Origin of the sequence: Gloeocapsopsis crepidinum LEGE 06123, assembly GCF_015207655.1 — a bacterium.
In the GTDB taxonomy this organism is placed as follows: domain Bacteria; phylum Cyanobacteriota; class Cyanobacteriia; order Cyanobacteriales; family Chroococcidiopsidaceae; genus Gloeocapsopsis; species Gloeocapsopsis crepidinum.
The window spans coordinates 57,672-115,342 of the sequence record NZ_JADEWN010000003.1; the positions used below are offsets into that span (position 1 = coordinate 57,672).

A 57,671-nucleotide genomic window follows, 5' to 3' on the forward strand; every position below is an offset into this window, starting at 1 on the left:
TTAAAGCACGCATGGGTTGGTTATTGCAAGGCATTGGAACAGGGTTAGTTGTTTTAGCCATTGCAGACATATATTTAACGGTGTTGTATCCAAGGGGCGACAAAGGTATCATTAGCGTTCCTCTGGCGCGAGGATTATGGCATTTTTTTCGCTTCAGTGCCAAGACAATACGCACACAGCGCGATCGCATACTCTCGTACATGGGTCCGACATTGTTAGTTGCAACTGTTACAGTATGGATACTGCTACTTTTAATTGGGTTTGCTTTGATCAGTTGGGTTGCATTAGATAATGAAATCCAAATGCAAGGAAAAGATACTCCTACAGATTTTGCTACAGCTATTTACTACAGTGGTTATTCACTGTCAACTTTAGGTATTGGTGATATTAGACCTCAAACTGGTACTTATCGCTTGCTAATGATACTTGAAGCAGTCCTCGGCTTCTCTGTATTCACCATAACGCTAACTTATTTGCAATCAGTGTACAACCAACTGATCCAGCGTAATATTTTTGCTTTGAGTCTCCATCATCGTACTGGTAAAACTGCAAATGCTGCTGTGCTACTAGCAGGTTTAGGGTCAAATGGTAGTTTTGACAGCAGTACTCGCCAGGATCTTAATAATATGGCTCAAAGCTTGTTGAATATATTAGAGTCTAATCATTCCTATCCAGTGATGGGTTATTTCCGCTTACAAGAATCTTACTATGCGTTGGCACGAGTTGTTTTTCTCACGATGGATACCGTGACACTAATTAAAAGTGCGCTAAATGAAGAAAGTTATCGCTCTTTAATTTACTCGGCAGCAGTTAAAGGTTTAGAAGAAAGTGGCATGCAATTTTTAGCAGAGTTGGCTGAGTCATTTCTTCCGAGTAGTGCTTTACGCGTTAAAGGACAATCTGAACAAATGTGGCGATCGCATTACTATCAGGCTGTTGAGCATTTAGCTGCGCAAGGAATCGCAACAGTAGCTAACTTAGAAGCTGGTGCAGATTTATATGTTTCACTACGTCGTCGGTGGAACCCTAATATAATTGCTTTGGCAAAATATATGGAATATGACTGGAGTGCGATCGCTCCTTCAGTTGTGCAACGAGTAGATTGAATGAAGCATCAATTACAAGAAAAGCAAATTAAATTAGAGAACTATCAAACAGTTTATCTAGAAGAAGGAGTGACTCATTCAGAAACAATATTATTTTTACATGGCTGGACAATAGCCACCGATCCTTATCAAGAAACTCTACATCTTTTGTCGCAGTACTATCATGTTATTGCTCCAGACTTACCAGGTTTTGGCAAAACAAGTTTTCCTACTGCTGTACCAGATTACAATGGATATGTTGAGTGTATTACTAGTTTCTTAAAAGCTTTAAATTTGAAAAAAGTTCATGTAGTAGGACATTCTGGTGGTGGTGCAGTTGGAGTCGTTTTAGCAGCTAATTTTCCCGAACTTGTTAAGAGTCTCATTTTGATTGATAGTACAGGAATTCCGTTAGGCTTTTTACCCGAGGTGGCACTACGACGGTTAATTGATTTTCCTGCTCAAATTGGCAGATTTAAATTTGAGCCAACATTTCTTTTTATGAAAGCTCTAATAAGTAACTGGATTTTCAAAACTCAAAATATGTTTCAAGCTTCATGGATTGCGTTAGAAAAAGACTTACGCCCATTATTACCACAAGTTCAGTGCCCTACTTTAATTGTCTGGGGCGATCGCGATTTATTTATTCCTGTGAAGTGTGCATACGAGTTCTCACAAGGTATTCCTCATTCACAGTTAATTATGCTGGAAGATGAATATCATGAATGGATATTTTATCATGAGGAAAAGTGCATAAATATTATTGCTAACTTTATTAATGAGGCTGAGCTGTAGCTAAATAACGTTGTTCTACTTGAATACAGAAGGGAAACGCATATGAGTTTCAAGTATAGGTTAACATGTAAAAACACCTTGGCAACTTTTTTAGTGTTGTCACTGACACCTGTAACAGTGGCAGTTCAGGCAGAGGAAGCAAGCGATCGCCCAGAAAGCAACGTTGGACAAAACATCCGTTGTTCCGAAGCATCTCAAGCCGAACAATACTGGACACCTGAGCGCATGGAACGTGCTGAACCACCATCAATGATACGCCCTGGTTCTCCTAATCCCGATGCTCAACCTGAACCACCATCTAGCCCAGAAACGAGTGCTCCGAGTTGGAGTCCACAAAAAGATTTTCAGCCGCAAACAGAAGATTAATAGAAGTATTAAGTTACATTTCACTGCCTACTACTTCTTATCAGTCTTATTCAATCTCAATCTGGCAATGAAATCTTAGGAGCCTCTTTGTATAGCATAGTTGCGTAAACTCAGAAAGCTACTACCAAAATAGGGAGAATACATTGCTCCTGGTTGATGGTTGTACTTATAGCTATTGAGTCCATTGATTTGATTGATTGCTCCAAATCTATTAGGGCTATACTTAACTAACCAGGGACCGCCACTTGCACCACCTGTCATATCGCAGCCAATACCAATTGGATTAGGATTACCAGAGTCATTGACGGCATAAGGTGCAGCACAAACGACCATCCGCCTGCCATCAAAGGGTGGATTTGCCGGATAGCCAAAAGCGTGCCAGAATTGATTGCGCGGGGCATTTGCTAGAAAACCTAGAAACCCTACAACATTGTGAAGACGTCTGTTACCTTTGTCACAAGCTTGAATTGCTCCTAGGTCTTGAGCAAAATTACTATTATTGTGCCAACCAGATCTTGCGTAAAGTCCACATGATGACCATGTTCCATAAGGCGCTGGCACTGCGGTTCCTGGTTTGTAGGCAGGTACAAAGGTAACGTTAGTATGAAATCTTCCTTTGCCATTAGATACACAGTGTCCTGCTGTCCAAATGAGACGTTTATTTGTACTATTAACTGCTGACGCTGAACATACCTTATCTACGCCGTTCTCAGTAAAAAATACCTTGCCTATCGTTGCTTCAGGGTACTGCGTGTATCTGTTGAGATTAACAAAGGAGCGTGAGTACGTAAATGGGTAACTAGCAGCAAATGGAACAGAACTTATCAATGAATTATTTGATAATTGCTCGCTGAGCATCTCTAATTGAGAGGAACTTGGACCACCGCTAGGTGCGCTAACAGGTGAACCAGACGGCGATCGCTCAACTTGAGATGTTGGTTGAGGGAGAGTAGTACGATTAATATTTACTGGCTTAGCTTCCCGCATCCTCTGTGGAGTCCAGTAGGTTGTTGCTTTATCTGCTTGTGCTATGGGTATATTTATGCCGACGTTACCGTTCGATTGAGCAGTAGCAGCTAGGGGTGTGAATGTTGTTAAAAATAAACTCGTAATTGTACTTGTAAAAGCAAAAGATGTGTATAAAATTCTAATCATGTTTCCGTAACTCCTCGTGTAATTATGTTACTTGCAAAGTTGATAGATGTAGGAGTCAACTACAGCTAATTTCGGATAATTGCAGATTTACTTAAGAAATCAATAAAGTTAGCAGTGACCTCATCAACTACAAGATGCTTTTCAAATAAACCTGGAGTCAATCTGCAGCTAACTTAATGACAAAAATGCTTACCTGTTCAATAACTTTTAGTGAACAGAAATCAAAATAATTAACAAAACTTCTTTATGCTATTGTTAGGCTTGTCATGCTAATTCTTCTCTACTCCTCAATTAGAACTAGGATTCGATTAATTTCCTTCAAATTTTATAGAAGTAGAGAGAATAATTCGTTTCAGATTTTGACCTTGCTGATTGCCGATTTTGCCTAACCTAGTTGCATAAAACTGTAATGGAAGTGTGGCATTGCAGAAGTAATGATTAACGCAAGATATTGCTATTTGTCGCAATTCACATCTTGCTTGCATCAAGCCAACCTCACAAATCTATTAAATGACTGTGGGATGGGCAGGAAAGCGCGTCCATCTTTTCTATGGGCAAAATCTCAGGCGAAGCAGTGAGTTACTGATTATTGTAAGTTTAAGCCACTAATTTGAATAGTAATATTTTTATAATAGTCGTAGTTTTATGAGTGTTGACCTCAATTAGGGATTCAGAAACTATTCCGAAGGCAAAAAGAAAGAACAAGGATTATATATGAAGTGATAAATTTTAGCTTCTAAATTTTCAACAACTATGGGCTTTTCCATAAAGTCGTTACATCCAGCGGCTAGTGCTTTTGCTTGGAATAAATATTTAGGTAAACTAGTTACAGCAATAATTGGACATAATGTGTGTTGACGTAACTGCTGAGTTAAAGAAATACCATCAGTTTCTGGTAACATCAGTTCTAATAGAATAAGTGCTGGTTTGTGGGCGATCGCCAACTGCAACGCATTTTGACTATTTATCGCCGTCAGCACACAACAACCATAAACTTTAATAATCTCAGTTGTTAATGTCAAACTATCTAGATCGCTATCAACGACTAAAACAAGCGAATTTTCTCGGTCGGGAAAGAAATAATCTTCTGGTGAAAAATGTTTTAAGTTCACAGTAAGCATTGTCGTTGAGTTCCTCTACACACACCACCTAAGCCCTGAAAACTGTGTGAGATCTACAGCCATGCCTTAGCGAGAACGAGGCATTTCCAAACATGTTATACCTACGCTTGAGATTAGCTCGAAGTTAACTTGCCCAGCTACCGATCCTTGCATTCCAAAATAATCAGCAAGTGAATATGCTTATATTCGGGTATACGTTATAAAATAACCATTTTTGGCTATAAATACGATAACTTTATAATTATTTAACTAATAGAGTTACTTTTTTGTTGTCAATTATACTGTTTATATTGTGTAAAGCTGATTTTTGTTGCGTTGGAAACAGGTAATAAAGAGTTTTGAGTTGAAAAGAATTGAGAAAAATGCTTAATTTAACACTCAAAACTTTTGACACGTCTTTGAGTTAAATTTATTTTCATTTTATTACTTATTTGGGACGTATCTGCTTATGTAGTTGCTCTGCTTTTTCTAGCAATTGTTCGCTTCCAGCTTCAGCAATGCCTTTGACGTAATTAATTTTGACTTCTTCTAACATATCAATCAACAAAGATTGAATTTCTTGAATATTGTGTTTTTTTTGTAATTCGTTTTCTAAAGCATCACGTAAGTTTCTCCCCAAGCGGGCGGTAAGTTCAGCACCTACAGAATCTTGCATTGAATTTGTGAGGTTGTTGTATGTCACACTAAATATAGCTTTAGCTAATCTTTTAGTTTGATTTTTACCAACATTACGCAAACCTGGGATATATTGTAGTGCGCGGTTTCCAGGAAGCTGATGCAGTGTACTAGAAAGACTATGATGAATGAGATTTTCGATATCAGGTTGTACTTGGGGCAAAACATCGTAAACACCGATATGAAAAAGGCGTGAAGCGATCGCGCTCATCTCATTTACATTATTAACCTGTACATAAGGTTTGCGTAGTTCTGGATGCAACAACCATCGAAATACATCTCCCTTGCGAATTGAATTTTGCATTTGTTCAACAATTTGAATTCCTGCCATTTCCGTTAGTTCTGCCGCAAAACCAATGACAAAATCTCGTTGTGCTTCGGCACGAAGAGGGTCAAGATTCAATAAGCCAGTATGGTAAAGACGCACTGATACCGGAAGGACACGCAATAATCGCCAAAAAGGTAACAGTAAAAACAAGTCGTACCAGCGCCTTAACGTTGCTTCTAGCCAACTTAAGTAAGGATAACGATGACGAATTGCTCTCACCCGTGCAAAAAGATCGAGCGCAAAAATCAGTACAAATGGCAAATCGAGTAGCCAAAAATGGTTTGTTGGTGTATCAAGTCGGTTAACACTGCGATAGTAATTGGTTTGCATCAAGGGGCGAATTTGCGTATCCCAAAATTCCATTTCCTGCTGCCAGCCTGCTTGCGTGAGATATAGTGGACTCCAAAATCTTGCAAAAGCATCTCTAGCTAAAGTTTCCCCAGTGCGCACTCGTAGACGTTGCTTGATTGTTTCAAACTGACTACTTTTGTAAGCTGCTGCAAAAGGATTATCTTCAATCAGTGTTTGACTCAGGACACGTATTTGCGCAAGTGAACTTGCAGTTTTAGGTGATTGCAATCCGGTGACAATAACTTGTGCCTCTAAAGCTGCGACTTGGGCAAGATAATTTTCAGTTTCAGGATGCGGTTGAATACCTTTGACCGGATCGTAAAGCCGTGTCAAGCTAGGAATGACTTGTAAATAAAAGTCGCGACTATACAAGTACGTTAGGTCAAAAAGAACTAACAGCAAATTAATCAAGGCGAGAATCGCAATCCCACGTTCTCGCCAAGGGTAGCGTCGCTCGAAATATGGTTTAATTCTTGCCATTAATTTGATCGCAGGGCGCGAGAGTAGGAGTGAGTGGCTGCTTTGGATACTTGATCGCTGCTCTTACAAGCTCTAGTGCCCACAATATCTAAGGTTTGTATTTTTGAAAGACAAACGGTATGAGGCAAGTGAAGTTCACCCTGTTTTAGTATAGCTATTGCAATTTACTAACAAACCTGGTAATGTTTACCATATAATGGAACTTTAAAAGAAAGCAAAATTAAAGTTTAATTCCCCAGTATGAAAATATAGTACTAAGTTGTAAAAGCAATGTCGAGAGCTTAGTAAAAACTCAACATTCTTTGTGCAAACAGAATCAGCACAGCTTATGAGCCAAATTGCAATTAAAACTGCAAGTCCGCAAGAATGGCAAAGTATTCAAGAAATCCGGCGTGCGGTCTTTCAAGAAGAACAAGGAGTCGATCCGGCATTAGAATTTGACGGTAAAGACGAAATCGCTCAGCAGATTATTGCTTACATAGATACCCAGCCAGTAGGAACTGCGCGTGTGAGATATTTAGATGCGAAAACAGCAAAAATAGAACGACTAGCAGTGTTATCAATTGCCAGAGGACAAGGAATTGGTAAGCGATTGATGCAAAAAGCTATAGAACTAGCGATAGAAAAAAAGATTCAAGAAGTCGTGATTCATGCTCAAGAATATATAAAAGTACTGTATCAACAACTCGATTTTATTCAAGAGGGAGAAACATTTGATGAAGCGGGGATTCCTCATGTAAAAATGAGGAAAAAATTAACGATCAACAAGTGTGATTAGGCTCAAACACAATCAAGCGCGAGGGCTGCTGATTCTAGTACTGATCTGGCTTGCAGGTGCGGTAAGCGATCGCATTTGGCTGAATATAGATAACTCAGTTCCCGCTTGGGATCAAGCTGATTACCTCAACGGTTCCTTAAATTACTGGCAAGCTTTACAGCAGATACAGTGGTTTAGTCGTGAATGGTGGACAGACTTCTGGCATCTTTCTTCAAAGATACCGCCTGGAATATACACAGTTGCTGCGATCGTACAGCAAATTTTTGGTCGAGGAATAGAGCAAGCTACACTTATTCATTTGATATTTAGTGCGATTCTCCTCACTTCTGTTTATGGATTAGGTGTACAACTATTCAGTAGAGAAATAGGCTTATGGGCAGCAGCATTGTGTCAATTATTTCCTAGTCTTTACCGCTACAGACTAGAATTTGTCTTAGATTATCCCTTGACTGCTGTAGTAACACTCTCTTTTGTGTGTTTAACACTTTGGACTTGTAGTGCAAGCTTAATAGCACCGGTAAAATCTTGCTTATCTACTAGCAAACAATGGTTGTGGGCTGCGGCTTTTGGGATTTCCTTCGGGCTAGCGATCTTAGTCAAACAAACCGCGTTATTTTTTCTATTCGTTCCAATACTCTGGGTAGGCATTGCAACATTGTATCGACGACAATGGCAGCGTTTATTACAGTTAATCGCAAGTCTACTGCTATCAGTAGTGATATTCTATCCTTGGTATCGCACCAATTGGTTAACTGTCTTAACAAGTGGTAAACGCGCAACAATAGATTCTGCGATTGCTGAAGGCGATCCACCTTTAAATACTCTTGCAGCTTGGACTTATTACTGGAAAATTCTACCTTATCAAGTTTCTTGGTTATTACTTTTAGTACCAATCATCGGAATCCTTCTTTATTGGAAGCGCAAGGAAAAATATCATACCTCATTAGCTTGGTTAGGCATATTTTGGCTAGGTGCTTATTTTTTATGTTCATTAAATATCAATAAAGACGAACGTTATGTTTTGCCTTACTTACCAGTTGTTGCCTTATTTTTAGCTTATGGTTTAACATCCTGGCGCGGACGTTGGGGAAATCGTATTCGTTGGGGTAGTGTCAGTTTGGCGGTACTACTGATGTTTCTCAATCTGTTTCCCCTAGGAGATATAAGTCAAAGTATGACACAAGTGTTGAGTCCTAAAGCAGAACACTATGCTTTGGTTGGTATTCAGTTACCGCATGCAGAAGTGATCGAAGAAATCATTCAACAAGCACCTTATCTACGCTCAACCTTAGGAGTTTTACCATCTACTCCACAGATCAATCAACACAACTTTAATTACTATGGGGCATTACGAGACTTCCAAGTTTATGGGCGACAAGTCGGAACGCGATCGCAGCAAATAGCACAAGATGCACGATCGCTTGATTGGTTCTTAACAAAAACTGGCGATCAAGGTTCAGTTCCCGCAGCCCAAGCAGAAATGGTGCAAACGATTGAGCGATCGCCTGATTTTAAAATTCACAAAAGTTGGGCATTACCTGACGGTAGCACGTTAAATCTATATCGCGATCGCACTCCGGAGGTTGAAGTTACTTCAGTGCAAACGCCATCAGCAAATGTGAAATTATTGCAAGTTATAGTACCTCAACAAATACAGCCTGGGATACCTGCGCCTGTCACCTATCAATGGATTGGTTCGTGGGATGAGTTGCAGTCTGGTTTAGTGTTACTTGATTGGTATCAGGATACCAATTCAACTCAGTGGATACACGATCATGCAGTCGGAATGGGAAATCTGCATTCAGTCGATCAAACTCATCAAGGCACATTTCAAGTAATTGAACGGATGGCAATGCTACCGCCGGCAAATCTCCCCACAGGAACTTATACATTAAAAGCAACTTACTTGAACCGTAATACAGGGGAAACTTATCCAATTACGTTCCCGCCAGTGACTGTAAATATTGAACCGAATGCTGAACCTGTTGCGGCACCAGAACTCGATTTATTAACGCAGTTGCGGATTTTAGCTGCTAGTTTACCCCAAGGACCAACAGCACTAGAATGGGTTTTTGAAGAAATTGCCCGCATTAATCAATACGATCCAACGCAAGATTATTTGACGCAAACTCAACAAGCCTTAACCTATCGCCTACAGCAGGAGTCACAAAATTTAGAGTGGGCGTATACTTTGGCTTTATCTAGAGTATTGAAGCAACAAGTCAAAGAAGCGATCGCAGCTTTAGAAAAAGTCACTCAACTCGACGCTCAAAACCCTTATGCTTATGCCTATCTTGCTTTTGTCCATCTTTATAATTGGCACGGCGTACCTGCTGCAGCTGCCCTTAAAAATGCTCGTACACTCAACTCTACTATTCCAGAAATTCAAGCCCTCAGCAGTGTTGCTGCTTTGTTGCAAGGCAATCTTATAGATGCATGGCACTATTTTACAACTTGGCAGAACACCTAAAATCTGTCGTACTTTATTTTACCCCGATCTCTGATCTCTGCTATAAATAGCGTATCAAGAGCGATTCTAGTTGAGCAATACCAATCGGCTTATTTAAACACTCTTGGGCACCAGCTTTAAGGAAGCGATCGCACTTTTCAGTTGTTTCTGTTATGACGACTATGGGAATTGTTTGATCGAGTTCTGCTTTAAGGTGTTGTATCAGAGTTACAGTTGTAACATTTTCTGATAATTGAGGATCTAATAAAATTAGTTTTGGCTTAAATTTCTCGATCTGAGCCAAAATATTATTTATCACTTTCAAGTACTTAACTTCATAGCCAATTGCTTTAAGGTAAGATTGAATAATGCTGCCATGATTACCATTACCACTAATCAAAATTCGTGGCGAACAATTGAACAGATGACCAGCTTGTTGATTGTAGCCATATTGCTCATCTTCTGTCGGTTGAGGATAATCTGGTAACAACAAAGTAAAATCACTACCCTTGCCCAGCGTTGACTTTACAGTGACATTTCCACCGTGTAGATGCGCTAATTTACGAGTTAAAGCTAAACCTAGACCTGTTCCATCGTATTGACGATTGAAACGACTATCTAACTGCTTAAATGGTTGAAATAGTAACTTAAGATGTTCTGAAGCAATACCAATTCCTGTATCAGAAACAGTAAAAGTGATTCCTTGAGGAACTTTTTGAACTCGAAGAGTAACTTTACCAGATGGAGTAAACTTAATTGCATTTGTTAACAGATTAAGTAACATTTGCTTAACTCGTCGTTCATCAGCAAAGCAGCAAACAGCCTGAGGATCGAGTTGACTAGTAAGTTGCAAACCTTTTTTAATTGCGCGATCGCGTACAATTGCCAAGCAAGTTTCACATAACTCAGGTACTTGAACTAACGCTAACATCAGTTCTTCTTTGCCTGCTTCAACTTTCGATAGGTCAAGAATATCATTAATCAATGATAGCAAGTGTTCGCCACTACTATAAATGCAGCTTACATATTCTTTTTGCTTTGCATTTAAAGAACCAAAAATTTCTTGATGTAGTAATTGTGATAAACCTAGAATAGCATTCAAAGGTGTGCGTAATTCATGGCTCATCGTTGCTAAAAACTCACTTTTAGCTTTACTGACGTTTTCTACAGCTTCTTTACTTTTTCGCAGTTCAATTTCTACTTGCTTGCGTTCGCTGATATCACGCACTATACTCACAACTTCATCTTCGCCACAAACAACCATTCGGGCTTCGTAATCGCGATTTTTTCCTTGAGTGGGAAGTTGATATTCAATGAGTTGCACTGTGCAATTTGTGAGTGTTTGCTTAATACCTAGCTTAATTTTTTTACTCACACTCTCTGGCAAAAAGTCTACTAAGTTTTTACCGATAAATTCATTTCCTGGTATATACAAATCAAAGTTTTTTGTTTCTTTAAAATCTAGAATACTACCATCTTTTCTAATGCGAAACATTGCATCTGGAATAGCATTTAAAAGAGCGCTATTTCTAGCTTCAGTTTTACGCAGTGCTTCTTCTGTTCGCTTACGGACAATTGCTGCCCCAATACTTCCAGCTGCTGCAATTAAAATAGCTTCTTCTGATTCCTGCCATTGTCTTTGATAGCGACATTCATCGAACCCAACAAAACCCCAGAAAGAATCCTCAATAAAAATCGGTACGACCAGAATCGAAATAATATCTTGTGGTTCTAGAACTTGTCTTTCGCTTTCTGGAAAATCTTTTACCAACCCACAAACAATGTTTCCTACACTGAGGATTTGATACCAACGAGGTAAAAAGTTGAGATACGAAAGGTTTTGTAATTCAGGGTTATCAATCTCAGGAGTCACTGTGTTATCTGTCCATTCAAATCGCTGACTCAGTAATGGTTCACCACTATGAGGATCAGTATGATTCTCAAAAACATAAACTCGATTCACCTGAACTGCTTTACCTAAGGTAGCAAGTGCTTTGTACACTGCTTGAGTAAAATCTTTTGTTGTCAGTAATTGATTCGTCGCCGCCGCAACACCTTCTAACAAGCGATCGCGTTGTGTCACAACAGATGACACTAATTTGCGTTCAGTAATGTCTTTTTTAATTCCTACATAGCAAACAGGTTGATTTTGCTCATCACGCACTGTAAAAGCTTTCAGTTCTATCTGTATTAGCTTGCCACTTTTTGTGCGACTCAGTACTTCGCAGCAATAACAATTGTTTTTCACAAGTTCTTGACAAACAGTTGAAAAAACTTGTTCGCCAAGATGAATTGCTGGTGTCTTCCCATCCAAATCTTCATCTGAGTAACCTAGTAACAACTGATGCATTGCATTTTGTTCTAAGTAATAGCCTTGAAGATCAATAATTGCGATCGCATCATTGCAGTGAGTAACAATCTGACGAAAAGTGTTACTTTCTGCCAAAACGCTGATGCGCTGATTTTCTGCTCTACAATAACACTCTTCTAGTGGTGAATGTAAGCTAACTTTACTTGTGCTTTGTAGCTTTTGTAAATCTTCAAAACGTTTACCTAGCCACTGCCATCTTGCATTGGCGAATTGTAGCTTTTGCAACAATATTGTACTAGTGACCTGTTCTGCTATAATATATTCTTGCACTCCTAGACTGATAGATTCGCAGATCAATGCTTGATTTTGCGCATCACCAATTGCAATTAGAGGAAAACCAGCATAAATGTAGCGTACTTGATTAACAACTTTCAAGCCATAAGCATCAAGCTTGGATATCACCAGTAGAATCACAGTTCCTGCTTGATATGATACACATTGATGTATCTTAATGTCGTCTAGACTTGCAATAGCTATTAGCTCAATCTCTGTCTGATTGAGTTGTTGCAATGTTTTTTGAATTTGATGCCTATCTGATACGTCTGCTACCAGTACAATCTTTAGCAGTTCTGCAGTCATTTACTTTTCAGTTCACATCGACAATCAGAAACCAATACTAGAGAAGGCAATCTATGTACGAGGCGATCGCACTTTTATAACTAGTATAAATAGTAATATTTTTCACTCATGGAAAATCTATTTGATAACTAACCTGAAGATATCACTTAGTTGCATAAATCAATGTGCTATGGATCACTTTGCATCAACATTTTTTTATCAGTATAATATGCAATCCTGGATAGGATATGACATTTTTTGAATCATTTTGAGTAACAAGATTGCATAGGTTCCAATCAATACGTATTAAACTTTTGTAAATCCTTACTAGAATCTAGCAAGTGAAAGTTCGTCTATTGTTATTATCTACTTACCTCAGGTACTTTATTGAGTAAAGTTTGTTCAGGAGGTTAGCATTATTAAATATTAGTTGTCTACAGCTTGACTCGCATTTAATAAAGTTGTTCTATCTAGTTTGATTACTCGACCTCATAAATGAACTAATACTCAAGGCTGATTTCTCTAAAACAAACAACAAACTATATTAAGTGTACGGGTAAACGAGTCTTTTGCGCAGCTGAGTGTGAGATTTTAAATGAGACTGTTTTATATCAGCAAGTAACTTTAGTCAAGAGCAAGCAATTATTTATAGTAAAAAATAGCTGGATAAGAAAGTATCATGAGTCATCAAAATTTAAGAATTGTCTCTCTCATACCCAGTGCAACAGAAATTGTAGCGGCGCTAGGATTAGAAAATGTCATTGTTGGGCGATCGCATGAATGTGATTATCCGCCAGAAATAAAAGATCTTCCTGTGTGTACCGCAGCGAGGCTCAACTCAGAAGCACCCAGTAAAGAAATTCATCAAAACGTCAACCAAATTTTGCACTCAGCATTGAGCATTTACCAAGTTAAAATAGACGTTTTAGAAAAGTTAAAACCAACACACATTATTACTCAAGACCAATGCGATGTTTGTGCTGTTAGTTTACAAGATGTTGAAGCAGCAGTAGCACAACTGACACAAAGTCAGCCCAAGATTATTTCCCTACAGCCTAATAGCTTAGCTGACGTTTGGCATGATATCGAGCGAGTTGCTAATGCATTGGGAGTGCGATCGCTCTTTTTAATCGAAGATCTTGAAGCGCGAGTGAATATTTGTCAGCAAAAGACAGCAAGCCTTTCTTTAGAGGAACTACCTACAGTGGCTTGCATTGAGTGGACTGATCCGCTTATGACTGCTGCTAACTGGATTCCAGAACTTGTCACGCACGCTGGGGGGCAACCGCTTTTTAGTGTAAGCGGGCAACCATCCCCAGTTCTGACTTGGGATACTCTCGTTGCAACGAATCCTGATGTGATGATCTTCATGCTGTGTGGCTTTGATTTACACCGTACTCGTCAAGAAGCAATGGCGTTAACTCAACACTCTGAGTGGGAAAAGTTACACGCAGTGCAACATGGGAGAGTTTATATTACTGACGGCAACGCGTATTTTAATCGTCCTGGACCACGCCTAGCTGATTCGTTAGAGATTCTAGCAGAAATTTTACATCCAGAGATTTTTGACTACGGTTACAAAGGAACTGCTTGGGAACCGTTGTAGTTTGTGGGCGACTTCTAATTGTATCAAGTCCGGTTAATTACTCACAATTCAAGTGGCTAATGACTAGTAATGAGTGATTACCAGCTAACAACTAGCCACTAGCAACTCAATCATAGCCTGGTTATTCAACTGGAGATGATATTACTAGTAGCTTCAATAGTCCGTTCTTCTGCTAGAGGTGGACGTACGCATAAATAAATTAAAGGACCAAAAAGCGGGATTAGTGCTGTCACCCAATAGAGGGGAGGACTATCTAGACCTCGACGAATCATATCATCTCGTAGCAAAGCCGGAAACAAAAGGCACAGCAAACAAAAATCTAAACTCATAACATGAATAAAGCGACTTGTACGCCATTGATAGACATAATCTCCCCAATCTCCATTGCTGAAGCCGTAGGAAACAATTAAGACTGCCGCAATCATTAATGTTATTCCAGTCCAACGCGAATCTAGTAACTTCAAGAAAGCGTTTTTCTGTCCTGGAAACGTTGTACTTGGTTCGCGTAAGGCTAAGTAAGGTAACAGTGCAAAAGCACCAACCCCAAAAGAAAGCGCTGCAAAAGGGAAAGCCGGAATTTTTTGCGTTCTGCCATCAAAAAATAGCAGGCAACTATAAATCACGGGCCAAACACCCATAATGTAAAATAATGCAACAATTAGAGGATTGATGCCGTCGATTTCACCGATAGAAAGATTCTTAATCAGTTCAAACGTGTCAGGTTGATTCGGTGGTGCCAGGAAAAAAGCATAAATTGCTAGTCCCACCCATATTGTGGCAAAGCCAATTTTTCTCATCATGGTTAATTATTTTAAGGCTTCAGAGAGGTAATCAGCAGCAGCTTCGACAACAGCGATCGCTGTTTCATAATCCATGCGAGTTGGTCCTAAAACGCCTACACTACCTACAGGGACTGTTCCACGCCGATACGTTGATGAAATTAAGGTGCAAGTACGAATCGGTTGCAGGGGATTTTCTGAACCAATGCGCACGCTGACGCGATGCTTGCTATATTCTCCTTCAGGTTCCTCGAAAATCAAAGGCCAGAGTTGATCTTGCTCTTCTTCTAGCAAATGAATGATGGTTTGAACTTGCTGTAGTTCGGCAAATTCAGGTTGACGCAATACTTCGGAAACGCCGCGAATCATGATTTGCGTTCCTGATACTTGGCGGCGACTGAGTTCTCCTAAGAAGCTTTTAAGAACATCGCCATAGCGCTGAAATTCGCGATCTAATTGATTCCAACTTAAAGTGGCTATTTCACAGAGCGATCGCCCCCGCAATTGAGCGTTCAAAAAGTTAGATAATATCTGTAGTTCTCGTTCAACAACTTCTGAATCAAGTGGTATTTGCTCTTGAGTAACAGGCAGATCCATTAATGTCGAATGTGTCTCATAGGCATCGGTAACAACTATCAGCATCGCCTTGCCTGGTTCTAACTGTACTAGCTGGAGATGCCGCAGTCGCCTTGTGTTAGTTTGTGGCATTGTAATTAACGTGATGCAGCCACTGACTGTAGAGAGAATTTGGGCTGCCCCTTGTAACAAAGCTTCGATACTCCAATCTTCCCACTTCAGCCGCTCGTGAAAAACTTGCTCGACCTGCTTTGCTAAAATTTCTGATGGAGAGATGAGTTGGTCTACATAAATTCGGTAGCCAGAATCTGAAGGAACTCTTCCGGCAGAAGTGTGGGGTTGGTAAAGCAGTCCTGCTTTTTCCAGGACACCCATCGTGTTACGAATTGTTGCTGAGCTAACACCGAGGTTGTACTCTTCTACCAATGCTCTAGAGCCAACTGGTTCTGCAGTGGCAATGTAGTGGCGTACTGTTGCCCAAAGAATGTGCTGTTGCCGAGCATTAAGCTGCACTTGCATAGCTGATTGAAACACGAAGATATTGAGTAAGTTTAAAAAAGTTAGCGATTAGATAGTGAATTATTAATTTATTTAATATAAGATAACAAATCTCCCTACGAGTGGAAATCAGTAACAAGATGTATTTCACTTCGTGCCTTTGAGTGCTGAAAGTCAATTTTCCGAGAATTTGAACATCGGCACAGACAGTAGTGTATATGCAGTGACGCTCACTGAGGTTTGAGATTAATATCTCATCTTACTCAAGTTAGACTAAAAATTGTATTCTACCCTACTTAATCCCAGTTGCAGCAGTAGCAAGCAATACTATTGCCAGCAGCGATCGCAGCTTAATAGCGAGGAATTGTCGAATCAACTGCCAAAGAGTACGCATCAATCCCGCCAGCAACATTTTTCACATTTGTAAATCCTTGCTGCTGTAACCATTGACACATTTGAGCAGAACGGATGCCATGATGACACATGACGAGTGTTTCTACATGAGGGTCAAATCGAACAAGTATGGTATCAGCCCAGCGGGCAAATTGACTTAAAGGTAAGACATCAAAGTTAGCAATCGATGCGATCGCCACTTCCTCTGATTCGCGGACATCGATCAACTGTAAGGCTGGCATTGGTTGGGTGCGCAAGCGTTGATCGAGTTCTTCGACGCTGATTTGCTCAATTGAATGACTAAAATGTGGTGTCATACGCTATTTTTTCCAGCATCACAAGCATATTTTGCGGAGGTTCTAGTCCCTAAGCCAGAAAATATCCGGTTTTTAGAGTATTAAACTAAGTTTTAGCATGATTTGAATTTCAGTCAAAAGCTAATAAGTATCCCTTTGTGCGGTCTGGGGTAAAACATGATGAAGCGACGCCCATTCTTTTATTTCTTAGCAGTCAGTATAGTTGTGCTGCTATTGACAGGTATCGGTGGCTGTTACTGGTTAGTACGAGGAAGTCCGTTAACGTTATTACAGGGTGGAACGCAAGCAACACCTGAAGCAGCGATTTTTGTGCCAAAACAAGCACCTGTGATGGTGTCAATTTTAGTCAATCCAGACCGCTTGGAAAAATTGCGCCAAGCAATAGCCCGCCCTAAAGAACGACGGCGATCGCGTTTAGAGTTAGACCAAATTAAAACAACATTGCTGGCTAATACTGGCTTAGATTATCGCCGCGATGTTCAACCTTGGTTAGGCGATGAAATTACAGTTGCGGTAACAACCAGCGACTATGACAGCGATCAGTATAACGGTCAACAGCCAGGATATCTGATGGCACTTGCGACCAAAGATGCCGAAAAAAGCCGTGAATTTTTACAGCTTGTCTTTTCCAAACAAGCGATCGCACCAACTGATTTAGAATTTGAAGACTATAAAGGTGTGAATCTGGTTTATCACAAACCTCATGCACAGGGAGAAAGCTTACAGCCATCAACCCGTATCCTTTCAGGTGCTGTAGTCGGCGATCGCTTTGTGCTACTTGCCAATCATCCTCGGGTGATCAAAGATGCCATTAATAATGTTCAGGCTCCGGATCTCAACTTAACAACATCAAGTCGTTATCAGCAAGCTTTAAGTCAGTTACCACCTCGGCGACTGGGTTTAGCTTTTCTCAATCTTCCTGGGGTAATTTCATGGCAAGGATTAGACACTGCCCGAACTTATGAAAGCCAAATTATTGCGTTAGAAGCAAACCGTAAAGGACTGTTAACCGAAACAACACTTCTTGCTGCATCACCTCAAGAAGTTGCTCTTACACCAGAGTTGACCGACCCTGTTGGTGCTTTAAAGTACATTCCCGCAACAAGCGGCTTGGCGATCGCTGGAACTGATTTGAGTAACTTAAATAACACGGCACTCAGCAAACTATGGAAACAAGTTGCACAAATATCAACTTCTGGCTACGATGCAATTTCACGTTTGATTAACCAACCATTGGCGAACCTACAGCAACGCTGGGGTATCAATTTAGAAGAAGATATTTTTAGCTGGGTGCAAGGAGAATATGCGATCGCACTTTTACCTCACGCCGATACATCAACTTCAGATTGGATTTTTGTTACTGAAAAATCCCCAGCTACAACTGAAGGCATTTCGCGATTAGATACACTGGCACGACAACGCGGATATGATATCACCACACTACCACTAGGAGATCAAAAAATTGCTGCATGGACGCAGCTAACAACAGCTCCACTTGCAAAAGCAAACTCTGAAGCAGGCGCAATTACAATCAAAGCAAAGGTACTAGGTGTTCATGGATCAACAGATAAATATGAAATTTTGACGACTTCGGTAGATGCTATGGATGCAGCATTTAAAGCCGATCAAGCTGGTTCGTTGCTCAATGATGCGAAATTTCAAGCTAGTATTGAAGCCATACCACAGCCTAATGCAGGTTATGTGTATCTTGATTGGACAACGACTCAATCACTGCTAGAACGTCAGTTACCCGCACTGAAGCTGGTGGAAGTCATCGCTAAACCTTTGTTTGATAATTTGCGATCGCTGAGTGTCAGTAGTTACGGTAGTGAACCAGGATTACTCAAAGGTGGTGTATTTTTCCGCTTGAATGAGTAGCAAACTTTCTCTGACTTTCTACGAGGCTACCCAAGCAAATCAAGAGTTTTGAGTTCTCAATTGCTTGCAATCTACAATTCACTGACAAAATCAAACAACTGATGAGCAAGTTGTAGTTTACTACAATGGGGGATTTCTATTTGACGTTCTTGATGATCTAAAAACACTGCTGAGTTAAAATCGCTGCCAAAACCAACGTTCGGTTTATCAATTGGATTTGCTACAATCGCATCCAGTTTCTTTTGCTGTAATTTTTGCCGCGCAGGAGTGACAATATCTCTAGTTTGCGCGGCAAAACCAATTAGGCGTTGGTGGGGTTGTTTGCGGCGTCCCAGTTCTGCCACGATGTCGGGGACGGGTGCTAAGGGTAACTGTTCTGGAAGTGATCGCTTTGGTAATTTTTCTTGACTATACTCAGCAGGTTTCACATCAGCGACAGCGGCAGACATTACGGTTATATCAGCATCAGCAAAGTTCTCCAGCATGGCTTGCTGCATTTGCTCTGCATTGACAACTGCGATCGCGCGAATTCCTTGCGGTACAATCCACTCAATCGGTGCATGAACTAAAGTCACAATTGCCCCGCGATGTCGTGCTGCTTGCGCTAAAGCTAACCCCATTTTCCCTGTCGAGGGATTACCGATAAACCGCACCGGATCTAAATATTCGCGCGTTCCCCCTGCACTAATTAATACACGTTTGCCAAGTAAGTCGCGCTTGCCAGATGTATAAAGTAAAGATTGAACTCCAGTGATAATTTCTGCTGGTTCTGCCATTCGTCCTGCACCAACGCGATCACACGCGAGCAAACCATAACCAGGTGCTAACTCATGAAACCTTGAATCTGTCAAGAGTTGTTGCCAATTGCGTTGCACGGCGACTTGTTGCCACATTTCAGTATTCATTGCTGGTGCCAACAGCACAGGACATTTAGACGCAAGAACCGTATTTGTTAACAAATTGTCTGCGATACCGTAGCTTAACTTAGACAGCGTATTGGCACTCAGTGGTGCAATCAAAAAAACATCTGCCCACTCACCAAGTTCAATATGCAATGGACGTGGATGAGGTTGCCAAAAATCTGCATCTGTGTATGCTGGATGACGCGATAGCGTAGCAACTGTTAGCGGTGTAATAAACTGCTGCGCTGAATCTGTCAGAATCACCCGCACTTGCATCCCAGCCTTAAACAGCGTGGAAATCACTTCACAAACTTTATAAGCTGCAATTCCCCCACCAATACCAATTAATACCCGTTGCCCTTGTTCAAAACTAATCACTAGTCACTAACCACTCTTTCCCTCGCCCCTCACCCCTCGCTCCTCACCCCTCTTCAAGCCTCATCATACGGCTCTAAGTCTAATAGATAAATATACGGTTCGACTAACTCAGGGCGCTGAAAAGCGATCGCGCGGAGTAAATGCCAATCTTTCAAACCATCAAAGACATTCGTGTAGTCGTCCCGTTCTAACCGTGTAGCTAGGTTTTCGACATCAGTAGCAGTGATAGTAGCGATATCTTGCTTTGATAGGCTCAAAGTTTCTCTCATTGACACACCTCCCTTGAGCAATTTTTGAAACTGGTATCAGGTTCAGTATTTATGTCCAACCTCATTTATCTTACTAATTCAAGCTCAGTAGATGTATAAAACATCAGCAGCGATCGCCAGAATTTCGGATTAATTTAAGAAACTTTTTTTACTTTCTCCAGATAATTTTGTTACAACGAAATTACGAATGACTGGAATCGCTTCTGGACGAATTTCATGCCCCATCTCAAATTCATGATACTGTACTGCCACACCCGACTGCATTAATTGCTCTCGCGCAGAGATAGCTGCACTTAAAGGGACAACATAATCTTGACGTCCATGTACAAGTAGAACAGGAGGATATGTAACAGTTGTTAACTGATTCATGGGGTGCAAATAGCCACTTAAACTAGTTAAACCAGCTAAAGGTAAAGTTAGCCCTACATCCAAAGTCATTGCTCCGCCTTGAGAAAATCCACTCAAAATTGTGCGCGATAATGGAACCGCAGTCGTACTTTCGAGCGACTGTAGCCACTCCATTAACAATTGGCGACTTTCTGCTAGCCCCTGTCCTTGGTTTTCGCGCTCTAGGTTATACCACATTCTTCCTGTAGAAACATAAGGGTGTGGGAAAGGTGCATTGGGAAACAAAAATTGGTAGTCGGGCAGGTTTAATAGTTGCGATAGCGGGGCTAAATCTTGAGCATTCGCGCCCCAACCATGCAAGAAAACAATCACTCCCTTAGGTGGTTCCCCTGTGATTGAGGGAACTGTAATAACTTCTAAAGACACCTTACTCCTTAAATTAAACTCCTCTACCAGATCCTAGCGAAGTCTCCACCCATAATAAAATTGCAACTAAGCAGGTGGGCATGATTATTGATTGCACGTAGAGATGCTGGTTAATGGTTCATGGTTGCTCCATTGAGCATTGATCTTTGAGCTATAACAGCCTCTAAGTTACGATTATTTTCACGCAGTTACTGGAGATTAGTCAGCACCTTCAATCGGGGCAAAGCCCTGACGTTGAATATTTTCAGTAATGTGGCGGGGTTCGAGGAATTGCAGAAGATAATCAGGTCCTCCGGCTTTGGAACCGACACCAGAAAGCTTAAAGCCACCAAAAGGTTGTCTGGCTACGATCGCACCTGTAATTGTGCGGTTGATATACAAGTTACCAACTTCAAATTCTTGCTGTGCTATTTCAATATGCGAAGGAGTCCGCGAGTAAATTCCTCCAGTTAAAGCGTAGTTTGTGCCGTTAGCAACTGCGATCGCTTCGGCGAAATCTTTCACGCGAATTACAGCAACTACTGGACCAAAAATTTCTTCTTGAGCAATTGTTGCAGTGGGTGAAACTTCACTAAAAACAACAGGTCCAATAAAATATCCGGTATCTGGTGCTGAAAGTTCGACTGCAACTTCAGCTTCTGCACGTCCTTTTTCGATATATTCTTTAATTCGTGCTTGAGCTGTAGCATCAATTACAGGACCTACTTGCGTACTCGGTAACTCTGCGGCACCGATATTTAGCGATCGCGTTGCTTCGGCGACTCTTTGAATAAAAGTTTCATAAATCGGTTCAAGCACAATCACTCGCGAACACGCCGAACATTTTTGTCCGCTGTAACCAAATGCAGATTGCACAACACCCGCAACAGCTTGATCTAGATCGGCACTTTCATCAACAATAATTGCATTTTTTCCGCCCATCTCGGCAATGACACGTTTTAAGTGCTTTTGCCCAGGTTTTAAAATTGCTGCATCAGCATAAATGCGACAACCAACTTCTTGCGAACCTGTAAATGCGATTAAGTGAGTATCAGGGTGATTGACAAAGTAAGCTCCAACTTGCGAACCTTTACCAGGAACGTATTGAAATACACCTTTGGGAATTCCTGCATCAACTAAAATCTCTGCGATTTTAGCAGCAATGACTGAGGATGTTTCCGCAGGTTTGAGTAAAGTACAATTTCCTGTGACTAAGGCGGCGACAGTCATTCCAGTTGCGATCGCTAACGGAAAATTCCAAGGTGAAATGACTATTGCAATGCCTCGTGGTTGGTAGTGATAGCGGTTATTCTCTCCAGGAATATCATAGTTGACTCCCCCATCTAACCGTTCCATTTCATCCGCATAGTAACGGCAAAAGTCGATTGCTTCTGAAACTTCAGCATCTGCTTCGCGTACAGGTTTACCAACTTCTAAAACAATCCAACACGATAATTCCGCACGGCGTTGTTCCATCAAATCAGCTGCTTTCCGCAGAATTTTTGCGCGATCGCTTGCAGGTGTACGTTTCCACGCGGGGAATGCAGCTTTGGCAGCTTGCATGGCTTGTTCAGCTTGTTCAACCGATAATAAACCTACTTTACCGATAATTTCACTGGAGTTAGAAGGATTGAGCGAATCAATGCTTTCTTTGGTGTTAACGTACTCGCCATTAATTAACGGTAGGTAAGTTTTACCGAGTTGCTGATGTACAGATGCAAATGCTTGTTGCGATCGCTCTCTTTGTTCCATTTTAGAAAAATCCACATCTGCGACGTTGGGAAAGAGGGGTGAGGAGCGAGGAGTGAGGGGTGAGGGTTTGGATGATACTTTAGGGGGGGCGATGAGTTCTTCTACGGGGCGTTCTTCCATATTTTGGCGGAGGAAGGAACTATTGGCTGTATTTTCGAGTAAGCGGCGAATTAAATATGCCATCCCTGGAAGTAATTCACCGTAGGGACAATATACCCGTACGCGATAGCCACGTTCTACAAGGGCTTTGGCAAGTTTGTCGCCCATACCGTAGAGAACTTGCATTTCAAACCGACGGCGGGGAATATTCAAAGTTTCCGCTATGGCAATTGCATGGGCTTGCGATCGCACATTATGACTGCCGATTGCTGAATAAATATATTCGTGATTTTCGAGTAATATTTGAGTTAATTTCTCAAAATTCACATCTGTTGCTGCTTTATCATTAAAGACTGGCTGTTCCCAATCTTTTTGAGCCGCTTTAATTGTTTCTTGATCCCAATACGCACCTTTGACTAAGCGCACTGTGAGTGGATAGCCACGCTGTTTTACCCAAGAAATCAAATCACGGACATCTTGTTCGCTGTCACGCAAATAAGCTTGAATTGTAATCCCGATATCGGTACGAGTACGAAACTCGTCTTCAAGTAATAATTCTTTAAGGATCGCGAGTGTAATATCTTTGTAAGCGTACTGTTCCATATCAAAGTGAACTGCTACGCCTAATTCTGCCGCACGCCGTAAAAGAATCCGAATGCGCGAACTCACTTTTGCTTCGCTACCTTGTGCATCTAATGGATCGAACTGCGAGTAAAACGCGGTCAGTTTGACTGAAACTTGAACTTTTGATATGGGTTGATTATCAGCTTGATCGATTTGTGCGACATTAGACCAACTCTTAGCAGCTTCTGCTAGCTGTTCCATTAATTCTAAGTAGCGATCGAGATAGTACTGCGCCTCAACTTCAGTAATGACGGCTTCACCTAGAATGTCAATCGTGAACGCCATTTTTTCTTTACGCAGGCGCTCAATTGTCTTGAGAACTTGTTTAATATTTTCTCCAGCAATGTACTTATGTGCCAGTGCCTCTACTGCTGTTGATACGGTTGTAGCCGCAACTTGTCCTGGCATAGAATCAGGAGAAGCAAAGTTGAGCATTCCTTTCAGTGCTGTGGGGAGTTCAACTGAGGGATCTCCGAGGTACTCTTGTAAGTGGGCGGCAATTTCCGATTTACTGTGCAGTGCGGGTAAACAGTCAATGAAGCGAAATAACTGTACGCGCAACCCTGGATTACTCATTGCCCAGGCTAGAAGTTTATCATCCCAGCGCATTTGGTCGCGTAACCCTGCAAAGAACGAGCGATCGCGTGTCGCGGCTAGAAGTTGTCGGGCGATTTCCTGCGTTTTAGCTTCGTAATTACTTTTTTCTACTTGTAATACCACTGGTAATAAACTCCTAGTTCCGACTAGTCTTGTCGAAAATCCTCTATAACTTTATTTTCGCTTTTTCAGGTACTTGTGTGCAGTTAATTATCGTTAACTTCCCAAGATTTATCCCCAAAATAGTAGCTGAAGAATACTGGTAAACCTATCGCTTAAGCGGCTACTGAAGTGTGCTGAATTTTACAGATAGCTTTTAATACTTGTAGTAACTGTAGCGATCGCTCAGAGTCGAGTAAATTTAGCTCTGGTAAGAGTTGATACGTAGGATGATTATTTTGTTGAAGATAAACAAATTGATAACGAAGTCCATTTGTTGTCAATCCCCACACAGATTTTTGATTTTCTAAGCTTTTGGATGTGTAAGTCAGTAGCTGAGGCAACCCTTCTAAAGCTTCAACACTACTGTTTTTTGCTTCAATGACTAGTATCCAGAGTAATGAACTTGCTTTTTGTACTGTATTATTAACAGCTAAAATGTCCATTCTTCCCTTAATTAAAGTATCTTCGTCTTCAATGAAGATATCTGCAATGTTTTCTTCTAATGTTATTTTGATACTCGGTTGATAAAATCCTGATAGCCAGAGTAAGGGAGAAAGAAATAAAAACTTTACTTGTCCCTCAGAAATCTTTTCTTCGGCATAATAGCTATCGAAATTATTGCGAATTTTATCTAGTTCTTGTTGTTCGTAGCTAGTTAATGTTTCTAATGATAATAAATCAGTAAAAGACTTATTAGGTTGGCGTTCGAGTTTTAAAATCTGGTGAACTTGTTTTAAAGAAAGATTTCTGGCATCAAGTGTTCTCATCACAATTGAATTCTTGCAAAAGAATTTAATACTATTTAGGAGGTATATTCTTTTTATATAGTAGCGCTATGCCAGTTTTGTTTGAGTTACAAGATTTTTTTTGGGAAACTACTAAGTACGCATTCCTCGTAGAGGTTGCCATTATCCACAGGTGTTAAGCTAGGACGCAAAGATATAGAGAGAATCCTGCAAATAAAATATAGCTGTGTAGTAATGATTACTGCTTAAAGAAGGTATTAGTACGTGCAGCAGGATCAAATATGACAAGTGTGGAGTAAGTCATTTTCTTTTTTGTAAATCCGTGCTAACCTGCTACGGCATTACCCTGATACACTTGTACTTCAAGGCTTAGCTCACCAGCGCCTATGGTTCATATCAAGCGCCTGGAATTGTCGAACTTCAAATCTTTCGGTGGCACAACTCAAATCCCGCTGCTACCAGAGTTTACTGTTGTCTCTGGACCAAATGGTTCGGGTAAATCAAACATCTTAGATGCTTTGTTATTTGGCTTAGGACTTGCCAGTTCTAAGGGAATGCGGGCTGAACGATTGCCAGATTTAGTCAACCACACGCAAGCGACTCGCGGACGTACTGTTGAAGCGAGTGTAACTGTGACGTTTGATTTGGAGGGGTTAGAAGAAGGAGATCGGGGATCAGAGATCGGCGATCGGGGAACTAGTACAACACTGGATGAAGGCAATCAGAACGAAGCCCCGCAAAACTTTCGTTTAGATGAACTTAGTGTCACTCGTAAGTTGCGCGTAACTCAGCAGGGAACTTATACATCGACTTATTACATCAATGGCGAAGCTTGTACGCTTACTGAATTGCACGAACAACTGAATCGCTTGCGCATTTATCCTGAAGGTTACAATGTTGTCCTGCAAGGAGATGTGACTAGCATTATTTCAATGAACTCGCGCGAACGGCGAGAAATTATTGATGAACTTGCGGGTGTTGCCACATTTGACCGCAAAATTACGCAAGCAAAGGAAACTCTCGATCAAGTTAAAGATCGCGAGGAACGCTGTCAGATTGTTGAACAAGAATTAATTACGCAACGCGATCGCTTGTCGCAAGACCGGATCAAAGCAGAGAAATATCAACAACTGCGTACCGAATTACACCAAAAATCTCAATGGGAAGTCGTCTTAGTTTGGCGATCGCTCCAGAATCAACAAGAATACTTGGCGACTCAAATTCAAGCGGGCGATCGCACTTTAGCAGAACTCTCGCAACAACACGCTACGCTGACAAGTGAAATTCAACAAGTAACAACTGAGCTTGAGCAACTGAATCGTCAAGTAAAAGCTTTAGGCGAAGAGGACCTCTTAAAACTGCAATCGCACTTAGCAACTCAAGAAGCTGAATATCGACAACTACAACGACAATACCAAGAAAACGTCCAAACAGATTTTAAAACTAAATGCAGTATACAACAAAAACAATCTGAGCTGCAAGAGTATGACAACAAACTTGAGCAACTGAACCAAGAACAAAATTCTAAAGCTGAGGCAATTGTTGCTTTACAAGCCGAACGCGATGCAGCACAACACAAACTAGAGCAAAGCCGAGAAGACGCAAACGCGATCGCTGACGCAGCAGATGTGTGGGTACAACAGCAAACTGCCTTGAACCGCGAAATCGAAGCACTCCTGCAAGCAACTGAACCGCAATCAAGAACGCAAGCTCAACTACGCGAACGCACAAATCAACTGCAACGACAATTGCACGACCAAAAGCAAATTATTGACAAGATTGAACCAGAAATTGCAGTTAAACAACAGCAACTCGTGGCAGAAGAACAACAGGCGATCGCCTTTGCAACTCAAGTAGAAACGTTAGCGCGATCATTGACAGCAGCCGAACAAGAATTGCAGATTCAACAAGATACCTTCAAGCGGCTACTTGCAGAACAGCGGGATAAACAACGACAATCAGACAAATTAGAAGCACAAGCCCAAGCGTTACAAGAAACACAAGGTACAGGTGCTACTAAAGTTATCTTGCAATCAGGATTGAGTGGTGTTTGTGGTTTAGTCGCACAGTTAGGTAAAGTTGAACCCCGCTATCAATTGGCATTAGAAACTGCCGCTGGGGCGCGATTAGGACAATTAGTTGTTGAGGATGATGCAGTCGCCGCCACAGCAATTGAAATCCTCAAGCAAAAACGGGCTGGAAGAGCGACATTTTTACCACTGAATAAGATTCAACCTTTACGCTTTTCACCCACGACTGCGCTGCGTTATGCGGAGGGATTTGTCAATTACGCAATTGACTTAATTGAGTGCGATCGCCGCTATCGTGATGTCTTTGGTTATGTTTTTGGTAGCACTGTCGTTTTTACAACTTTAGATTCGGCAAGAAAACACCTAGGGCAATATCGCATTGTCACGCTTGAAGGCGAACTTCTAGAGACAAGTGGCGCCATGACGGGTGGTAGTATAACTCAACAACGTTCCGGTTTACACTTTGGTACGAGTGAAGCTGCTGAATCTGATGAAGCAAAACAACTAACGCATCGCCTGCAAGAAATTGCGCTGATCTTAAAACGATGTGAATCTAATATTGAAGCACTCACCCTCAAAACAAAACATCTATCACAAGAATTTACTGAAGTGCGTCAACAGTGCCGCGAACATCAGTTACGTGCAGAACAGCTACGTAAAGAAATTCAAGGATTAACTCAGCAACTTCAACAAACGGAGTCACAATTGCGGCAAACTGAAGAACAGTTGAATAGTACGCGATCGCAACTCGAAGTTTTAGATGACAAACTTCCTGCCCAAGAAGCGCAATTGCAACAAAAACGACAACTATTAGCTGAGTTAGAACAATCGCAAACTAACAGTCAATGGCAACAAATCCAGATCAAGATTAAAAGCCAAGAACAACAACTACAAGAACGCTTGCAAACTCTCCTCAAAGCCGAACAACGCCATACTGAATTAGTAAACGCTGCAATTCTCATCCAAGGAAAAATTACCGAATGTCAACAACGCATCCAAGAATATCAACAACAGCAATTTTCTATTAGCAATCAGCAATCTTCTATTAGTGCTCAAATCGATACTCTAGCAACACAAATTGCCCAAACGAAAGAATCTTTACAGCAAATTGAAGACAAACTAGGTACGCAAAAGCAACTGCGCGATCGCGCCGAAGCCGAATTACGCGATCGCCAGAATCAATACCAACAACTAGAGTGGCAACAGCAAAAACTTCAGGAAGAACAACAAACTCGTCGGGAAGAGTTAAAGCTATTACAAGCACAAATTCACGAACAAATGGCAGATTTACCCAATCCCTTGCCAGAAGTGCCTGATAAAGTAGATTTAGAACAACTGCAACGCGAAGTGCGATCGCTCACCAAACGCCTACAAGCACTTGAACCTGTTAACATGCTTGCGTTAGAAGAATACGAACGTACGACTGCCCGTTTAGAAGAATTAAGTCAAAAATTGCTAACTTTAGAAGCTGAACGTACCGAATTACTTTTGCGGATAGAAAACTTTACTACACTGCGCCAACGTGCTTTTAAAGAAGCCTTCGATGCGGTTAATCAAAACTTCCAAAGTATTTTTGCAACGCTTTCTGATGGTGATGGATACTTACAACTCGACAATCCCGAAGATCCCTTTAATAGTGGGTTAAATCTTGTCGCACACCCGAAAGGAAAACCTGTACAACGACTAGCTTCAATGTCTGGCGGAGAAAAATCACTCACTGCATTAAGCTTTATTTTTGCGCTGCAACGCTATCGTCCATCGCCTTTCTATGCTTTCGATGAAGTTGATATGTTTCTCGATGGGGCAAATGTGGAACGATTAGCTAAAATGATAAAACAACAAGCACAACTTGCACAGTTTATAGTTGTGAGTCTGCGTAGACCAATGATAGAATCTGCCGAACGTACAATTGGAGTCACTCAAGCACGAGGAGCTTATACTCAAGTATTAGGAATAAAATTGCAACAGTCAAACACCTCGTCATGAGGATTTGTTAATAATAGTATTGATTAATTAACCGGATTCGAGATCAGGACTCGGCAAAAGAAAATGACCTCTGAACAGATTATTAGGCGTTCCGACATCTTGAACACCCAAGTGATCGCCAAAGATAATGGTAAGCGGCTAGGTGTGATCAATCAGCTATGGGTGGATATTGACCGACGAGAGGTTGTAGCCATGGGCTTGCGAGACAACCTGATCGCGTTTGCCGGTGTGCCACGCTATATGTATCTTAATAGTGTCAACCAAATCGGTGATGTGGTCTTAGTCGATAACGAGGATGTCATCGAAGATATCGACGTTGACGTTTACAGTAACGTAGTTAACTGTGAAGTGATTACCGAGACAGGCGAACTCTTAGGTAGAGTCCGTAATTTCAAGTTTAATGCGGAAACAGGAACACTGACTTCACTCATTATTGCTTCTTTAGGTTTGCCGCAAATCCCCGATCAGGTGATTAGTACTTACGAAATTTCGATAGATGAAGTTGTTAGTAGTGGTCCTAATCGAATTATTGTATTTGAAGGCGCAGAAGAACGGGTAACGCAGCTTACAGTAGGTTTACTTGAACGTTTGGGTATTGGTAAAGCCCCTTGGGAACGCGAAGAGGAAGAAGCTTACTTTACTCCTACAGCAAAACCAGAAAATCAACTAGGAACTGGCGTACCTTTACAAGCCCCAGTAAAACCCATGCGTGCAACGCAGCCTGTTGAACAAACTTGGGATGAAGACGATTACGAATACGAACCAATTCAACCTGCGCCACGACAACAGCAGCGCTATCAACAACAGTACGAATCCATTCAGTACGCAGAGGAAGAATACGAGGATAACTGGAGTGAAGCATCAGGAAGCGATCGCTACTCTGAACCACCCCGCTACGTCGAACCCGAACCATACAAAGAACCAGGCTACAGTGATGATTATCGCTACGAAGACGACGAATTAACGCAAGATGTTTGGGATGATGACGAACCAAAACCAGTAAACATTCCCAAAAAAATCAAGCAACCAGAATACGAAGAAGAAGATCGCTACTAAGTAGTCATTACCCTCCACAACTAAAGTGGGGGGTTATTTTTATCAAAAAATAGTGTTTCCTGAATATTAGCAGTTACATCCTCAAAAAAATCTCCTTGAGATTGACACCCCTCTAAATTAGGACAATAAGCATAATATCCATGTTCATCTTTTTCAATCACAACACTAATTTTGTAGGACATTAATATCTCCTTATTTGATTCATTACTTATATAGCAATCCTAAATTATTTGTGAGAATCTCTCTCGATCTCTTCTCTCTGTGTCCTCTGCGTCTCTGCGGTTCGTTTCCCAAAAATCTTACAAATTAAATAAGATCGCCATATAAGCATTAACTATTTCTGCATATCTTAGTTGTAACTGAAAAAGATGGACAGGCAGGATGCCCATCCCACATAGCCTGCCCGATGCTTTAACATAAACACTAACTATCCATTTGTTGAACTATTTCCATTGTTGCTACGCTAACGGTACATACTCGTTGTAAAAGAGCGATAACGTGTTCTTTATAATCAGCAAAGCGATAAGTATTAAATTTCGCTGCAATAGTGGGATCTTTCGGTTTCTTCTCTTTGTATTGATCCAAAATCCATTCTAAAGCAGAACGGTTGCCGAGTCGATATTCCCAAGCCGTTTTCGGAATACCTGCAAGCGTTGTTACTTCGTCAAGGGTAATAATTCCTGTATCTTTACCAGCTTTGAGTTTTGGCTTAGGTGTCTTATCCTCTAAAGGTAGATCAATTCGGTTTAACGAGTAAGGCGCTACAGTTTCATAATTGATGTGTAAATCCATCAACTGTTTACCCCAGTTAACCCACTGATGGAAGTCGTCATAAAAGGGCAAACGTGGAAATTCGCGTTTTAGATTCAGTTCATATTTTGTCCGATAAGCCGGATTGTGTAAAACAGCGTAGGTGTAGTGAAAGATATCTTCTTTTGTAATTGTAGTGTCGCTGTAATGATTTTGGAATTCTACTAATCCCCAGTCAGTGATATTTTCGATACGGTTTCCCTCTTTGTCGTAGCGGTAGAGTGGGAGACATTGACAACCTGCTGGCAAACAATTCAAAACAACTACATTGCTGGAAGCCATACTATGAAAATCTTTAGGTGAAGCCATTCCAGGTATAATAATGTATTTATTTTGCTCACCATCTTTATAGAGATTAAACCATTGATAAGTCATACCGTTAAAATGCTTATCAAAGTAAAGACTCATTTTTGTAAAAGGTCTATAGAGACTTTGCTTTATATTTTTATACTCAAACTCTTTTTCTACACGTTGGTTAAGATATTTAGTAAGTTCTCTATCCCACTTAATATCTCATTTTCTTTGTTGTATACCAGCCAATTCATCTTTATATACATCTACGCAATACTTCATCTTTTCAATAAGATTCTGCTCTGATAAATCATAAACCCATTCATCACGTTGAGTTTTTATTCCAGAGGTAAATAATTTGAATACTGCTTGTTCTGAATGCCCAGCTTTTACATCTTTATCAATTAATGGCAAAAGATTATCAAAGTCATTATCAGCTTGATTAATCCAATTATGTTTCTTATCTGGGATAATGTGTTCAAAATTAAATTCCTGAAACTTTCTCTCGACTAAGCAGCTAATCTTATTACCCCTCGTTTCATGGATGTGAAAAGGGTTACTATAAAATATTTTCGAGCCTATAGTATTTTTTTGATTAAACAAAAAAACTATAGTTATTCCTGTCATAGCACTTGTACCAAAAATAGTATGTTTCTCTGAAATAAAAACTCCATCTTTTCCAGAGATTGCCCTGACATTGCCTCCTAAATCAATAAAATAAGCAAAAGAAAACTCATCTTGAATGCATTTTCTAAATCCATCAAATGCAAGAGCATCTAAAAATGAAGAGTTGGTAATAAAGCAAATAATTCCTTCATCTACTCTATCACTGGCCCATCGATAAAAGCGAGTATACATATCATAAACAGAAATTTGATTTTGAGCTTTTCCGTACTTAACGTAAGTATCTTTAATCCGTTTATCGATCGCTTCATAAGTACGATTGGCATTATTTTGATTAAAATTTTCTTGCTTGGCATTGTAAGGAGGATTGCCAATAATCACAGAAATCGTACGGTCATTTTGGCGTTTAATTCTTTCAGTATTTTCTATACTCAAGGCAAACAAATCACCTTGCTTACCTGCAAAAGATGTATGCTCAAGCGTAGCAACAAAACAGATGTTATTAAACTCTTGATATTCACCCATTTTTTGCTTATAGGTGTACTCAATATTCAAGTTGGCAATATAATAAGGTAAAATTGCAACTTCATTGCAATGAATTTCATTTTTGTATTTATAGGGCAATGTACTTTTAGGTAAATACTCAATTAATTCAGTAACAAAAGTACCTGTACCAGTTGCAGGAGCTAAAATTTCTACATTTTTATCCGATAACAACTTGCCAAAATGTTTATGCGTTAGATAATCGACACTCTCAATCATGAACCGCACAATTTCATTTGGAGTATAGACAATTCCTAATCTATCCGCTGCTTTAGGATTATACGCTTTATAAAAATTCTCATAAACTGCTTTGAGAAACTTTTGCTTTTCGTGGTGATTGTAAATATTAGCAGCAGTTCGTCTAATGACTCCGTAATAACGTTCAATCGTACCTAAAATATTTCGACGATTACTTCCTGTAAAAAAGGTATCGATGACACGCTGTAACTCACAAGCAACATTATTTTCTCTATGAAACTGCGATTCATTAAATATATTGATAAAAATATCTTCTGTGAGAATGTGCTGAATCATCATTTCTCGCACATCCAATAATGTAATCTCAGGATTAATAGATTCTTGACATATCTTCCAAAAATTATCTCTACACTTACAAAACTCCGCATTCGTTTCTTGTTGCCGATCAATCATATCTCTTAGAGTGACAAGAATCGTCGGCAAATCTTGCTTGAATATCTCAATAGCAGCGCGAAAATCTTTAACTTCAGGGCGAACGTAATTAACAAATGTTGTAATTGCACTATCTAACGCTTCCGCATCTCTCATGGAAACGCGCATTGCTTCACTACCACTCTGAATTAAAACTGCTGTCTGGGAATCTTCAAACAGAATATTACTATCGGGATAACCTTTACTGAGTTTTTTATCAATTTCTGTATTTAAATTGTCGTATTGATCTTTACTTTCCCAATATCCCCAATCTAGACGCAAAGCATCTTTAACAGTACCATCAGGATAAACTACCTTACCATTCTTCGTTTTATAATCAAGTTCAGGAACTAATAAAAATTCTCTCGGTTTACAATACTCATTTAGTAAGTTTTGAAAAGCTGTTCTAATAGATGTTTCTTTACGCGAACCGCCATACTGAATAAACCTATCAACTTCTGCATGATATTTATTGATTAACAACAATGACATAACTTAGAAATTATAATTTATAGTTATGTCAAAACTAACCTGATGAAAGTAAAGCTTCTTCAGAAGAAATACGTTATTAATTACAAAAACAAAAGATTGCGTTTACTTCTTTTTTAAATAGGATATGAGAAGAGAATTTAATGTTATAAGCTTGCTAAATCCGTAAAGATACGTTTATATTTTTTTATGAAATGGGTAAATAATAAATATCCGTAGTCATACTTAAGTAGCTTTGACTAGCTTACAGAGAACTTCATAAAACCTTAATAGTAAATTTTCTGATATTGGCAATAAATAAAAAAAATACGGTGGGATCTAAAGTTATTTTTTTTACATTGATTTTTCCGTATTAGTTGGTATAGACAGCCGAGACGGCTATCCCACATTTAATTCAGTAGAATTATAATTTAGTAACGAGTCAGAAATTCTTATTTCAGCAAATATAGCAATCCTAAATTGTTTGTGAAAATCTCTTTCTATGTCTTTTCTTTGCGTACTTTGTGTCTACCCTACGGGAAGGCTATGCCAATTTGGTTTTCTAAAAAACATTACAATATCGATAGATTAAACTCTATATTAAACCCAAGAAAAGCTTATTTATTAAGTTATAAAATGCTTTATTAACTTGTGAGAATTTTTGCTGACTTTTCTAGAAATAACAGGTACAAAAAAGATAATTAAAGTTCTCAATTAGATGGAGGACAACAAATGAGCATAGTAGCACAAGTAATAGCTCAATCTGATGATGCTAATCGGTTTTTAAGCAACACTGAGCTAGACAAGCTACAAGACTTTTTCAGAACAGGAGAACAACGGCTAAAAGTTGCTCAAATCTTGACACAAAATGAACAAAAAATTGTGGAAGAAGGTAGCCGCCGCTTTTGGCAAGTAGTTCCGAATACACCAAGTAATAGCGGCGATCCTAAAAAGACAGCACTATGTCAAAGAGATCAAAGCTGGTATTTACGATTAATTAGCTACGCTGTCTTAGCGGGAAATATGAAACCCCTCGAAGATATTGGCGTAGATGGAATGCGAGAAATGTATACTTCTTTAGGTGTTCCTGTCGGTAATATTGGCAATTGTATGCGTTGCCTCAAAGAAGTTGCAAGTAACATGATGAGTAGCGAAGAGGCGGCGATCGCCAAGCCTTATTTTGATTATCTGATTCGCGCAATGTATTAACTCTACTCCTAATTTCTAGGAGCATTTTTTTACGCCATTCATTTTTTGAAACTCATTTCTGCAATCTTTTACTAATTTAGTTTGAGAAGACAATGCAAGATACGATTACTTCGCTTATCAATCCTGCAGATCAACGCGGTAAATATCTGGAAACTGAGGAATTGGAAAAACTCAGAAGATATTTCCAATCAGGTGAAACACGTGTCAAAGCTGCATCTGCAATTAGTAACAATGCTGCTAACATTATCCGCGAATCTGTAGCAAATTCGTTGCTGTACGGTGATATTACCTGCCCTGGTGGGAATATGTATCCTACTCGGCGTTACGCTGCTTGTATCCGCGATTTAACTCTATTTCTGCGTTATGCTACTTATGCGATGCTAGCTGCTGATCCTTCAATTTTGGATGAGAGAGTGCTTGATGGACTGAAGGAAACTTACAATTCGTTAGGTGTTCCTATCCAACCAACTGTACAGGCAATTCAAGCAATGAAGGAAGTGACAACTCGCTTGGTTGGTGCTGAAGCGGGTGGAGAAATTGGGATGTATTTTGACCATATTTGTAATGGTTTAAGTTAAAACGTTTGTTTCTTCCATGCCCCCTAAATCCCTCAGAGTTGGGGGTAGGGGGCAAATATAAGATTTTAGGTTGATTGAACAGAATATATACACTAGGCAATCCTAACGGGAGATGGATTTTCATCCATCTCCCTATTTTTTATCTATTTGCCATACCTGAAGGTTTCCCGTTGTGAACTCTTACGAGTTTGATAAGTTGTTTCGTAGAGTTTACGTGGCATCGACTGTGGGTATTTTAAATTTGATTGTTCCTCAGTTGGAGTTTCATAAAATGGATTTGCGTGATTTTTGGGATAGTTAAATTCGTAAAGAACTTTTTGATTTTGTTGTGAGTTAATCCGACTCAGCTTACCATTCGCTTGTGAAGGATTATAAAGATTGTCATTTGCAGGTTGCTGATAAGCAAAAGCTGGTTTTTGCTCAATTATGGGAGTTTCGTAGAATGTGTTTAAATTTGACTGCGGTTGGTAACTAAAATGTTTTTGATACGCCAAGTTGGGATTGGGTAAAATTTCTGAGAAAGCATTTTTCCAAGATTCTAAGACTGGTTCAAAGTAGCTTGAAGCTAGCCCAAAATGCCAGAGAGAACCTTGAAGGACAACAAACGCAAGGTAAAAATAGGCGTTAGCTAACCAAATTCGTGATGTCGGTTCGGGATCGCCAGGAGTATAAAAGTGCGGTAAGAGAAATAACTTGAACTGCGATCGCACTCCGTAAAACTCTTCTGGATACACCAATGTGTTAAATCCACAGTAAAACGCCCCAGCAAATCCCGCGATCGCTAACCCAAATAGCGAATACCCTAAAATTGCATTCCCAGAAAAGATAAAGCGCCGTTTTACCCAATCAAAAGGCTCTTGAGAAATATGCCAAATTCCGCCTAAAATGAGAAGTGCAGCAGCATAAATATGACCGCCGACAACATCTTCTAAGTTATTGACTGTGAATAAATGCAGGATGCGATCGCCAATCACCAAGGGATTGAGAGTCGGATTTGTAACAACTCGCACTGCACCAACATTAGCATCGTACAAACCGCCAAAAAATATTGCTTTAGCGGCGACAAGTAACGCACCTATTCCCAAGAAAATGAGGTGATTACCTAAAATAAACCCCAATTTCTGCGGGTCATCCCAGTTAAAATGATAGCGACGCGCTATTGGTTTCTCATCTTCTAAGCTTGGGGCGACTCTAGTTCGGTGAAACCAAGTACCAAATCCAAAAACGAGCGATGAGATAATTAATACGACAGCAATCCTAAAATAAGGTTGGGTGTCAATCGCTTGATTATTTAATACACCCCAACCTTGAGTTGCTAAGCGAGGTAGAAAAAATAACCTTTGCTCATACATTGGTTGTGTTGGAGAATATCGCGCAATCTCCCATAAAATCAACGCACCAACACCAAAACACGCGATCGCAGCGTGTGCAATATGTGCAACAAGAAATGTTCCTGACAAGTTAATGAATCGGGCATTTCCAGCCCACCAAGGATACTTAACCTTGTTTTTGCTGGATGTTTGCATCTTATTTAAAGCCTCAGTTTCAAAGGTTTCCTAGTCAATTACAAGAGCGTTCCGAGGAAATCCCACCTGACAAAACTGTTACAAACCTTAACTAAATAGGTGAAAATGACCGTAACTTAAAGGTTGGTAACTGGTCAATGGTAATTGGTACTAATATCTATTCCCTATTACCAATTACCTAACCTAAAAAGTGTAACTTTTAATCATGTCCATCTACTTAGTGTCATTATTATGAGCTATTAGAAATATCGCAATTAATTGCAGTATTTTTTAATGTTGTGCAATTTTTTGTAATCTAAACAATTGGCTAAAAGCTAAACGCTAACAACTAATCGCCATTCAACACCGCCGCAATCGAGTCAACAGTATCACAATCTCATCAATTGTTTGGCGAATTTCTGCTGCTGGTAAATTCGATTGATTCACAAGAATACTGAAAATCAATGGCTCATAACTAGTCGCATTGAGATATCCTGATAAAGTAACAATACCGCTCATTGAGCCAGTTTTTGCTTGGACAATGCCTTGCGCGGGGGTGTTCTGAAAGCGACTTTTCAAAGTACCACTGATTCCTGCAACTGGTAAAGAATCACGGTAGACAGTGGAACTCGCCATAACTCTTAAAGTTTGCACTAAAGCTTCTGGACTTGCCAGATTATGACGCGACAATCCTGATCCATCTGCTAATACATAACTATTTGGATCGACACCTAATGTTGTTAAGGTATTGCTAACAATCTCTAAACCATTATGACCTGTAAAGTCACTACTTGTTGCGATCGCCTCTGGTACTCTTGAAAGCGCAATCGCTCTCAATAATGCCTCAGCATACAGATTATTACTATTCTGATTTGTCTCAATCAAAAGTTGGGCTATCGGTGGTGATGTGATTGCAGCTAGTTCCTGCACATTTTCCTGACTCGAACGAGTGATAACTAATTGCTGAGTTGTAATCCCTGCATTTGCTAACGCAAGACGAAAACGCCGTAAAAAATGTTGTGTCGGTTCAACAACTGCTAAACTGACTGATTGCGGTTCAGCATCGACACTCAAGTTTCCTTTGATCTGAAGTACTGTACCTTTTAAGTCGCGGCTGACACTTGTTGTTGACGTTTCCTGTGCAGGAACTGTGACAGTCTCATTTTCAACTCGCCACCACACCGCTTCGATAGGATCAGTCCATTGTATTCTTAAGGGTTGACCGATCTGTTGCGGCAATAATTTTAGCTCTACCGCATTTTGATTCAAAATAAAGTTACCAACTGGCGCACCATAATCTGCTTGGATATCTTCCCATTCCCAAGTAGGATTTACCACCGCACCCTGAAAGTAACTATCTTCTGCAATGAGTTGGTTAACTTGACGAATACCACGCCGACTTAACTGTTGAACTAATTCTTGTAGCTGAGTGTTGGTAAAACTAGGATCTCCGCGCCCGACTATCCGTAAATTGTCACTACTGCCATAAACTGAGGTACGAATTTGAAATTGCGAACCCAATCGCTGCAAAGCGGCTGCAGTTGTAAATAATTTGGCATTGGAAGCTGGAATGAAAAACTTTTGCGCATCTCGGCTATAGAGGTTTTGTGCAGAAGACAATGTTTGAATGGAAATGCCCCAGCGCAACCGACTAAATTGAGGACGATTAGTGATATTCTCAATCGCTGTCCCAACTTGTGCAGGGCAAAGCTGTTGGGGAGATTGCTGTTTAACTGCACTTTGTGTTTGGGCAATTGCAGATCTGATACCGAATTGAGCAAAAAATAGGAGTAATAAGCTAATATACTTAAGCTTCACGCGAGCCATTACTGATAGTTGGACAAATATTATTTTGTGAGTATGCCACGAACCTGCAGCAATTTCTGCGATTTCTACATGAATAAATTACAGTGAAGTTTGACGCGAAAACTGCTGCGATCGCAAAGTAGTAAAATTTTGTGTATTTCAGTAGCTGTAATTTGTAGCAATTATGGGAATACTACGACGAAATTACAAAAAATACTATCCAGAGACGCAATTGTATTCAAGAAGTTCAAATAGATTTTTATCAAAATTTGCGATCGCATTTTCTACTTTGGCAATTATTTTTAGTTCCCTGACACTCGCCCGAGTGTTTACGCTACAACGCGAAGTAGAATCCTTGGAAGATTCAATCCGGCGATTAACTACTCTACCATCACCAGTTCCTTCTACTAACTTACCTAATACAACAGATAGCAATATCCCATCACCACCACCAGTTGTCGTACCATATTCCACGACAGCACCGTTACCCACAAGGACACTACCACCAGGTCAGTTTGTACAGTCTGCTTTAAACAATCAAGGGCAAGTCGAATTATTACAAGTGAACCGAAGTCCTCATCAAGCTAATGTTGTCAATGTGCAAATACGCATCCGTGCGCTAAAACTCAATATTCCCATGTCAGAATACATTGACTTGAGTAATACAACAGCACGCAATCCAACAACAAATGAAACTTATAAAGCGATTAGTGGTGAATCAACAGGTGTTGTGTCTTTGGGTGCAATGCAAAGTGCTAATCAACCCGTGGTTGATGCTTATGTATGGTTACAAGTACCAACCCAGATAGAAGTAATTGATATTTATATCCCTAACACTAAACCTTTTGAGAATGTACCAATTGCAAGTTAAACAGATGTCCGGCATAAATAATTAAAGCCCGCAGACTGAAGTCTGGGGCTACACATAAGTGTGCGCAGGCACACTGTTTGCTATGTTGCTAGGCAATTTTTACAGTTTAGTGCCACACTCTGGACAGAATTTGTTGGTAGTGACGTTCTTTGCACCACAATCGCTGCAATAGATGAGTTCTGCCACTGTGTCCTCCTTTGGGCGTTCCGGTAAGCCAATCATCTGGGCATTGCTTTTTCCAGGAGCAACCATTGGATAGCAGTTCTCATCTCTGGTAACATGAGCATCGACTAACACTGGACCATCATGTGCTAACATTTCGGTGATCGCATCTTGTAATTGATCGCGACTGTGAATGACTATCCCTTTGATCCCATACGCTTTTGCCAGCAACTCAAAATCTGGCATCGATGGTTCCATATTTGAAGAAGAGTAACGTTCGCCATAAAATGCTTGTTGCCACTGGCGCACCATACCTTGCCAACCATTATTAATAATGATAGTCTTGACATTGATACCATATTGTGCAAGCGTACCCAACTCTTGAAGATTCATCTGGAAACTTGCATCGCCACTGATACAAATCACTTGCTCATTGGGTAACGCGACTTTTGCACCCATAGCAGCAGGTAAACCATAGCCCATAGTTCCCAATCCCGCACTTGAAATCCAGCGACGCGGACCATTTTTCAAAAATTGTGCAGACCACATTTGATGCTGACCAACATCTGTGGTGTAGTAAGCGTCTGGAGCTTGACGACCAACTTCAAAAATGACTTCTTGAGGTGCAATACTATGATCGTGGTGAGGTACGACTAATGGATAGTCTTCGCGCCAGCGGTTAATCCGATTAAGCCATTCTTGGGTTTGATTAGGTGTGCCAGAAATTCCCGCAGCTTGAATGCGCCGCAACAATTCCTTCAGAACATTGCGCACATCACCAACAATTGGGACATCAGGTGTGCGATTTTTACCAACTTCTGCCGGATCGATGTCAACGTGAATGACCTTAGCGTGCGAGGCGAATTCGTCTAACTTCCCTGTAACGCGATCGTCAAATCTTGCACCAACACAAACGAGTAAATCGCACTCGCTTACTGCAAAATTTGCATATGCTGTGCCGTGCATCCCCAACATTCCTAACGCTAGCGGATGGTGTTCGTCAAACGCACCAATTCCCATCAGCGTTGTTGTCACAGGAATATTGAATAATTCGGCAAGTTGTTTAACCTCAGCGTGTGCATTAGCTGCGATCGCACCACCACCGACATACAATAATGGCTGCCGTGCCTGACGAATTAAGTCAATTGCTTGCACGATTTGTCGAGGGTTCCCTTTCACTGTAGGGCGATACCCTGGTAACTTGACACTTCCTGGTTCGACAGGAACATAGTCAAACTCTTCTAACCCGACATCTTTGGGAACGTCAATCAAAACAGGTCCTGGGCGTCCACTACCTGCAATATAAAATGCTTCGGCGACAATTCGCGCCATATCTTTAGGATCGCGCACAACATATGAGTGCTTAACTATTGGTAAAGTGATTCCATAAATATCAGTTTCCTGAAATGCATCCGTACCAATAGCTCCACGCGGTACTTGTCCTGTAATAATCACCATCGGAATCGAGTCCATATGGGCTGTGGCGATTCCTGTTACTAAGTTAGTCGCCCCTGGACCTGAAGTACCAAAGCAAACTCCAACTTTTCCGGTAGCACGCGCATAGCCATCTGCTGCATGAGCTGCACCTTGTTCGTGTCTTACCAAAATATGCTGAATTCCCCCAGCAGCTTCGGCGCGATACAGTTCGTCGTAAATCGGCAGAATTGCCCCACCAGGATAACCAAAAATATGGGTGACACCATGACGTTTAAGACTGTCAATGAGGGCATAACCGCCTGTTGCCCGTTGTGGTGCTGTAACTGGCGGTGCTGATACTTCCGGCTTGAGCCGAGGTTCAGCTTCTAGGGAAATGTTGTTTGATCGCGACTCTTCGTAGGGAACGCTTCGTGAACGCACTGGTAAAACCTCACGCAATAGCTAACTTGGTCGGGTTTGCTTTTGTATTTTAAAATGCATTTTAACTCGAATTTCTATTCTAATCTTCAGTAGAATTCTTGTGTTTACATATTAGAAAAAATACTTCTAAATAAAAATAAATATTTCTTCTCACATTTATATCGATAGACAGAACATGCAAGGTTTGATCAAACCAAAATTTTATTATCCTTCTTTCTTCTCAACTCCTCTAGCATTCCACCACGCAAATACCTTCAAGGCACAACAAGCTCATCAAGCATCTCGCAACACGCGGCGAGTATTTTTCCAAGCCCAAAACCCAACAATAATCACAAAAAGACTCATACTCAAAAGCACAGTGCGTAAACCTAAGGCATCTGCCAAAGGTCCTGTAATTGCTAGTGGCAAACTTAAGGCAATATTGACTGCATTGTTTTGAAACCCAAACACTTTACCATGCATTTCTGGAGGAGTTTGCTGTTGAATTAATGTTTGCATTGGAACGCCAATCAATGATGCACCTAAGCCGAGTAAAGCACTCAATCCCAATCCTAGCGGCAAATTACTTGTAAAAGTAAATACAGCAAGAACAAATGCCATACTTAAAAATCCATACAAAGGCAAAGGTTTATGGTGAAAGCGATCGCCCCAGTGTCCTAAAATTCCAGCACCCAAAGCCATCCCTACACCAGAAGCAGCCAATAAAAAACCAAATTGTGTTTCTCTTAAACCAATTTCTGCAGCAAGTTCAATTGTTAATACGGTCAGTGCAGCAAATACTGAATATAAAAGTGTTAATTGCAACATTGCATTCCATATTAAGCGATTGCGTTGCAGATAGCGCAAGCCTGCTTTAAAGTCACTCCACGGATGAACTGTTGCTACCTTAATGTCCTGAGATTTTTTTTCTTTGATGGTGACAAGTTGCATAATTACACCAGAAAGTAAATACAAGCCACCAACTAACAATTCCCTACCATATTCAATGCCCCAGTTACGAGCCAAACTCAACAAAGGTTCTCCGACAGCAAACCCCACAATTAAGGCTCCCATTGTTGTTGTTGCAAATAAAGCATTTGCCGCCATTAAATTTTCTCGCCGTACCAGTAGCGGAATGACAGCTTGCTCTGCTGGTGCAAAAAACTGTGTCACTGTAGAAATGACAAATGTCAGTATCAGTAAAATCAAAAACTCCCTTGGCAACCAAGGAATAGCGATTGTGAGAATGCCACGAATTATATCTGCTGCAACCAAGACAGGTTTTTTGCGGTAGCGATCGACAAAAATTCCACCAGCCGATCCAAAGAAAATAGCAGGTAGTGTAAAAGCAAGCATGAGTGTTGATCGCATTGAGTTTTCCATGCCTGGGGTTGTTTGATAATCACCCAAAAGCGCAATCAGCAAAACAAAGAAAACTTTATCGGCAATTTGAGAGAATAACTGCCCAATCCACATCAATATAAAAGGGCGATTCTTGAGTAAGGCGCGGAAGCCTCTACCAAAATCGGGTGGTTCTTCAACAGGAAACATAAGATTAGTGATTAGTGGTGCTTTGGCTAGTGATTAGTTATAGCAATTTCTCCCTTGCTTCCTTTACCTGTCCATATTGCTTTAACAGCATAATCAAAAATTCAGCAGCACTCAGGTGCGCTAAGGTTTGCGAGTCTTTTGTATAGCAGCCAGAGACGTTGTGCGGCGATCGCCATAATGTTAAATGGTCGACTGCAGGTTCAGCATAGAAATTATGACTACCACTTCCCAGCATGGCAGAACTCCAGTGTGTAAAGTAATCATGACTGAGGCGATGTAGAGGAAAGTTGCCAAAAAGTGGAACTCCCCAACCATCGATCGCAATTAAAGCTAAAACTTGCCCACCTAAGCTTTGCCAAACACTGGCAGCTAAAATTGCACCGACTACTCCGGCACTAAATGCAATAAAGACGACTGGCGATCGCCGCTGGGAATTGCCAAGCTGTGCTTGCAAAAACTGTAAAAGGTGTAGTGATAACACTGCATAGTCGTGGTTAGGGTAAATCAGGAAATTGTAGGTATCGCTTGCAGTTGCGTTTAGCCCTTGTACAAATTCTTGTGTCAGATGGGGTGCGTGAATGCCTGGACAAATAACAATGTGCATCAGTCTTTAGATGTAAATAAGATAAAGATTCCGTAAAGATACTCTAGCGATCTCAGTAGGCAGACAGCACAATTTGAGGAGGGAATTACATAAATGGAGCAAAGATGAACACAACTATGAGCCAAGGGCAAGAAGCTAATGCCAAAAGTTCATCAGTAGATATCATCAATACTCCATTGCCAAATGAAGTTGCAAGGCTGCAAGCACTTAACCAGTATCACATTCTAGATACCACTCCTGAAGCAGCCTTTGATGAAATTACTAGCTTAGCTGCATACATTTGTCAGACACCCATCGCCTACATCAGCTTAGTCGATGCTCAACGCCAGTGGTTCAAATCAAAAGTGGGAATTGCAACAACAGAAACTCCGCTTCAGATTGATTTTTGTACTCATACTATCCAGCAATCCGAAGCTTTGGTTGTTTCAGATACGTTAGCAGATAAACGCTTTGCTACTAATCCACTTGTGACTTCAGAACCTTACATTCGCTTTTATACAGGTATTCCTCTCATTACAGTCGAAGGTTACTGCCTAGGTACGCTGTGCGTCATGGATTACGTACCGCGAGAACTTACTTTTGCTCAAGTAGAAGCATTACAAAAACTTGCTAGTCAGGCAATGCAACTGATTGAGTTACGCCGTAATTTAGGAAATTTAGCAAGTGCTACTACTCGACCTCAACAAACAAAAAGTAAATATTTTCTCAAAAATGTTGCAGCAGGTTTTGGCATAGCTTCTCTTATTTTAATGATTGTTGGCTTCTTTTCCTACCGAAATCTTAATAGGCTAATTAGTACTCATACTCAAGCAACAAACTCACATGAGGTATTAGAAAAACTAGAAAATGTGATTTCTCAAATAAAAGATGTAGAAACTGGACAGCGTGGTTATGTCATTACTGGTAAAGAAAATTATTTAGAACCATATAATATAGCTACTTCTTCTATTGGACAAAAACTTGAAGAATTGAGATACTTTATAGGTTCTGACCCAAAGTATCAGCAACAACTAGACAAACTTGAGTCACTTATTCAGCAAAGAATTGCTGTCAGTCAGTATGTGATTAATACACGAAAAAAGTTTGGCTTTGAAACTGCAAAACAATTAGTATTAGCAGGTAGAGGTAACTATCTCATGGAGCAAATCCGCAAAACGGTGCGTGAGATTGAACAAAAAGAAGATGCTATCTTTCAGGAGCGATCGCTACAAGCTCAAGAAAATGCTCGCTTTGCTGTTTCTACTTTTACTGCTGGTATTTTACTCAATCTTGGTTTATTTTCAGCAGTTTACTATCTAACATATCGAGAGATTAAACAACGAAAGCGAACTGAAGTCGTACTCGAACAAGAACGCGACTTTACATCAGCCGTGCTGAATACAAGTAGTGCTTTAGTATTTGTTACTGATACTCAAGGGAGAATCGTTCGTTTCAATCAAGCTTGTGAAACACTCACTGGCTACTCTTTTAGTGAAGTTAGAAGTAAAAATTTTTGGGATTTATTGATTCCAACAGAAGATATAGTGCAAGTCAAAATGCTCTTTCATCAACTCCAAACAAGTTTGTCACATCAATGTGAGAATTACTGGCTAACAAAAAATGGCGATCGCCGCTTAATTGCTTGGTCAAATACGACACTGCTTGATGCGGATGGAGATGTTGAATATATCATCAGTACTGGTATTGACATCACCGAGGAAAAGCAAGTCAAAGAAGCCTTACAACAAACAAACACGCTTCAAACAGCAATTTTGAATAGTACAAGCTATATGGTTATTTCTACTGATATAGATGGTACTATTTGTACTTTTAATCATGCCGCTCAAAAATTACTAGGTTACTCGGCTGAAGAAGTTGTTGGCAAAACAACACCAGTCATTTTTCACGATCTTCAAGAAGTCGTGCAACGAGCACAAGTGTTATCATCTCAGGGAATAGACATTACTCCTGGATTTGACGTCTTTGTTGCCCAAGCGCGGCGGGGAGAAATCGACGAGCAAGAATGGACTTATATCCGTAAAGACGGTAGTCGCTTTCCTGTACTTTTATCAATCACAGCTTTAGGCAATGTTGATGGCAACATCACTGGATTTCTCGGAATTGGTAGCGACATTAGCGATCGCAAGCAGACGCTAGAAGCATTACGTACGAGCCAAGCTAGTCTTAATTTAACATTAGAAGCTGCTCAGATGGGGACTTGGAACTGGGATATGCTCACTCACGAAGTGACTTTTTCCGAACGACTAAGCTTCATCTTTGGGTTTCCTCCAGGTACTCATCAAGCAACTTTCCAAGATTTCATCAATATTATCCATCCTGAAGATCGCGCAATTGTTGAGCAAGATATTGCTCGTGCAGTTGAGGGAGGAGTAAATTACAATGTCGAGTTTCGCATTTTTTGGTCTGATGGCAGTTTGCGTTGGGTAGGTAGCCAAGGTCAAGTTTACTATGACAATGGTCAAGCAATACGTTTAGTGGGAGTATCAATGGATATTACTAAACGCAAGCATACTGAACAAGCACTCCAGCAAGCCAACGTCAAGTTAACTGATTGGGTGAGCGAATTAGAAGAGCGTAACCGCGAAATTACTTTTCTAGGAGAGATGAGCGAGATTTTGCAAGCTTGCCACACTGTAGAAGAAGCTTACAAAGTTTTACCAAGTTTAATACAACCTTTATTTCCACAGATCTCCGGCGGCATCTTTCTGATTAATGCTTCTAGGAATATGGTAGAAGCAGTCGCAACATGGGGTAGATCTATCAGCCAGACACTCTTTAAATCTGATGATTGTTGGGCGCTGCGGCGCGGTAGGGTACACTGCATGGATACGCACACAGGTTTAGTTTGTCAGCATCTTGAGCATGCGGCTTCAAGTACAGCATATCTGTGCGTACCAATGATGGCACAAGGCGAAGCCCTCGGACTACTACACTTAAGTTCTCCAGAATTAGCATTAACTCAAGGAAAAAAACAGCTAGCGACTACAGTTGCAGAGCATATTAGTTGGGCATTAGCTAACTTAAAATTGCGAGAGAAACTTCAAAATCACAGCATTCGCGATGCGCTCACAAATTTATTCAATCGCCGTTATATGGAAGAATCGTTAGAACGCGAACTGTTTCGGTGCGATCGCAAGCAGCAATCTTTAGGCGTCATTATGATCGATGTCGATCATTTTAAACGCTTCAATGACACCTTCGGTCACGAAGCCGGTGATGCTGTTTTACGTGAAATTGGGCTATTTTTGCAAAGCAATATTCGCAAATCGGACATCGCTTGTCGTTATGGTGGTGAAGAGTTAACGCTAATTTTACCCGAATCTACTTTAGAGACTGTTCAACAACGCGCAGAGCAAATTCGTGAGGGTGTGAAGCATTTACGCATTCAACATCGCCAACAAATATTAGGCACAGTTACCCTTTCACTCGGAATTGCTTGTTTTCCTCAACACGGCTCAACTTCTACAACCTTGATTCAAGCGGCAGATGCAGCACTGTACTGTGCTAAAACCTCAGGACGCGATCGCGTCCTGACTGCTGAAATTCTATAACAGGGCAGGCAAGAAGATACTTACTTACTCGCTTCACAAAACCATTTTTTGTCAATCAATAAGATTAGTAACACTATCACTTCATTGACAAGCTGACATCGCCTCGTGAGAAAGCAATTCTCATCATTCATTTAGACGTGATGCTGCTCATTTGTCATGTTCTCCTCATACTGAGGTTGCTTAAGCACCAATAAATAGTATTTTTTTATACAAAAAACAAGTAGATATCACCTTAAGATAACAAACTTGTCTCTAGATAGATGCAACTCCTCAGTTTACTAGTCCGTGGCAGGAGAATGGTCACAAAATGATAAAAAAGTTTAATAGACGTAAATTTCTTGTATATGGTTCGGCAACATTTGGGACAAGCCTATTGCTGAAAGCTTGTGCAAATGATGAAACAACGACTACTACCAGTGCCACAAATGCTTCATCACCGACGGCTACTGGCGCTAGTGGTGGCGGAGACACTATCAGAGTAGGCATTTTACACTCGCTGAGTGGCACAATGGCAATTAGCGAGCAAAGCGTTGTTGACGCTGAACAGTTAGCGATTGAAGAAATTAATAATGCTGGCGGTGTCTTAGGCAAAAGAATTGAAGCGATCGTTGAAGATGGTGCTTCAAACTGGGACACTTTTAGAGAAAAAGCCACAAAATTAATTGACCAAGATCGAGTTGTCGCTGTATTCGGTTGTTGGACTTCTGCAAGTCGTAAAAATGTCTTACCTGTTTTTGAGCAAAAAGATCATATGCTCTGGTATCCAGTGCAATATGAAGGGCAAGAATGTTCTCGCAACATCTTTTACACAGGGGCAGCACCAAATCAACAAATCGAACCATCTGTAGATTGGTTGCTACAAAATAAAGGCACCGATTTCTTTCTAGTTGGTTCTGACTACGTTTTCCCCCGTACTGCAAATACAATCATCAAAGCGCAAGTTGCCGAAAAAGGTGGCAGAGTTCTCGGAGAAGATTACTTACCATTAGGCAATACCGAAGTTACGCCAATTATCACCAAAATTAGACAAGCGTTACCTAATGGCGGTGTCATTTACAACACTTTGAATGGCGATAGTAATGTAGCATTCTTTAAACAGCTACAAGGTGCAGGCTTGACTCCAGATCGCTATCCTTCAATGTCAGTCAGTATTGCAGAAGAAGAAGTCCGCGCGATTGGTGCTGACTATCTTGAAGGACATTATGCCGCATGGAACTACTTCCAAACAGTAGAAACTCCAGAAAATCAAAGATTTGTCCAAGCTTTTAGACAAAAGTACGGACAAGATCGCGTCACTAACGATCCGATGGAAGCTGCTTACATTGCAGTTTACTTGTGGAAGCAGGCTGTCGAAAAAGCAGGAACAGCAGAAGATTTAGCAAAAGTCCGTGCAGCTGCTTACGGGCAAACACTAAATGCCCCTGAAGGCACAGTCACAATGCAACCAAACCATCATATTTCTAAAGTTGTCCGCATTGGTCAAGTCAGAAATGATGGCATGTTTGAAATTGTTAACTCTACTGATTCAGCTGTCGAACCTATTCCTTGGAATCAATTTGTGAAAGAAACCAAGGGTTATGCCTGTGATTGGTCTGATCCTAACAAAGGTGGCAGATTCAAAGCTGCTTAGAAGCTAGAGGCTAGGGACTAGAGGCTTTTAGTCTTTAGTTCCTAGTTTGTTTTAGGAGGCAAAGCGTGCTAATTGGATTATTTGACGGCTTGTTTAATGGCATTAGTATTGGTGCTGTATTGTTGATTGCAGCGCTAGGGCTAGCGATTGTGTTTGGGCTAATGGGCGTGATTAATTTGGCGCATGGTGAATTGATGATGCTTGGTGCCTACACTACGTTCGTCGTGCAGAATGCTTTTAGACAATTTGGCGAACCTTTTTTTGAGATTTATATCTTTTTCGCCTTAATTGCCGCATTCTTTGTAACGGCGGGGGTGGGATTAATTCTCGAACGAGGAGTGATTCGCTATCTTTACGGGCGTCCTTTAGAAACCTTGCTTGCTACTTGGGGCGTCAGTTTAATTTTGCAGCAGTTTGTACGTAGTGTAAATTGGGTTTTGGTCATTGGTTTAGCAGTATTTTGTGTCTTGTTTTTTGGTGGTTTATGGATTTTAAATCACCGTCAAAACCGCGCTTTTCATAAATGGGCGATCGCTGCATTATTACCGCTATCGTTAGGAATTGCGATCGCCGTTGGTAGATTTTTAGCCGATACATATCAGCTAGCAGTGACTAGACCTTGGTTTGGCGCACAAAACGTCGATGTTTCTGCACCAACTTGGCTGCGTGGCGGTTTACCGTTGGGTAACTTCCAATTACCTTATGCACGACTGTTCATCATTGCATTAACAATCGTCTGCGTTGCTGGACTTTACTACTTTTTACAGCGATCGCCCTGGGGATTACGTATTCGCGCTGTTACTCAAAATCGCAGCATGAGTTCGTGTTTAGGAATTCCCACCCAAAAAGTCGATGCCCTCACTTTTGCCTTAGGTTCGGGTCTAGCTGGTGTTGCGGGGTGTGCAATTAGCTATCTCGGTTCGGTAGGGCCAAATACTGGGCAAAACTACATTGTTGATACCTTTATGGTTGTTGTTGTTGGTGGTGTCGGTAAGTTAGTAGGTACAATTGTTGCTGCATTGGCAATTGGTACTGTGAACTATCTCGTCGGTTCAGGTACGCTGGCAATTTTATTTACCCCCATTCAGCCACTTGCTGATTTCTTTACCTTCTTTGCAACCACAAGTATGGCAAAGGTGATGGTCTTTGCTTTAATTATTGCCTTTTTACAAGTGCGTCCTGGCGGTATATTCCCTCAGAAAGGACGTACTGTTGATGCGTGAAGAAGGGGCGAGGAGTGAGGAGTGAGGGGAAGAGGAAATAAGGAAATTAAGGAGAGGTAGCAGTGGATGCAGTTTCGCGCATTGGGGCTAGAGGTAAGCGACAGGCATTTTGGATAGAAGCAGCAATTGTAGGCGCGATCGCATTGTTTTTAATCATTGTGATGCCTGTGGTATTGAGTAACTTTCGTCTTAACTTACTGGGGCGATTTTTATCATTAGCAATTGTTGCTTTAGGAATTGATTTAATCTGGGGATACACTGGCTTATTAAGCTTAGGACACGGCATTTTTTTTGCATTAGGTGGGTATGCGATCTCCATGCATATCAAACTCGAAGATGCTGATGGTGGATTGCCAGACTTTATGAGTTTATATGGCGGTACTGAATTACCCTGGTTCTGGGAACCTTTTTATTCTTTCCCCTTTGCAACTTTTGCTGTTGTAACTATTCCAGCACTTCTGGCTGGAGTTCTTGGGTATTTAGTCTTCCGCAATCGCATCAAAGGCGTCTATTTTTCTATCCTTACCCAAGCAGCAACCATTGTCTTTTTTAACTTTTTCAATGGACAACAGAAGTTATTTAACGGAACTAATGGTTTAACGAATTTCCAAACACTATTAGGCGCATCAGTTAACACTCAATCTACCCAGTTTGTTTTTTATAGCCTGACAATTATCCTACTCGTTGGTGCTTATGCCCTTTGTCGTTGGTTAACAAGCGGACGCTTTGGACGCTTACTCATGGCAATTCGCGATGATGAAAGTCGCGTACGGTTTTCGGGTTACAATCCCACAGAATTTAAAGTACTTGTTTTCGCCGTTTCTGGTGCACTAGCAGGTATCGCTGGAGCAATGTACACTCTTCAAAGTGGTTCTGTTTCGCCTAGATTAATGGATGTTGCTTTCTCAATTGAAATGGTAATTTGGGTAGCAATTGGTGGCAGAGGAACACTTGTTGGTGCAATTTTAGGTGCACTATTAGTAAACTATGCTCGTAGTTTCTTAAGCGAACAATTTGCTGAAATTTGGTTATTTTTCCAAGGTGCACTCTTTTTAATCGTTGTTACAGTTCTACCAGATGGAATTGTTGGTTGGCTAAAAAGTCAAGGAATTCAAAGCTTAAGAGGTCGCAAACAAGCTTTCACCTATCCCAGCTTAGAAGAAGATCCAGAAATCCAACAAGAACGACAAGAACTAGAAACAAAAAGTAGCGAATAAATAGCAAAGTTTATACCCGCAAAACCTCTTTTCTCTTTATCTATGTGCCGCTGTGGTTCGTCTATATCTATATAAATAACAAAGAAATACCAAAATAATCAGCAGAAATATACTATGCAAAAAATCTTAGAAATTGAAGATGTAACAGTAAGCTTTGATGGTTTTAAAGCATTAAACGATCTTAATTTTAACTTAGATGTCGGCGAACTGCGAGTTCTTATCGGTCCAAACGGAGCCGGAAAAACGACATTTTTAGACGTGATTACGGGTAAAACTAAACCAACAAAAGGAAGAGTTTTATTCAAAGGACGTAACTTGCGATCGCTCAGCGAACATCAAATTGCTAGACTTGGAATTGGTCGTAAGTTTCAAACTCCGCGTGTTTATCTCAATTTAACGCCAAGAGAAAATCTCGAACTTACTAGCAACCGCAAAAAAAATGTTTGGTCAACTTTAGTTGGTAAACCAAAAAATGCTGAACGTAACTCAGTAGCAGGTTTACTCGAAACAATTGGTTTAAGTTCCCGCGCTGATATTCCCGCTGGTTTACTTTCACATGGCGAAAAACAGCGTTTAGAAATTGGGATGTTAGTTGCGCAATCACCCGATTTACTCCTTGTAGATGAACCTGTTGCAGGATTAACAGATGAAGAAACTGAAAATATTGGCGATTTATTACTCGCTTTAGCCGAAAGTCATTCGATTTTGGTGATTGAACATGATATGGAATTCGTTCGCCAAATTGCACGAAAAGTCACTGTTCTGCATCAAGGTTCAGTACTGTGTGAAGGAAACATCGATCAAGTTCAAAACGATCCTAAAGTTATTGAAGTGTATTTAGGACAGCCGATGGATGACTCAGATACAGCACACTCACTCGAACTCGAAGCTTCAGGATCAGAACTGTAATTTAACGCATTCAACAAAATAGCAAATATGAGTTACACCCGTGATGCGATCGCCCCAGATGCAACTGCAGTTAGTCAAGACAAAACGCTGCAAGTCTCTGACCTTAATGTTTACTATGGCGAAAGTCATATCCTCCGCAATGTCGATTTAAGCGTTCCTGCAGGGCAAATGGTGTGTCTCATTGGACGCAATGGTGTTGGCAAAACGACACTACTCAAATCTATTATGGGATTAATTCGTCCCCGTAGCGGTGCGATCGCCTTTGACGGTGCAGTGATTAACTCAAAAACTCCCGATCAACGTGCCAAATTAGGAATTGGTTATGTTCCCCAAGGAAGAGAAATTATCCCTCGCTTAACTGTAAAAGAAAATCTACTCCTCGGACTCGAAGCACGACGTAATAGCAAACATAGTAAGGAAATTGCTGCAGAAATTTTTGAATTATTTCCCGTATTGAAAACAATGCTATCGCGCATGGGCGGTGACTTGAGTGGCGGACAACAACAACAACTTGCGATCGCGCGGGCGTTAATGGGACAACCACGATTACTTGTCTTAGATGAACCCACTGAAGGTATTCAACCATCAATCATATTAGAGATCGAAGCAGCTGTGCGGCGAATTATTGCTACTACAGGAATTTCAGTTTTATTGGTTGAACAACATCTTCATTTTGTACGCCAAGCAGATTACTACTATGCAATGCAAAAAGGCGGTATTGTTGCTTCCGGAAGTACGAGCGAACTAAGTCAAGATGTGATTCAAAGATTTTTAGCTGTCTGAATTTTATTCATTAGCATCAGTTAGTCAAATCTAATCCAAGTAGTTTGATTAGATAAATTAAACTCTAGCTTTTTGTTTGCTTGGTGCGATCGCTCAACAAAAAATCCTGGAATGGCTTTATCCAAGTAGCTAGAAGTAGGGTAACACCCAGTAGCTCAAGTATAAAACTTCCAGGATACGAATATGCGTTGCGATTTGTTTTTCCTGCTATTAGCTATATTAGTTGTTTACGAACAAATCAACTTCTAACTAAAGAATAATTTTATAATAAAGTCTTTATGTAGTCCCGATCGCATTAAATGCGTACTATTTAAAGCTCTTCAAAGCAACAACAGAAACTATTACGCTCTAAATCCAGAATAAATTTCTGTTTTATTATTTTGCAATTATTTGTATTCTCAGACACAGATATTTATTAAATAGATATTTAACTATAGTGATACTTGCCAAAAACAAATTATTGAACTAAGGAAAGATTAACAACGCTTGCTAAAGCAGCATCATTCAAGGTATAGCACTGTATAGGAATAAATTAAATAATGTCACTGTTAGACTACTTAGTTGTCATTACAATATTGTTGACTTTATTTCCTTTAGCAATAACCAAAATGAAATCTGCATTGGTGCAGGAAGACATTAAAACTTTTTCTGTGTGGGTTTTTGTCACTTGTTTTCTTGCAGGCTTACCGTTTATGGTCATGACTCTGGCAACGGCAACCTAAAAAATTACGCATACTTATCAAGATATCACTCAATCCAATGCTGCTAAGTGGGTAAGATAGAAAAGTACTGACCCCTGAAGTAGCACAAATGACTTCCACTGTCTTGCTCCCACGGTTAAACGCTCCGACTTTGCATCGATTGCCCAACGGTCTGACGATCGTAGCAGAGCAAATGCCGATAGAAGCCGTCAATCTCAGCTTGTGGGTCAATGTTGGTTCTGCGGTAGAATCAGATGCAATCAATGGTATGGCTCATTTCTTAGAGCACATGGTATTTAAAGGCACACAACGCTTGTGCAGTGGTGAATTTGAGCGACTGATCGAAGAAAGGGGTGCGGTCACAAATGCGGCAACAAGCCAAGACTATACTCATTATTACATCACAACAGCACCAAAAGATTTTGCTCAGTTAGCACCCCTACAAATTGACGTTGTTCAAAATTGTATGATTCCTGACGATGGCTTTGAGAGAGAACGATTAGTTGTTCTTGAGGAAATTCGTCGTTCTGATGATAATCCTCGCCGTCGGACGTTTCAACGTGCTATGCAAACAGCATTTGAGTGCTTACCATATCGCCGTCCTGTCATTGGTTCAGCAGAAGTTATTTCTCAGCTAACACCCCAGCAGATGCGCGACTTTCATCAGACATGGTATCAACCACGCTCAATGACAGCTGTTGCAGTCGGTAATTTACCTGTAGAAGAACTGATTGAAGTGGTTAGTGATAGTGTCCAAACAAACCTGTCACATACACCTCAAGAATATAGCCCTACAACTACTTCCGAGTCACCCTTTAAAGAAATTGTCCGCCGAGAATATGTAGATGAAAGTTTACAACAAGCACGCTTAGTCGTGGTGTGGCGAGTTCCAGGTTTGATCCAAATGGAGCAAACTTATGCTCTGGATGTACTAGCGGCAATTTTAGGACACGGTCGCACTTCACGGCTAGTGCGCGAACTCAGAGAAGAAAAAGGCTTAGTTTCTCATATATCTGTCAGTAACATGACACAGCAACTTCAGGGAACCTTTTATATCTCTGCGGCATTACCTGTTGAAAATATTCCTGTTGTGGAAGCAGCGATCGCCCAACATATCCAAACAATCCAAACTCAACCTGTCCAAGAATCAGAAATTGCCCGGATTCGTACTCAGGTGGCAAATCGCTTTATTTTTGGCAACGAAACTCCTAGCGATCGCGCTAGTCTCTATGGCTACTATCACTCAATGGTTGGCGATTTAGAGCCTGCTTTTGAGTATCCAACTAAAATTCAAAGAGTAGATGCTACTGATATACTCGCCGCAGCGCAACAGCATCTATCGGCAAATGCTTATGGAGTTGTTATTCACAAACCAGCATGAATTGGTCAGAAATTGCCCAGAATATAAGTAGAGTAACGGGAAAGGCATTCCTTGTCAATCAAACACGCTCAGTAAGTGGTGGCTGTATCAACCAAGGTTATGCCATTAGTAGCAATACTGATACTTACTTTGTCAAGCTCAATTCCCCTTCCCAAGTTGCCATGTTCGAGGCAGAAGCTCTAGGATTGCAACAAATGCTTGCAACTAATACTATTCGAGTGCCTCAACCGATTTGTTGGGGAGTTGTAGGAAGTTCGTGTTATCTCGTTTTAGAGTGGATTGATCTTGGTCGAGGTAATGAATTAATCTGGGAAGAAATGGGGCGACAGCTTGCAAAGATGCATAAAACACAGCAGTTGTCAAAAAAGGCTGCCTTTGGTTGGAACATCAATAACACCATCGGTTCAACACCCCAAATCAATGATTGGACAGCAGACTGGGCAGAGTTTTTTGCGAAACACCGTTTAGGATATCAGTTCAAATTAGCAAATCGACGCGGCGGACATTTCCCACAGCAGCAAGCATTGTTAGCCGCTGTTCCAGAGTTATTAACGCATCAACCACAACCGTCTTTAGTTCACGGAGATTTGTGGGGAGGTAATGCAGCATGTACAACCACAGGAGAACCGATTATATTTGATCCTGCGACTTATGTAGGCGATCGCGAAGTTGATATTGCCATGACAGAGTTGTTTGGTGGTTTCCCTGCTGCTTTTTATCAAGGCTACAATACAGTTTTTCCTTTAGAAAAAGGTTATGAAAAACGTAAAACTTTGTACAATCTCTACCACATCTTGAATCATTACAATCTCTTCGGGGGTAGCTACAGTGCACAGGCTAACCGCATGATTGCTCAAATTTTAAGCAGCTAAGGTCAGAGTTTTGAGTGTTGAGTTGTCAATAAATATTTTTTCCTATCACCAATTACCCACGATAATCTGGTTATTTAACCAGAGACAATATAAGTACTTATGCAAAAATCAGTATCCGTAAACTGGGCAACAATTCAACATAAGCTAACTCCTTACCTGTTTTTGTTACCAGCTTTACTCATCTTGGGCTTGACTGTATTTTGGCCTGCACTTCAAGCATTTTATCTCAGCTTCACGCGCTACGAATATGATTTGACACAAGCACCACAATGGGTAGGTTGGGAGAACTTTCAGCGGTTGTGGACTGATGCTGTATTTTGGCAGACGCTAGGCAATACTGTACTTTATCTTGTGTGCGTTGTACCAGTGTTAGCGATCGCACCTTTAGCACTTGCTATTTTGGTCAATCAAAAACTCTGGGGAATGCACTGGTTTAGAGCAGCATATTACACCCCAGTTGTCATTTCAATGGTTGTTGCCGGAATTGCCTGGCGGTGGATTTATGAAGGTAATGGACTACTCAATCAGATCATTCGGCAAATTGGTTTATCAGAAAAAGGCATTCCGTGGTTAACAAGTCCTCAGTGGGCACTATTTAGCGTCATGGCGGTTACTGTCTGGAAAGGGCTAGGATACTACATGGTCATTTATCTAGCTGGGTTACAAGCAATTCCCGCAGACTTGTATGAAGCTGCTGCGATCGATGGTTCTGACGGTATTCGCAAACACTGGGATATCACAGTACCGTTAATGCGACCATATCTTGTTTTAGTCGCAGTTATTTCGGCAATCTCTGCAACGAAAGTGTTTGAAGAAGTTTATATTATGACGCAAGGTGGACCGCGCAATAGTTCAAAGACAATTGTTTATTATCTCTACGAGCAAGCTTTCCGTAACTTAGAAATGAGTTATGCTTGCACAATTGGGTTAGTTCTGTTTTTAGGAATTTTAGTTCTATCCATATTGAATCTAAAGTTAACAAAACAGCGCATATAAAGTTGCTAATCGCTGTTAGTTACTTCAAAACCGATTTTCATATTCTAAAATTGCCCGTGTTTCTCCTGTAATATCTGTGGCAGCACGTAAGCGAAATTCTTCATTGAGTCGATAATTCAGACCAATGCGTGTTGGATCGTCGGATGTCAGAACTCGCAAAACAGAAACAGAAAGATTACCTGAGACATCAATACCAGCTTCTGCGGCTAAATCAAGTGCGGAAGTACGTCCGCCAGATTCTGTGCCAACCGTCGGAAATAAACGTAACTCGGATAAACCAAAAGCATTACCAATATTTGTGACAGCGCTTTGGAAGTTACCTAATAAAGCTGTTCCTGCTATGTTAGCAAGCCCTAATACACTATCCCCACGTCCTAAAGTATCGATAAAACCACCACCCAGCAAAGCAACAATCTCAGATTGACTGCGAGAAGGATTGCTTGTTAGTTCTAAATTATCAAAAAGTTGACTTGCAGGACCTTGAACCTCAGCTTGGACGCGCACTGTCTCAAAACCACCTAAGTCTGTAGAGAGAGTCGCATCTGTGTCGGCAATATCGCCAGATAAAGGTGTCGTTGCAACTCGACTGCGCGTGACTTCTGGTACTCGTGTTACTAGGCGAATATCTAATTCAGGATCGAGTCCTTGATTTGGTCTAAAGGTTGCTGTGTGTTCATAATTACGCGATAGTACAAATTGAGTCGTAAACAAATTGACACCACCACGACGTAACCGAATTACTCCATCTGGACGCAGATCGTTGAGTGCACCGCTAACATTAAGCGAACCTGTTGCTTCTATATTGACAATGGGTGGACGAGTGACAGAAATACTATTACCCAAAGTCAACTGTAAGTTATTAAACTCTGGAACTGTAATTCCGTCTTGATTTGCACCAACTGGTGTTGCAGTCCCTGGTGTAGCACCATTACCATTTTCTTCAGGAATAGATATTTCACCTTGTGCAA

At 40.7% G+C, this 57,671-nt stretch carries 41 protein-coding genes and 1 pseudogene (1 of these 42 only partly in view); 22 read left to right on the forward strand and 20 right to left on the reverse strand.

The window, feature by feature from the left end; genetic code table 11:
- Window positions 1-11 precede the first annotated feature (11 nt).
- From IQ230_RS01825 to IQ230_RS01835, 3 genes are all read left to right on the forward strand, one after another.
- Entirely contained in the window at window positions 12-1,106 is a 1,095-nt protein-coding gene (locus IQ230_RS01825) for a potassium channel family protein (protein WP_193930255.1), read from the forward strand.
- A complete protein-coding gene (locus IQ230_RS01830) occupies window positions 1,107-1,880 on the forward strand; it encodes an alpha/beta fold hydrolase (protein WP_193930256.1) in 774 nt (257 codons plus the stop codon).
- Window positions 1,881-1,958: 78 nt separating this feature from the next.
- Window positions 1,959-2,246 carry a hypothetical protein gene (locus IQ230_RS01835; RefSeq protein ID WP_193930257.1) on the forward strand — a complete coding sequence of 96 codons (288 nt, stop codon included), beginning with the start codon at window positions 1,959-1,961 and terminating at the stop codon, window positions 2,244-2,246.
- A 75-nt stretch (window positions 2,247-2,321) separates the two neighbouring features.
- On the opposite strand, the gene IQ230_RS01840 is transcribed toward IQ230_RS01835, so the two are convergent.
- The 3 genes from IQ230_RS01840 to IQ230_RS01850 all read right to left on the reverse strand — a co-directional run bounded on the left by IQ230_RS01840 (window position 2,322) and on the right by IQ230_RS01850 (window position 6,356).
- Window positions 2,322-3,401, reverse strand: a complete 1,080-nt coding sequence (locus tag IQ230_RS01840; RefSeq protein WP_193930258.1) for a trypsin-like serine peptidase — start codon at window positions 3,399-3,401, stop codon at window positions 2,322-2,324.
- Between the two features lie 677 nt (window positions 3,402-4,078).
- A complete protein-coding gene (locus IQ230_RS01845) occupies window positions 4,079-4,522 on the reverse strand; it encodes a response regulator (RefSeq protein WP_193930259.1) in 444 nt (147 codons plus the stop codon).
- Window positions 4,523-4,949: 427 nt separating this feature from the next.
- Complete coding sequence (locus IQ230_RS01850; protein ID WP_193930260.1) at window positions 4,950-6,356, reverse strand: hypothetical protein; 1,407 nt, start codon at window positions 6,354-6,356, stop codon at window positions 4,950-4,952.
- 328 nt (window positions 6,357-6,684) lie between these two features.
- Between IQ230_RS01850 and IQ230_RS01855 the strand changes: the two genes are divergently transcribed.
- Window positions 6,685-7,134 (forward strand): GNAT family N-acetyltransferase, encoded by a 450-nt coding sequence (locus tag IQ230_RS01855; protein ID WP_193930262.1) that lies wholly within the window; start codon window positions 6,685-6,687, stop codon window positions 7,132-7,134.
- Window positions 7,127-9,604, forward strand: a complete 2,478-nt coding sequence (locus tag IQ230_RS01860; protein ID WP_193930265.1) for a glycosyltransferase family 39 protein — start codon at window positions 7,127-7,129, stop codon at window positions 9,602-9,604. The genes IQ230_RS01855 and IQ230_RS01860 overlap by 8 nt, the downstream gene beginning before the upstream one ends.
- Window positions 9,605-9,644: 40 nt before the next feature.
- On the opposite strand, the gene IQ230_RS01865 is transcribed toward IQ230_RS01860, so the two are convergent.
- The gene (locus tag IQ230_RS01865; RefSeq protein ID WP_193930267.1) at window positions 9,645-12,533 is read right to left on the reverse strand and encodes an ATP-binding protein; all 2,889 of its coding nucleotides are present in this window, start codon (window positions 12,531-12,533) and stop codon (window positions 9,645-9,647) included.
- Between the two features lie 658 nt (window positions 12,534-13,191).
- Between IQ230_RS01865 and IQ230_RS01870 the strand changes: the two genes are divergently transcribed.
- On the forward strand, window positions 13,192-14,118 hold the full coding sequence (locus tag IQ230_RS01870; protein ID WP_193930269.1) for a cobalamin-binding protein: 927 nt from the start codon (window positions 13,192-13,194) through the stop codon (window positions 14,116-14,118).
- A gap of 125 nt (window positions 14,119-14,243) precedes the next feature.
- Here IQ230_RS01870 and IQ230_RS01875 read toward each other — a convergent pair whose 3' ends face one another.
- The 3 genes from IQ230_RS01875 to IQ230_RS01885 form a co-directional block, all read right to left on the reverse strand.
- Window positions 14,244-14,918, reverse strand: a complete 675-nt coding sequence (locus IQ230_RS01875) for a DUF2834 domain-containing protein (protein WP_193930271.1) — start codon at window positions 14,916-14,918, stop codon at window positions 14,244-14,246.
- 6 nt (window positions 14,919-14,924) lie between these two features.
- Entirely contained in the window at window positions 14,925-15,992 is a 1,068-nt protein-coding gene (gene hrcA, locus IQ230_RS01880; RefSeq protein ID WP_193930273.1) for a heat-inducible transcriptional repressor HrcA, read from the reverse strand.
- A gap of 329 nt (window positions 15,993-16,321) precedes the next feature.
- Window positions 16,322-16,681: a rhodanese-like domain-containing protein gene (locus IQ230_RS01885; protein WP_193930275.1), complete on the reverse strand. Its 360-nt coding sequence runs from the start codon at window positions 16,679-16,681 to the stop codon at window positions 16,322-16,324.
- A 156-nt stretch (window positions 16,682-16,837) separates the two neighbouring features.
- On the opposite strand from IQ230_RS01885, the gene IQ230_RS01890 reads away from it, so the two are divergent.
- On the forward strand, window positions 16,838-18,559 hold the full coding sequence (locus IQ230_RS01890) for a DUF3352 domain-containing protein (RefSeq protein ID WP_193930277.1): 1,722 nt from the start codon (window positions 16,838-16,840) through the stop codon (window positions 18,557-18,559).
- 71 nt (window positions 18,560-18,630) lie between these two features.
- On the opposite strand, the gene coaBC is transcribed toward IQ230_RS01890, so the two are convergent.
- The 5 genes from coaBC to IQ230_RS01915 all read right to left on the reverse strand — a co-directional run bounded on the left by coaBC (window position 18,631) and on the right by IQ230_RS01915 (window position 24,862).
- Entirely contained in the window at window positions 18,631-19,839 is a 1,209-nt protein-coding gene (gene coaBC, locus IQ230_RS01895) for a bifunctional phosphopantothenoylcysteine decarboxylase/phosphopantothenate--cysteine ligase CoaBC (RefSeq protein WP_322742256.1), read from the reverse strand.
- Window positions 19,840-19,892: 53 nt separating this feature from the next.
- On the reverse strand, window positions 19,893-20,108 hold the full coding sequence (isiD, locus tag IQ230_RS01900) for a protein IsiD (RefSeq protein WP_099703903.1): 216 nt from the start codon (window positions 20,106-20,108) through the stop codon (window positions 19,893-19,895).
- 129 nt (window positions 20,109-20,237) lie between these two features.
- Window positions 20,238-20,882 carry an alpha/beta hydrolase gene (locus IQ230_RS01905; protein ID WP_193930279.1) on the reverse strand — a complete coding sequence of 215 codons (645 nt, stop codon included), beginning with the start codon at window positions 20,880-20,882 and terminating at the stop codon, window positions 20,238-20,240.
- 198 nt (window positions 20,883-21,080) lie between these two features.
- Window positions 21,081-24,056 (reverse strand): L-glutamate gamma-semialdehyde dehydrogenase, encoded by a 2,976-nt coding sequence (pruA, locus tag IQ230_RS01910; RefSeq protein WP_193930281.1) that lies wholly within the window; start codon window positions 24,054-24,056, stop codon window positions 21,081-21,083.
- Window positions 24,057-24,208: 152 nt separating this feature from the next.
- Entirely contained in the window at window positions 24,209-24,862 is a 654-nt protein-coding gene (locus tag IQ230_RS01915; protein WP_193930369.1) for a restriction endonuclease subunit R, read from the reverse strand.
- Between the two features lie 365 nt (window positions 24,863-25,227).
- Between IQ230_RS01915 and smc the strand changes: the two genes are divergently transcribed.
- On the forward strand, window positions 25,228-28,857 hold the full coding sequence (smc, locus tag IQ230_RS01920) for a chromosome segregation protein SMC (RefSeq protein WP_193930283.1): 3,630 nt from the start codon (window positions 25,228-25,230) through the stop codon (window positions 28,855-28,857).
- A gap of 63 nt (window positions 28,858-28,920) precedes the next feature.
- Window positions 28,921-29,913 carry a PRC-barrel domain-containing protein gene (locus IQ230_RS01925; protein ID WP_193930285.1) on the forward strand — a complete coding sequence of 331 codons (993 nt, stop codon included), beginning with the start codon at window positions 28,921-28,923 and terminating at the stop codon, window positions 29,911-29,913.
- A 20-nt stretch (window positions 29,914-29,933) separates the two neighbouring features.
- Here IQ230_RS01925 and IQ230_RS01930 read toward each other — a convergent pair whose 3' ends face one another.
- Window positions 29,934-30,095 (reverse strand): type II toxin-antitoxin system HicB family antitoxin, encoded by a 162-nt coding sequence (locus IQ230_RS01930; RefSeq protein ID WP_228054497.1) that lies wholly within the window; start codon window positions 30,093-30,095, stop codon window positions 29,934-29,936.
- 241 nt (window positions 30,096-30,336) lie between these two features.
- Window positions 30,337-33,342: pseudogene (locus IQ230_RS01935) on the reverse strand (type ISP restriction/modification enzyme).
- Between the two features lie 708 nt (window positions 33,343-34,050).
- Between IQ230_RS01935 and apcD the strand changes: the two are divergent.
- Window positions 34,051-34,527, forward strand: a complete 477-nt coding sequence (apcD, locus tag IQ230_RS01940; RefSeq protein WP_099703910.1) for an allophycocyanin subunit alpha-B — start codon at window positions 34,051-34,053, stop codon at window positions 34,525-34,527.
- A gap of 92 nt (window positions 34,528-34,619) precedes the next feature.
- Entirely contained in the window at window positions 34,620-35,105 is a 486-nt protein-coding gene (locus IQ230_RS01945) for a globin family protein (protein WP_193930287.1), read from the forward strand.
- A gap of 143 nt (window positions 35,106-35,248) precedes the next feature.
- On the opposite strand, the gene IQ230_RS01950 is transcribed toward IQ230_RS01945, so the two are convergent.
- Window positions 35,249-36,631: a chlorophyll a/b binding light-harvesting protein gene (locus tag IQ230_RS01950; RefSeq protein WP_193930289.1), complete on the reverse strand. Its 1,383-nt coding sequence runs from the start codon at window positions 36,629-36,631 to the stop codon at window positions 35,249-35,251.
- A gap of 339 nt (window positions 36,632-36,970) precedes the next feature.
- Complete coding sequence (dacB, locus tag IQ230_RS01955) at window positions 36,971-38,437, reverse strand: D-alanyl-D-alanine carboxypeptidase/D-alanyl-D-alanine endopeptidase (protein ID WP_193930291.1); 1,467 nt, start codon at window positions 38,435-38,437, stop codon at window positions 36,971-36,973.
- Between the two features lie 163 nt (window positions 38,438-38,600).
- Here dacB and IQ230_RS01960 point away from each other — a divergent pair, with 163 nt between their 5' ends.
- Window positions 38,601-39,287 carry a hypothetical protein gene (locus IQ230_RS01960; protein WP_193930293.1) on the forward strand — a complete coding sequence of 229 codons (687 nt, stop codon included), beginning with the start codon at window positions 38,601-38,603 and terminating at the stop codon, window positions 39,285-39,287.
- A gap of 99 nt (window positions 39,288-39,386) precedes the next feature.
- On the opposite strand, the gene ilvB is transcribed toward IQ230_RS01960, so the two are convergent.
- From ilvB to IQ230_RS01975, 3 genes are all read right to left on the reverse strand, one after another.
- Complete coding sequence (ilvB, locus tag IQ230_RS01965; protein WP_322742258.1) at window positions 39,387-41,261, reverse strand: biosynthetic-type acetolactate synthase large subunit; 1,875 nt, start codon at window positions 41,259-41,261, stop codon at window positions 39,387-39,389.
- Between the two features lie 318 nt (window positions 41,262-41,579).
- A complete protein-coding gene (locus IQ230_RS01970) occupies window positions 41,580-42,836 on the reverse strand; it encodes an MFS transporter (protein ID WP_193930297.1) in 1,257 nt (418 codons plus the stop codon).
- Between the two features lie 37 nt (window positions 42,837-42,873).
- On the reverse strand, window positions 42,874-43,440 hold the full coding sequence (locus tag IQ230_RS01975) for a hypothetical protein (RefSeq protein WP_193930299.1): 567 nt from the start codon (window positions 43,438-43,440) through the stop codon (window positions 42,874-42,876).
- 104 nt (window positions 43,441-43,544) lie between these two features.
- Between IQ230_RS01975 and IQ230_RS01980 the strand changes: the two genes are divergently transcribed.
- The 10 genes from IQ230_RS01980 to IQ230_RS02025 all read left to right on the forward strand — a co-directional run bounded on the left by IQ230_RS01980 (window position 43,545) and on the right by IQ230_RS02025 (window position 56,703).
- Entirely contained in the window at window positions 43,545-46,991 is a 3,447-nt protein-coding gene (locus IQ230_RS01980) for a diguanylate cyclase (protein WP_193930301.1), read from the forward strand.
- 307 nt (window positions 46,992-47,298) lie between these two features.
- Window positions 47,299-48,621, forward strand: coding sequence for an urea ABC transporter substrate-binding protein (gene urtA, locus IQ230_RS01985; protein ID WP_193930303.1), 1,323 nt, complete (start codon window positions 47,299-47,301; stop codon window positions 48,619-48,621).
- 65 nt (window positions 48,622-48,686) lie between these two features.
- Window positions 48,687-49,844, forward strand: coding sequence for an urea ABC transporter permease subunit UrtB (gene urtB / locus IQ230_RS01990; RefSeq protein WP_193930305.1), 1,158 nt, complete (start codon window positions 48,687-48,689; stop codon window positions 49,842-49,844).
- Between the two features lie 62 nt (window positions 49,845-49,906).
- Entirely contained in the window at window positions 49,907-51,061 is a 1,155-nt protein-coding gene (gene urtC, locus IQ230_RS01995) for an urea ABC transporter permease subunit UrtC (RefSeq protein ID WP_322742257.1), read from the forward strand.
- 114 nt (window positions 51,062-51,175) lie between these two features.
- A complete protein-coding gene (urtD, locus tag IQ230_RS02000) occupies window positions 51,176-51,970 on the forward strand; it encodes an urea ABC transporter ATP-binding protein UrtD (protein WP_193930307.1) in 795 nt (264 codons plus the stop codon).
- A 27-nt stretch (window positions 51,971-51,997) separates the two neighbouring features.
- A complete protein-coding gene (urtE, locus tag IQ230_RS02005; protein ID WP_099703923.1) occupies window positions 51,998-52,753 on the forward strand; it encodes an urea ABC transporter ATP-binding subunit UrtE in 756 nt (251 codons plus the stop codon).
- Window positions 52,754-53,292: 539 nt separating this feature from the next.
- A complete protein-coding gene (locus tag IQ230_RS02010) occupies window positions 53,293-53,475 on the forward strand; it encodes a hypothetical protein (RefSeq protein WP_193930309.1) in 183 nt (60 codons plus the stop codon).
- 88 nt (window positions 53,476-53,563) lie between these two features.
- Window positions 53,564-54,835 carry a M16 family metallopeptidase gene (locus tag IQ230_RS02015; RefSeq protein WP_193930311.1) on the forward strand — a complete coding sequence of 424 codons (1,272 nt, stop codon included), beginning with the start codon at window positions 53,564-53,566 and terminating at the stop codon, window positions 54,833-54,835.
- Entirely contained in the window at window positions 54,832-55,707 is an 876-nt protein-coding gene (locus IQ230_RS02020; protein WP_193930313.1) for a fructosamine kinase family protein, read from the forward strand. The genes IQ230_RS02015 and IQ230_RS02020 overlap by 4 nt, the downstream gene beginning before the upstream one ends.
- A gap of 99 nt (window positions 55,708-55,806) precedes the next feature.
- Window positions 55,807-56,703, forward strand: a complete 897-nt coding sequence (locus IQ230_RS02025) for a carbohydrate ABC transporter permease (RefSeq protein ID WP_193930315.1) — start codon at window positions 55,807-55,809, stop codon at window positions 56,701-56,703.
- 24 nt (window positions 56,704-56,727) lie between these two features.
- Here the strand turns inward: IQ230_RS02025 and IQ230_RS02030 are convergent, their stop codons facing one another.
- Window positions 56,728-57,671, reverse strand: the end of a protein-coding gene (locus IQ230_RS02030) for a translocation/assembly module TamB domain-containing protein (protein ID WP_193930317.1). It continues 4,273 nt past the right edge of the window; 944 of the gene's 5,217 nt are visible here — the last part of the coding sequence; its start codon lies beyond the right edge, outside the window; its stop codon occupies window positions 56,728-56,730.

Bases quoted from the DNA above. Each gene is read 5' to 3' on its own strand.
- IQ230_RS01825 (WP_193930255.1), top strand. From the start codon at position 12: ATGGGTTGGTTATTGCAAGGCATTGGAACAGGGTTAGTTGTTTTAGCC.
- IQ230_RS01830 (WP_193930256.1), top strand. From the start codon at position 1,107: ATGAAGCATCAATTACAAGAAAAGCAAATTAAATTAGAGAACTATCAA.
- IQ230_RS01840 (WP_193930258.1), bottom strand. From the start codon at position 3,401: ATGATTAGAATTTTATACACATCTTTTGCTTTTACAAGTACAATTACG.
- IQ230_RS01845 (WP_193930259.1), bottom strand. From the start codon at position 4,522: ATGCTTACTGTGAACTTAAAACATTTTTCACCAGAAGATTATTTCTTT.
- IQ230_RS01850 (WP_193930260.1), bottom strand. From the start codon at position 6,356: ATGGCAAGAATTAAACCATATTTCGAGCGACGCTACCCTTGGCGAGAA.
- IQ230_RS01855 (WP_193930262.1), top strand. From the start codon at position 6,685: ATGAGCCAAATTGCAATTAAAACTGCAAGTCCGCAAGAATGGCAAAGT.
- IQ230_RS01865 (WP_193930267.1), bottom strand. From the start codon at position 12,533: ATGACTGCAGAACTGCTAAAGATTGTACTGGTAGCAGACGTATCAGAT.
- IQ230_RS01870 (WP_193930269.1), top strand. From the start codon at position 13,192: ATGAGTCATCAAAATTTAAGAATTGTCTCTCTCATACCCAGTGCAACA.
- IQ230_RS01875 (WP_193930271.1), bottom strand. From the start codon at position 14,918: ATGATGAGAAAAATTGGCTTTGCCACAATATGGGTGGGACTAGCAATT.
- hrcA (WP_193930273.1), bottom strand. From the start codon at position 15,992: ATGCAAGTGCAGCTTAATGCTCGGCAACAGCACATTCTTTGGGCAACA.
- IQ230_RS01885 (WP_193930275.1), bottom strand. From the start codon at position 16,681: ATGACACCACATTTTAGTCATTCAATTGAGCAAATCAGCGTCGAAGAA.
- IQ230_RS01890 (WP_193930277.1), top strand. From the start codon at position 16,838: ATGATGAAGCGACGCCCATTCTTTTATTTCTTAGCAGTCAGTATAGTT.
- isiD (WP_099703903.1), bottom strand. From the start codon at position 20,108: ATGAGAGAAACTTTGAGCCTATCAAAGCAAGATATCGCTACTATCACT.
- IQ230_RS01915 (WP_193930369.1), bottom strand. From the start codon at position 24,862: ATGAGAACACTTGATGCCAGAAATCTTTCTTTAAAACAAGTTCACCAG.
- smc (WP_193930283.1), top strand. From the start codon at position 25,228: ATGGTTCATATCAAGCGCCTGGAATTGTCGAACTTCAAATCTTTCGGT.
- IQ230_RS01925 (WP_193930285.1), top strand. From the start codon at position 28,921: ATGACCTCTGAACAGATTATTAGGCGTTCCGACATCTTGAACACCCAA.
- IQ230_RS01930 (WP_228054497.1), bottom strand. From the start codon at position 30,095: ATGTCCTACAAAATTAGTGTTGTGATTGAAAAAGATGAACATGGATAT.
- apcD (WP_099703910.1), top strand. From the start codon at position 34,051: ATGAGCATAGTAGCACAAGTAATAGCTCAATCTGATGATGCTAATCGG.
- IQ230_RS01945 (WP_193930287.1), top strand. From the start codon at position 34,620: ATGCAAGATACGATTACTTCGCTTATCAATCCTGCAGATCAACGCGGT.
- IQ230_RS01950 (WP_193930289.1), bottom strand. From the start codon at position 36,631: ATGCAAACATCCAGCAAAAACAAGGTTAAGTATCCTTGGTGGGCTGGA.
- dacB (WP_193930291.1), bottom strand. From the start codon at position 38,437: ATGGCTCGCGTGAAGCTTAAGTATATTAGCTTATTACTCCTATTTTTT.
- IQ230_RS01960 (WP_193930293.1), top strand. From the start codon at position 38,601: ATGGGAATACTACGACGAAATTACAAAAAATACTATCCAGAGACGCAA.
- IQ230_RS01970 (WP_193930297.1), bottom strand. From the start codon at position 42,836: ATGTTTCCTGTTGAAGAACCACCCGATTTTGGTAGAGGCTTCCGCGCC.
- IQ230_RS01975 (WP_193930299.1), bottom strand. From the start codon at position 43,440: ATGCACATTGTTATTTGTCCAGGCATTCACGCACCCCATCTGACACAA.
- IQ230_RS01980 (WP_193930301.1), top strand. From the start codon at position 43,545: ATGAACACAACTATGAGCCAAGGGCAAGAAGCTAATGCCAAAAGTTCA.
- urtA (WP_193930303.1), top strand. From the start codon at position 47,299: ATGATAAAAAAGTTTAATAGACGTAAATTTCTTGTATATGGTTCGGCA.
- urtD (WP_193930307.1), top strand. From the start codon at position 51,176: ATGCAAAAAATCTTAGAAATTGAAGATGTAACAGTAAGCTTTGATGGT.
- urtE (WP_099703923.1), top strand. From the start codon at position 51,998: ATGAGTTACACCCGTGATGCGATCGCCCCAGATGCAACTGCAGTTAGT.
- IQ230_RS02010 (WP_193930309.1), top strand. From the start codon at position 53,293: ATGTCACTGTTAGACTACTTAGTTGTCATTACAATATTGTTGACTTTA.
- IQ230_RS02015 (WP_193930311.1), top strand. From the start codon at position 53,564: ATGACTTCCACTGTCTTGCTCCCACGGTTAAACGCTCCGACTTTGCAT.
- IQ230_RS02020 (WP_193930313.1), top strand. From the start codon at position 54,832: ATGAATTGGTCAGAAATTGCCCAGAATATAAGTAGAGTAACGGGAAAG.
- IQ230_RS02025 (WP_193930315.1), top strand. From the start codon at position 55,807: ATGCAAAAATCAGTATCCGTAAACTGGGCAACAATTCAACATAAGCTA.